At 72.0% G+C, this 57,671-nt stretch carries 35 protein-coding genes and 3 pseudogenes (1 of these 38 running past the window's edge); 23 read left to right on the top strand and 15 right to left on the bottom strand.

Annotated elements, in window-relative coordinates:
* Positions 1–155: 155 nt before the first annotated feature.
* Positions 156–818, top strand: a pseudogene (locus ACWC9T_RS10980) (PEP/pyruvate-binding domain-containing protein); the annotation flags it as partial.
* 413 nt (positions 819–1,231) lie between these two features.
* Here ACWC9T_RS10980 and ACWC9T_RS10985 read toward each other — a convergent pair.
* The 8 genes and pseudogenes from ACWC9T_RS10985 to ACWC9T_RS11020 form a co-directional block, all read right to left on the bottom strand.
* Positions 1,232–2,977 carry a proline--tRNA ligase gene (locus ACWC9T_RS10985; RefSeq protein WP_449820744.1) on the bottom strand — a complete coding sequence of 582 codons (1,746 nt, stop codon included), beginning with the start codon at positions 2,975–2,977 and terminating at the stop codon, positions 1,232–1,234.
* Between the two features lie 108 nt (positions 2,978–3,085).
* Positions 3,086–3,982, bottom strand: a complete 897-nt coding sequence (locus ACWC9T_RS10990; protein ID WP_449820745.1) for a cation transporting ATPase C-terminal domain-containing protein — start codon at positions 3,980–3,982, stop codon at positions 3,086–3,088.
* Complete coding sequence (locus ACWC9T_RS10995) at positions 3,982–4,311, bottom strand: P-type ATPase (RefSeq protein WP_449820746.1); 330 nt, start codon at positions 4,309–4,311, stop codon at positions 3,982–3,984. Before ACWC9T_RS10995 ends, ACWC9T_RS10990 begins: the two co-directional genes overlap by 1 nt.
* Before the next feature lie 91 nt (positions 4,312–4,402).
* Positions 4,403–5,873, bottom strand: a pseudogene (locus ACWC9T_RS11000) (PP2C family protein-serine/threonine phosphatase); the annotation flags it as partial.
* A gap of 164 nt (positions 5,874–6,037) precedes the next feature.
* Complete coding sequence (locus tag ACWC9T_RS11005; RefSeq protein WP_449820747.1) at positions 6,038–6,403, bottom strand: DUF6343 family protein; 366 nt, start codon at positions 6,401–6,403, stop codon at positions 6,038–6,040.
* 83 nt (positions 6,404–6,486) lie between these two features.
* A complete protein-coding gene (locus ACWC9T_RS11010; protein WP_449820748.1) occupies positions 6,487–6,930 on the bottom strand; it encodes a hypothetical protein in 444 nt (147 codons plus the stop codon).
* On the bottom strand, positions 6,873–7,157 hold the full coding sequence (locus tag ACWC9T_RS11015) for an SPFH domain-containing protein (protein ID WP_449820749.1): 285 nt from the start codon (positions 7,155–7,157) through the stop codon (positions 6,873–6,875). Before ACWC9T_RS11015 ends, ACWC9T_RS11010 begins: the two co-directional genes overlap by 58 nt.
* 10 nt (positions 7,158–7,167) lie before the next feature.
* On the bottom strand, positions 7,168–7,578 hold the full coding sequence (locus tag ACWC9T_RS11020) for a hypothetical protein (protein ID WP_449820750.1): 411 nt from the start codon (positions 7,576–7,578) through the stop codon (positions 7,168–7,170).
* A 342-nt stretch (positions 7,579–7,920) separates the two neighbouring features.
* Between ACWC9T_RS11020 and ACWC9T_RS11025 the strand changes: the two genes are divergently transcribed.
* Together ACWC9T_RS11025 and ACWC9T_RS11030 are read left to right on the top strand one after the other, a co-directional pair.
* Entirely contained in the window at positions 7,921–8,124 is a 204-nt protein-coding gene (locus tag ACWC9T_RS11025) for a cold-shock protein (RefSeq protein ID WP_449820751.1), read from the top strand.
* 1,148 nt (positions 8,125–9,272) lie between these two features.
* Positions 9,273–9,464, top strand: a complete 192-nt coding sequence (locus ACWC9T_RS11030; protein WP_449820752.1) for a helix-turn-helix transcriptional regulator — start codon at positions 9,273–9,275, stop codon at positions 9,462–9,464.
* 50 nt (positions 9,465–9,514) lie between these two features.
* On the opposite strand, the gene ACWC9T_RS11035 is transcribed toward ACWC9T_RS11030, so the two are convergent.
* Positions 9,515–9,760 (bottom strand): tyrosine-type recombinase/integrase, encoded by a 246-nt coding sequence (locus ACWC9T_RS11035; RefSeq protein WP_449820753.1) that lies wholly within the window; start codon positions 9,758–9,760, stop codon positions 9,515–9,517.
* 92 nt (positions 9,761–9,852) lie between these two features.
* Positions 9,853–10,671, bottom strand: a complete 819-nt coding sequence (locus ACWC9T_RS11040; RefSeq protein WP_449820754.1) for a hypothetical protein — start codon at positions 10,669–10,671, stop codon at positions 9,853–9,855.
* Positions 10,672–11,200: 529 nt separating this feature from the next.
* Here ACWC9T_RS11040 and ACWC9T_RS11045 point away from each other — a divergent pair.
* The 16 genes from ACWC9T_RS11045 (at position 11,201) to ACWC9T_RS11120 (ending at position 32,094) form a co-directional block, all read left to right on the top strand.
* Positions 11,201–11,743 carry a hypothetical protein gene (locus ACWC9T_RS11045; RefSeq protein WP_449820755.1) on the top strand — a complete coding sequence of 181 codons (543 nt, stop codon included), beginning with the start codon at positions 11,201–11,203 and terminating at the stop codon, positions 11,741–11,743.
* A gap of 99 nt (positions 11,744–11,842) precedes the next feature.
* Complete coding sequence (locus tag ACWC9T_RS11050) at positions 11,843–15,184, top strand: CHAT domain-containing protein (protein WP_449820756.1); 3,342 nt, start codon at positions 11,843–11,845, stop codon at positions 15,182–15,184.
* Positions 15,181–15,900 carry a hypothetical protein gene (locus ACWC9T_RS11055; protein WP_449820757.1) on the top strand — a complete coding sequence of 240 codons (720 nt, stop codon included), beginning with the start codon at positions 15,181–15,183 and terminating at the stop codon, positions 15,898–15,900. Before ACWC9T_RS11050 ends, ACWC9T_RS11055 begins: the two co-directional genes overlap by 4 nt.
* Entirely contained in the window at positions 15,900–16,586 is a 687-nt protein-coding gene (locus ACWC9T_RS11060) for an RES family NAD+ phosphorylase (RefSeq protein WP_449820758.1), read from the top strand. Before ACWC9T_RS11055 ends, ACWC9T_RS11060 begins: the two co-directional genes overlap by 1 nt.
* A 71-nt stretch (positions 16,587–16,657) precedes the next feature.
* Positions 16,658–17,752, top strand: coding sequence for a hypothetical protein (locus ACWC9T_RS11065; protein ID WP_449820759.1), 1,095 nt, complete (start codon positions 16,658–16,660; stop codon positions 17,750–17,752).
* Between the two features lie 212 nt (positions 17,753–17,964).
* The gene (locus ACWC9T_RS11070) at positions 17,965–18,135 is read left to right on the top strand and encodes a hypothetical protein (RefSeq protein ID WP_449820760.1); all 171 of its coding nucleotides are present in this window, start codon (positions 17,965–17,967) and stop codon (positions 18,133–18,135) included.
* A complete protein-coding gene (locus tag ACWC9T_RS11075) occupies positions 18,132–18,905 on the top strand; it encodes a vWA domain-containing protein (RefSeq protein ID WP_449820761.1) in 774 nt (257 codons plus the stop codon). The genes ACWC9T_RS11070 and ACWC9T_RS11075 overlap by 4 nt, the downstream gene beginning before the upstream one ends.
* The gene (locus ACWC9T_RS11080) at positions 18,902–19,696 is read left to right on the top strand and encodes a protein phosphatase 2C domain-containing protein (protein WP_449820762.1); all 795 of its coding nucleotides are present in this window, start codon (positions 18,902–18,904) and stop codon (positions 19,694–19,696) included. Before ACWC9T_RS11075 ends, ACWC9T_RS11080 begins: the two co-directional genes overlap by 4 nt.
* A gap of 2 nt (positions 19,697–19,698) precedes the next feature.
* On the top strand, positions 19,699–20,769 hold the full coding sequence (locus ACWC9T_RS11085) for a protein kinase domain-containing protein (protein WP_449820815.1): 1,071 nt from the start codon (positions 19,699–19,701) through the stop codon (positions 20,767–20,769).
* Positions 20,757–21,407, top strand: coding sequence for a 4Fe-4S single cluster domain-containing protein (locus ACWC9T_RS11090; protein ID WP_449820763.1), 651 nt, complete (start codon positions 20,757–20,759; stop codon positions 21,405–21,407). Before ACWC9T_RS11085 ends, ACWC9T_RS11090 begins: the two co-directional genes overlap by 13 nt.
* Positions 21,404–22,921: a hypothetical protein gene (locus ACWC9T_RS11095; protein ID WP_449820764.1), complete on the top strand. Its 1,518-nt coding sequence runs from the start codon at positions 21,404–21,406 to the stop codon at positions 22,919–22,921. Before ACWC9T_RS11090 ends, ACWC9T_RS11095 begins: the two co-directional genes overlap by 4 nt.
* Positions 22,918–24,936, top strand: coding sequence for an AAA family ATPase (locus ACWC9T_RS11100; protein ID WP_449820765.1), 2,019 nt, complete (start codon positions 22,918–22,920; stop codon positions 24,934–24,936). Before ACWC9T_RS11095 ends, ACWC9T_RS11100 begins: the two co-directional genes overlap by 4 nt.
* Positions 24,927–26,837, top strand: coding sequence for an Hsp70 family protein (locus ACWC9T_RS11105; RefSeq protein WP_449820766.1), 1,911 nt, complete (start codon positions 24,927–24,929; stop codon positions 26,835–26,837). Before ACWC9T_RS11100 ends, ACWC9T_RS11105 begins: the two co-directional genes overlap by 10 nt.
* A complete protein-coding gene (locus tag ACWC9T_RS11110) occupies positions 26,837–28,018 on the top strand; it encodes a TRAFAC clade GTPase domain-containing protein (protein ID WP_449820767.1) in 1,182 nt (393 codons plus the stop codon). The genes ACWC9T_RS11105 and ACWC9T_RS11110 overlap by 1 nt, the downstream gene beginning before the upstream one ends.
* On the top strand, positions 28,015–30,537 hold the full coding sequence (locus ACWC9T_RS11115) for a GTPase-associated protein 1-related protein (protein ID WP_449820768.1): 2,523 nt from the start codon (positions 28,015–28,017) through the stop codon (positions 30,535–30,537). Before ACWC9T_RS11110 ends, ACWC9T_RS11115 begins: the two co-directional genes overlap by 4 nt.
* A 6-nt stretch (positions 30,538–30,543) precedes the next feature.
* Positions 30,544–32,094: a TRAFAC clade GTPase domain-containing protein gene (locus ACWC9T_RS11120; RefSeq protein ID WP_449820769.1), complete on the top strand. Its 1,551-nt coding sequence runs from the start codon at positions 30,544–30,546 to the stop codon at positions 32,092–32,094.
* A 25-nt stretch (positions 32,095–32,119) separates the two neighbouring features.
* Here the strand turns inward: ACWC9T_RS11120 and ACWC9T_RS11125 are convergent, their stop codons facing one another.
* From ACWC9T_RS11125 to ACWC9T_RS11145, 5 genes and pseudogenes are all read right to left on the bottom strand, one after another.
* Positions 32,120–32,284, bottom strand: coding sequence for a hypothetical protein (locus ACWC9T_RS11125; protein WP_449820770.1), 165 nt, complete (start codon positions 32,282–32,284; stop codon positions 32,120–32,122).
* Between the two features lie 83 nt (positions 32,285–32,367).
* Positions 32,368–33,465 (bottom strand): sensor histidine kinase, encoded by a 1,098-nt coding sequence (locus ACWC9T_RS11130; RefSeq protein WP_449820816.1) that lies wholly within the window; start codon positions 33,463–33,465, stop codon positions 32,368–32,370.
* Positions 33,458–34,153, bottom strand: coding sequence for a response regulator transcription factor (locus ACWC9T_RS11135; RefSeq protein ID WP_449820771.1), 696 nt, complete (start codon positions 34,151–34,153; stop codon positions 33,458–33,460). The genes ACWC9T_RS11130 and ACWC9T_RS11135 overlap by 8 nt, the downstream gene beginning before the upstream one ends.
* Before the next feature lie 513 nt (positions 34,154–34,666).
* On the bottom strand, positions 34,667–35,032 hold the full coding sequence (locus ACWC9T_RS11140; RefSeq protein ID WP_449820772.1) for a hypothetical protein: 366 nt from the start codon (positions 35,030–35,032) through the stop codon (positions 34,667–34,669).
* A 166-nt stretch (positions 35,033–35,198) separates the two neighbouring features.
* A pseudogene (locus tag ACWC9T_RS11145) lies at positions 35,199–35,402 on the bottom strand (helix-turn-helix domain-containing protein); the annotation flags it as partial.
* Between the two features lie 487 nt (positions 35,403–35,889).
* Between ACWC9T_RS11145 and ACWC9T_RS11150 the strand changes: the two are divergent.
* The 4 genes in view from ACWC9T_RS11150 to ACWC9T_RS11165 are tightly spaced (at most 29 nt apart) and all read left to right on the top strand, a layout consistent with a single transcriptional unit that may run on beyond the window.
* Entirely contained in the window at positions 35,890–37,776 is a 1,887-nt protein-coding gene (locus tag ACWC9T_RS11150; RefSeq protein ID WP_449820773.1) for an ABC transporter ATP-binding protein, read from the top strand.
* Positions 37,773–43,994, top strand: a complete 6,222-nt coding sequence (locus ACWC9T_RS11155) for an amino acid adenylation domain-containing protein (protein WP_449820774.1) — start codon at positions 37,773–37,775, stop codon at positions 43,992–43,994. The genes ACWC9T_RS11150 and ACWC9T_RS11155 overlap by 4 nt, the downstream gene beginning before the upstream one ends.
* Positions 43,991–48,451 carry an amino acid adenylation domain-containing protein gene (locus tag ACWC9T_RS11160; protein WP_449820775.1) on the top strand — a complete coding sequence of 1,487 codons (4,461 nt, stop codon included), beginning with the start codon at positions 43,991–43,993 and terminating at the stop codon, positions 48,449–48,451. The genes ACWC9T_RS11155 and ACWC9T_RS11160 overlap by 4 nt, the downstream gene beginning before the upstream one ends.
* Before the next feature lie 29 nt (positions 48,452–48,480).
* Positions 48,481–57,671 carry the 5' portion of an amino acid adenylation domain-containing protein gene (locus ACWC9T_RS11165; RefSeq protein WP_449820776.1) on the top strand. It continues 3,016 nt past the right edge of the window, so the window shows 9,191 of its 12,207 coding nt (coding positions 1–9,191); its start codon is at positions 48,481–48,483; its stop codon lies beyond the right edge, outside the window.

Raw genomic sequence — 57,671 nt, forward strand, 5'->3', positions numbered from 1 at the left:
GAACAGCCCATCCTCGCCATGCACACCGGGATCATCCCGCACGAATGATCACGAGACGCAGGTGGGTTGCCTGTTACTGAGACACGCTCCTAGCCGTGGCGCTCTCGGTCGGCGTGCAGCTGATGGTCCGCTCCGACCTGGCCGGGGCCGGGGTGATGTTCACCCTCGACACCGAGAGCGGTTTCCCGGGCGCTGTCGTGGTCAGCGCGGCCTGGGGGCTGGGCGAGACGGTGGTCAGCCGGCAGGTCGACCCCGACGAGTACCTGGTCTTCAAACCGCTGCTCGAGAACCCCGGACTCGACCCGGTCATCCACACCGAGATCGGCGCCAAGCGCCGCAAGGCCGTCTACGCCGACCGGGGCCTCACCCGCACGGAGGACACCAGCGCCGAGGAGCGCGTCCGCCGCGTCTTGGACGCCGCAGAGCGCCTTCTCGCGCGCTGGGGCGTGGTCATCGAGCGGCACTACGGCTGCCCGATGGACATCGAGTGGGCCAAGGACGGCCGGACCGGCGAGATCTTCGTCGTCCAGGCCCGTCCCGAGACCGTGGTCTCCCGGCGGCGCGCGACGATGCTGCACCGCTTCCGGCTGACCAGCTCGGGGGAATCGATCGTCGACGGGATCGCGGTCGGCGAGGCGATCGGCACGGGCGCGGTCTGCGCGCTGACCACACCCGTCGAGCTCGAGCGCTTCCCGGCCGGGGCCGTGCTGGTCACCGGGATCACCGACCCGGACTGGGAACCCATCATGAAGCGGGCCACCGCGATCGTCACCGACCACGGCGGGCGCACCTCGCACGCCGCCATCGTCAGCCGCGAACTGGGCGTGCCGGCCATCGTGGGAACCGGTCACGCGACGGAGCTGCTGCACAACGGCCAAGAGGGTCACCGTCTGCTGCGCCGAAGGCGAGGACGGTCACGTCTATGCCGGACGGCTCGACTACGAGCAGTCCGAGATCGACCTCGCCGGGCCACGGCCACGAAGCTGTCCGGCGCCACCGAAATCGAGTCGATCCCGGACCTCACCAGGAACTGGGTGAACGCCGGGTCGTCACTGGGCCTTTGGCCGCACAGGCCCACCGGCCGGCCGGCCGCGTGCGCCGCGTCGCGTGTCTTCGGCACGTGGCCGCGGCCGAACGGGTCTGACCGCGCGTGCCCGGCTGTGGGTGGCACGGGTGGGATTCGCCCACCGGAGGCCGCCAGGGCAGGCGCTGGACGGCCGGGGGCCGGTGATCAGGGGCGGGGAGCAGTCTGCTGCCTCCGATCGCGGCTGTGCCCGGCCTGGTCGACGGCTTTGCACACCTCAACGGCGATCTCCTCCAGGGGGACCCGCCGCGTCTCGTCCGATGCCCGCTCGGTCAGCTCCACCACCCCGTCGGCGAGTCCGCGCCTGCCGACGGTGACGCGTAGAGGGATGCCGACGAGCTCGGCGTCCCGGAACTTGACGCCGACCCGCTCGGTGCGGTCGTCGATGATCGTTTCCACCCCGGCCGCGAGCAGCTGTCGGTAGACCTGATCGCCGACCGCGGCGGTGGCTTCGTCGTCGGGCTGGGCCACCAGGACGACCGTCTCGAAGGGGGCGATGGCCATCGGCCAGACGATGCCCTTGTCGTCGTGGTGGCACTCGACGGCGGCTGCCATCGCCCGCTCGATGCCGATGCCGTAGCAGCCCATGATGACCTTCCTGGGTCTGCCGTCGGCGTCCAGGACGGTGAGGCCGAAGGCGTCGCTGTACTTGTAGCCGAGTTTGAAGATGTGGCCGACCTCGATCGCCTTCCGGACCTGCAGCGGCCGTTCGCACCGCACGCAAGGTTCCCCGGAGGCGACCTCGCGAAGGTCCCTCCACCTGGAGACGGCGATGTCCCGCTCCACGTCGACGCCCCGCAGGTGGACACCGTCCTCGTTGGCACCGGTGAACATGTCCCTGCGGCCCCGCAGCGCCTCGTCCGCGAGGATGGTCACTGACGCCAGCCCGACGGCGCCGAGGCTTCCCGGCAGAGCACCGAGGGCTTCCCGGATCTCCTCAGGCCGGGCGGGCCGCACCGCGCCGACCCCGGCGGCGTCCGCGAGCTTCTGCTCGGCCAATGCGTGGTCGCCGCGCAGGAGGACGAGGGTGAGCTGCCCGTCCAGGACGTAGACGAGGGTCTTCACCTGGCGCTCGGCGGGCGCGTCGAAGCGCGAGGCCAGGTCGTCGATCGTCCGGACGCTAGGGGTGTCGAACGGTTCCGGCGCAGGCGGGCCCGGACCGTCGGCGATCGCGGTGAGCCGGGAGGTGGCCTTCTCGCTGTTGGCTGCGTAGCCGCAGGAGGGGCAGTGGACGACGAAGTCCTCACCGGCCTCGGCCGGGCACATGAACTCCGTCGACGTGGCCCCGCCCATGCTGCCGCTGGACGCTTCCACCGGGATGGCCGGAATCCCCAGCCGCGCGAAGATCCGCAGGTAGGCGTCACGGTGCAGGTCGAACGACCGGTCCAGGCCTTCCTGCGTCAGGTCGAAGCTGTAGGAGTCCTTCATCGTGAACTCCCGGGTCCGTAGCAGGCCGCCCTTGGCGCGGGGTTCATCGCGGAACTTGGTCTGGAACTGGTACCACGTCTGCGGCAGCTCACGGTACGACTTCAGCTCGGTGGCGAGCGACGTGAAGATCTCCTCGTGGGTCATGCCCAGGGTCAGTTCGGCGCCCTTGCGGTCCTTCAGGCGGAACATCTCTTCCCCCATGGCGTCCCACCGGCCACTGCGCCGCCACACCTCCGCGGGGTGCATCGCCGGCAGGGAGAACTCCTGTGCCCCGATGCCGGTCATTTCCTCCCGGATGATGGTGACGATCTTCGACCGTACCCGGACGGCGAGCGGCAGCAGCGAGTAGTGGCCCGCCATGAGCTGGCGGATGAATCCGGCGCGAAGCAGGAGCCGATGGCTCGGCGCGTCGGCCTCCGCCGGGTTCTCGCGAAGGGTCGGGATGTGCGTCTGGGACCAGCGCATGGCCAGCAGCTTTCGTCCGATGGCCGACGGGTCTGCCGCGGCCGTTTCCAGGGGCTTGTCGGCAGGAGACGGATGTGATGCGTTCCGAGGATCGTCGGCGGTTGTCTGTCATTCCAGTGGACCCGCACCGCAGGCCGGGTGCGGCCCGCCCCCTTCGATGGTGCTCCCCGTCCGAGACATCCGGCGACGCGGGCGGCCGAGACCAACCCGGAGCATCCGGCCCGCTCTGGTGTCCGCCGAGATCGTGGTCCTGCCCGGCGCCCTCGTCGGCACTGAGCCCTTGCGTGCTCGACCGGTCAGGCCCTCGCAGGTGCGACGATCCGATGAAGTACGTGCGATTCCGGGGCGCGCGGTGTCGAGGCCATTGCCGTTGGGGGGACGGGAGTTGTGCCGTCGGATGAGGTAGCGGCGCAGTTCATCGGCGCCCCAGACGATGAAGGGGGAGGGCAGCAGGAACAGCAGGTCGCTCGCCGGGAGGGCGGCGGTGCCCAGCAGCTTCTGGAACGGCGGGGTGTAGACGAAGACGGCTGCGAGGAGGAGTTCGCCGGCGATGGCGGCGAGGAGGTAGCGGTTGGACAGGACTCCTACGGAGCGGAGCGAGGAGCGGCTGGTGCGGACGGCGAAGGCGGTGCCGATCTGTCCGGCGATCATGCCGAGGAAGGTCATGGTCGTGGCCTGCTGGTACGCGTGGTGCAGTGGTTGTCCTGGTCCGGTCGGGTCGCCGAGGGTCCAGTCGGCCCGGGTGAGGACGTAGAAGAAGCCCGTCATCTGGAGTGCCGCGACGATGGCGCCGAGGAAGAGCCAGGCGCGCAGCAGCATCGGGCCCCGGATGACGCCTTCGGATCGCGGGCGGGGCGGGCGGTCCATGAGCCCGGGCTCGGCGGGTTCGCGGCTGAGGGCGAGGGCGGGGAGCGTCTCGCTGCCGACGTCGAAGGCGAGGAGTTGCAGGATCGTCAGGGGGAGCGGGATGCGGCCGCCGCCGAGCGCGAAGAAGAGGAACGGCATCACCTCGGGTGTCGCGTGGGTGAAGATGTAGATGATGAACTTGCGGACGTTGTCGTAGATCCGGCGGCCGTCGCGTACCGCGGTGGCGATCGAGGCGAAGTTGTCGTCTCGATGGCCCCTTGGAGGAGGCGGGTGTCGGCGGCGATCCGGTCACCCGCCTCGATGACGACGATGTCGCCCGGGACCAGCTCGGTGGCGTCGATCTCCTGCGGGACGCCGTCCCGCAGGGCCTTCGCCCGTTGCGGAATGTAGGCGGCCAGCGCCTCGACCGCGTGCTCGGCGTGCACCTCCTGGAAGGAGGCTCGAATCAGGTACTGAAGGGCCACCACCGAGACCGAGCTGTGGGCCTACCAGGGGGCGGGGTACGTCCTGTTCCCGGGCCCGGGAGTGTGTCGCCGGTGTCCCGGGGGTCGGCGCGGTGGGTGGGGTGCGCAGGGCGAGGACGGCGAGGTCGTCGCGTCCATCGGCGAGGTGGGCGTCGGCCAGGGTCCGGCACAGGTCTTCGAGGGGCAGCTCGGCGTGGGCGGCGGCGACCTGGGCAAGGGCGGTGAGGCTGGCGTCCAGGGGGCGGTGGGGGTGCTCGACCAGGCCGTCCGTGAAGAGCACGAGGGTGGCGTTGCCGGGCAGGGGGCGCTTGTGGTCAGGGCGGGGCACGTTGGGGTCGACGCCGAGGGGCAGGCCGGGGTCGGCGTGCAGGTAGCGTGCGGTGCCGTCGGGGCCGATCAGGAGCGGCGGCGGGTGTCCGGCGTTGCTCCAGTGAAGTGTCCAGCCGTCCTCGGCGGGTTCGATGCGGGCGAGACAGGTGGTGGTGATCGGGTTGTCGGTGATCGCCTGGAGGGTGCGGTCGAGCTGCGTCAGGACGCCGCTGGGCGGGGTGCGGCGGTCGTAGAGGAGGGCACGCAGCATGTTGCGGGTCTGGGCCATGGTAGCGGCGGACTTCAGGTCGTGTCCGGCGACGTCGCCGATGACCAGGGCGCAGGCGCCGTCGGGGAGCATCAGGGCGTCGTACCAGTCGCCGCCGACGTGGTCCGGGGCTGCGGCGGGCCGGTAGATCGCCGCGACGGAGAAGGGCGCCACATCGGGCAGGCTGGGAAGCAGGAGACGCTGGAAGTACTCGGCGTTGGCACGGACCTGCCGGTAGAGGCGGGCGTTCTCGATGGCGAGGCCGGCCGCGCCGGCGAGCGCCACGAGGATGTCCTGATCGTGGCCGTCGAAGGGCTGTCCGTCGCGCCGCTCGCAAAGGTAGAGATTGCCGTAGACCCGTTCACGGCCGGTGAGCGCCACCCCGAGCAGTGTCCGCATCGGCGGGTGGCCCGGCGGGAAGCCCACCGCGTCCGGGTGGGCACCGATATCCGCGACACGCAGCGGTTCGGGATGGTCGATGAGGTGCCCAAGGAGTCCGCGCCCGCGCGGAAGGGCGACCCCGGCCAGCGCTGCGACCTGCCGCTCGCTCAGCCCGACAGGGATGAACTCCTCCAGGTGTTCGCCGTCCTCGCTCAGCACGCCGAGTGCGCCGTAGCGGGCGTCGACCAGGCCCATCGCGGTGGTGATCACCCGGCGGAGCACGACCGGCAGGTCCAGTTCCCGGCCCACCGCCATCACCGCGTCCAGCAGGTCCTGGAAACGGCGCTGGGTGTGGGCCAGGTCCCGCAGACGTCCGACGATCTCGTCCATCTCGTCATCGATTCGGTGGCTGCGGTCGGGAACATCCGCCCACCCGGATCCATCCTCCGGATCCACCGGCCCACCTTCGATTCCTCTGCTGGACGACCGTACCTTCGACGCGTTGCGCAACCGGAAGCCGGGCGCATCGGCGTGTGCTGCTTCCAACCGTAGGCAGGCACGTCGCCGACCGCGACCAGCGCGGTCGCATCCTCAGCTGCTGCGGCATCGCTCGGACGGTCTCCCACCGTGGTGTTGCCGCCGTTCCGGACTTGGGCGGCCCCGGTGGGGGATCGGGAGGAGGGCCGCAGGCCGCGCGACTCCGGCAATCCCTCAGTGGCGCTCCCGCGCCCGCCCGAAAACGTGCGACCGTGCCCCTGTTCGGCCGCGTCGTCAGCGGTGCCACCGTCGTTGCTCTGCCATCCGGCGTCGGATGACGACCAGGTCGATCACCGCGACGACGGTGCATACGGCGCACAGTACGGCGAGGCCCGTGTAGAACGCACGGTCGGCGCGCGGTGCGGGGAGTCCGTTCGCCGCAAGCAACGTGAAGACGATGGTTCCCAGCAGGAAGAACGGGACGAAGATCCGTCCGAGTAGCCGCCGGGCCGGCAGATCGCTGCGCGCCCAGCGCGGCTCGGTGCCGACGTGCCGCCACCGCCGGGCGGCGGCCCGCGCGCGGTGGTCGGCCGCTGCGGCTTTCCAGTGCTCGACGAGGCGGTGCGGCCCGTGGTGCGGTGTGTGGGATGGTTGCGTCATCTTCTCGATGGCCTTCCGTACGATGCGCTTCACCCGTCGCCGACGGACGCCGTGTGCCCTCGTCCGGAAGGGGACGGTGATGTCTACGGGGCCCCGGTCATCCCGTTGGGCGCCGGTACGTGAACGGGGTCGGGCACAGGGAGCTGAACGGGCTTGGCCGGGAGCCGGGTGTCCGGGGTGCCCAGGGGCGGCTGCGGTGCGGGAGCGACGGCGGCGGCCTCGCGGGAGAGGAAGGAGCCGAGTTCGCCGATGGTGCTCATCAGGGGTGAGGGGAAGACGACGGTGCTGTTCTTGTCGACGGCGATCTCGACGAGGCTCTGCAGGTTGCGCAGTTGGAGGGCGAGTGGGTGGGCCATCATTGTGTCGGAGGCTTCGCCGAGTGCGGAGGCGGCCAGGGCCTCTCCCTGTGCGCTGATGATCTTGGCGCGCTTCTCCCGCTCGGCTTCGGCCTGCTTGGCCATTGCGCGTTTCATGGTGTCGGGCAGTTGGATGTCCTTGAGTTCGACCAGGGTGACGTCACGCCCCATTCGGTCGTGGTGACGTCCAGGATCCGGCGGATGTCCAGGTTGATGCGGTCGGTCTCGGAAAGGGTTTCGTCCAGGGTGTGCTGGCCGACGACCTTGCGCAGGGTTGTCTGGGCGATCTGGTTGATCGCGGAGTTCACGTTCTCGATGCGAATGCCGCTCGGTGCGACCAGGTGACCGGGCTCGGTCGGCCCCTGGAGCGGCAGAGCCTGACACTTCGCCAGGCGCATGCCACGTCGGTCATGGCTGGCCTGTGGCGTCCGGCGGACTCTCCGGCCACACTGCGAACGCCTGGGAAAACCCCGCCGGCGGTCCAGCGCGGAAACGGTTGCGGATCAGTATCGCGACCTTGGCCACGGCATCGGCTCGGCCGCCGAGTTCCACTTTCACCGGGCCGGCACCGGCACCTGCGCGGGCAACCGGCCGTGCGGCGGCTTCTGCGATCGGCGCTGACGTGTCGACCTGCCAGCGGGTGTGGGCCACCTGATCGGCGGGTGAGACGTAGTCCCTTGCTGTGCCAGGACCAGGGACAGTGATCACCCTGAATGACTGCGCCACCGTGTCGGCGATCACGTTCGCCGCACGTGGCGCACCGGAGATCGACATGTGCACCATGGCGCTCGGTTCCCGTGAGGCACTGGTACCGGTCATCGCTCTCCTCCGAGGTTGGCCCCTCTCCCAGGGTCTGCCGGCGCCAGGCCTCCCGCACCTGTTCGGCGCGGGCGTCTCGCCCCCGTTCGTGCCCGCCGGCGGCTCGGCGCCGACCGAGGCGCGTACGGGTGCCGCAGTCATGCCGCTTCGTGTCCGGCTCGCCTCCCTGGCTGCGGAACCCCCTGAGGTGTAACGTTTTGATCAAGCAGTCGTGGTTCCGAAGTTCTCGCCCGCGGTGACATGCCGTGGGCGTTCTTGCTGTTCAACGCCTCTCCGGACCAGGGCGATCACCTCCGGGCCCGCACCCGTGGGGCCCGATCAGTTCCCACGAAGGAGAAGCGCATGGCTACCGGCACCGTGAAGTGGTTCAACGCCGAGAAGGGCTTCGGCTTCATCGAGCAGGACGGCGGCGGCCCCGACGTGTTCGCCCACTACTCGAACATCGATGCCCAGGGCTTCCGTGAACTCCAGGAGGGCCAGAGGGTGACCTTCGACGCCGTGCAGGGCCAGAAGGGCCCGCAGGCGGAGCACATCCGCCCCGCCTGACCTCCAGCACATGAGCGGGCACCCCGCACGTACCCGTGTGCGGGGCGCCTCTTTGTCTCCGCCGCGCGAGTCGTACCTTCCCTTGGTGGCCGTACCCGGAGATTCGTAGGGTGAGCTGGCATCGGCGTGGGGCCAGGTGGCCCGTCCGGGCTGGAGCGCTGGGGCCAATGGGCGGCGCAGAGGGCAACGGCGGCCTGACCCACGTCCCCTGGCACCAGGACCGGCACGAGCTGCGCGCTCGGCGGCTTCGGTGCGGTCGAGCCTGGCATGCTCACGCCTGCCCAGTGCGCCCGCGCGCCAACGACCGGATGTACACGGTGCCCGGGCGGGTCACGGTGGTGGATATGGATCTCATCGCACTGCTGGAGCTGGACAGGCCGGCGAACATACGGCTCCTCACAGCCGACAAGCAGCCCGCCACGCCGAAGGCACCCGTCGTCCGGGTCCACGCCGCCGCCCGTGCGCCCACCCCGGCGCAGTTCACCCTCTGCGGACTGTCGACCCGCGGCATGCAACCCGACTCACAACACCCCGACGCATCGGGGGACTCCTGGTGGCCGCCGCGCTGGCACCGACACGCCTGCCCGGTCTGCGACACCACCGTCACCAGCCTCGCCGGGAGCAGTCCTCCCGTCGACATCCCCGGCCCGGGCGCTGCGTGGATTCGCCACCTGCGGTTCGCGGCCACCTGTAGATTGGCATGCTCTCGATCGGAGCTTCCAGTCGTTCCTGTCTGCCGTCAGCGATGCAGGATCGTTTGTCTGGAGTCTGACGCGCGCTGTTGTGGCGTAGCGAGGAGGCGCATCCATCGCTCTGAAAGCGGGCGGGATTAGAGCTACAACGGAGTGCGATGCAAATCACTCCCGATCGTCGACTTGCTTGTTACCTCTCACGCGCCTCTCACGGACTGGGTGTCATGAGGTGGCATCAGGCATCATGCAGGGCAGATGAAATAGGCCCTGACCTGGGCGATGCGGACTGGTAGACATCGGTCAGGCGGCCGTTCGACCGCTGGGGGTCAAGTGGGCCACGCAGGCGACGACAAGGTTCGCCATGCCCCATATCACACTGTGACGGTCCGACCGAGCCGTTGAGATCCGGTGAGATTTGGGCTCCGTTTAGATCTGGCCGCCACACAGGAGGAGCCCGTGCCCGAGCAGTTCATGAGCGTCAAGCAGACGGCGTCGTATCTGAATATGTCCGTTGCGTGGGTGTACCGCGAAGCGCCTCGGGTCGGGCTTGTGCCGTACAGGTTCGGGAGTGGGCGGAACGCGAAGCTTCAGTTCATGGCGTCCGAGGTTCAGGCGTGGGTGAAGCAGCAGCGCCTGCCTGCTACGTGAGGCCGCTATCACGAGAGGGGTCTGCCCAGGCGGGCAGACCCCTCTCGTGCTCAGGCGGCGAGTCCGAGGTCGAGGACCTGGGCGGCGCGGCCGATGGATCCGGGCATGAGGTGGCGGTAGATCTTGAAGGTGACGTCGATGCTCTTGTGGCCCATCCACTCGGCGACGTCAGTGATGGGGAGGTTGTGGCTGAGGCAGTTCGAGGCGAAGAAATGGCGGAGGCCGTAGACCACCATGCCTTCAGGGATGTCGACGTCGTCGGACTGCTTGATGACGCGCTGCCACTGGTTGTGCAACAGGTGGTACGGGTAGGACTTGCTGAGGTCCCGGGGGTGGCGGAGGAGGTAGCCGTCGACGGTGCCGTACGTGTCCGCGTACGAGGGGATGCTCAGCCGGGTGCGGGTGGGTAGCGGGACGTCGCGGTACTCGCCTTCCTTGCGTGTTTGAGCGGCGTGTAGTCCTTGGTGGTCTGGCTGACCTGTTCGGTGACGCGGTAGACGTCGTCCGCGACGAGGTTCTTGAGGTTGACGGCTGCCGCTTCGCCGTTGCGCAGGCCGCAGCCGCTCATGAGGTCGGCGATGAGGCGGAAGGTGTCGTTGCCGGCCATCCGTATTCCCTGGAGCTGGGTGGGGGAGGGAATGATGGCGCGCTTGGGGTCGTATTGGGGCGGTGCGACACCGTCGAGCGGACTCGCGTCGTAGAGGCCAAGGCGGTGGGCGTCGAGGAGGATCGACTTCAGCTTGTCGAAGGCGTTGGACTGGGTGGCGAGTCCGACGCCGTTTCGCTCCATGGTTTGGATGAAGGCGTCGACGACCTTGTGGTCGAAGGTGCCCATGCGGCGGCTCCGGAACGCCGGGTAGAGATGGTGGTCGAGGAGTGAGTCGAGGTGCCTCAGCGATTGCGGGCTGAGGTGGCGCTGGCCGGCCTTCCACTCCGCGACGTACTCGTGGAACTGCATCGAGCCGTACTTCTGGATCCGTTCCGCCTTGCGCTGGCTCTGCGGGGAGTTCTTCCGCGCCTGGTAGACCTCGGCGAGACGGGCCTTCGCCTTGTCCTGGGTGGCGAACCCGGACTCCTCGGTCTGCTTCCCGGCCGCGTTGCGGTAGCGGATCTTGTACTCGTGCGGGCACCTCAGCCACCGGCTTTCGGGGTGCTCGCACTCCTTGTAGAAGCTGCCCATGCCGCGGACGAGGTTGATGGTGGCCATGGTTGTCGACTCCCGGGCGTCTTGCTGACCTTTTGCTGACCCCAGCTGGTCGATCACGCCCCTGAGCTGGGACGAAACGGTGAAGCCGTGATATGTGGTGGAACTCCATCGGCCGCACCCACGAGGACATCGTCCGGGCCGAGTGGCAGGCCGCCGCCAACCGCTTCGGCGCCGTCCAGGGCTACCCCGGCAACCGCCTCCCCGCCCCCGAACTCCCCGGCACCCCCTCAAGCCCCGCGGACGCACCCGCTGACCTGCGGGAAATGCGAGGCGCGGATCTCCCAGGCCATTCGGAGGGCTCCGCGCCCGTCAGCATCGAGCGCCTGAAATGCGAAGATGCCGCTCCCCGAGGGTGGGGGAGCGAGCCACGGCCGGGCCCGGACACCGGGGCCCGACCGTGCCGTCTTGGGTGACCCGCAGGCGGTCGGCGCCAGGTCGAATCACGGGCGACCTCCGGGCTAGCCGTTGCTCCTGTCCGGAGCCGCTGCTTCGCTGGCCCTACAGCGAAGTCGGCTGACGGAGGTCCGAGTTGGACATCGGGGGCGCGAGTGCGCTCGGCGTCGCGGTCGTTGGCGTCGTCGGGACACTGCTGTCCGCGCTGCTGACACAGCGCGCGGCGGACGGCGGGAGGCGGCGCGAGCAGGAGCGCGCCGAGGAGTTGGCGGAGCGGCGTCGACGGGAGCACGAACTGCGCTCGTGCTACGTCGCGTTGAACGCGGCGGCCCGGCAGTACCTAGCCGCCCTCACCGACCAGGTGCACGCGCTTGGCCGGGACGCGGACCTCCCGGTGGCCCGGCAGCGGCTCGCCGAGGCGCGCGATCAGTACCGCGAGGTGTACGCCGAGGCGCAGTTGCGGGTGCCCGAGCAAGTCCTGGACCTCGCGGGCCCGTTCAGCCGAGACCTGGGTGAGCTCTACGGCATGGTCCGCCGCCTCGACGCCGGCGCGCCCCGGGCCGGCGACTCGCCGGCGGCCGTGCAGCAGGGCATCGACGCCCGGTGGGCCGGGTTGCGCCGGGTGCGGGACGAGATGCGGGCCCAACTGGGCGTGTCCCGGGCGGATTACGGGCGTTGAACAGTCCGGTCGTGGGATTCGGCTACCGCCGGGCCGAGCGCCCGGCATAGTGGCGGGTAGCCACGGGGGAACTCGAGGATCCGGAGAGGCGGGGAGCCGGTGGGCGACGTGGAGGACGGCGGCGTACAGGGGCTGCGCGCCTGGGTCACGGACGCGGGGGAGCGGGCCAAGCGGTTGGTTCCCGCTCTCCGCGGCGGTGAGGCGCCATCGCAGCGGGAGTGCGACGCGTCCATCGGCGAACTCGAACAGCTGGCCACGCTGTTGGACCACGATCCCGCGCTGCGCAGCGCGGCGAGCATGTGGTTGGGCGCCGCGCTGACCCTGCGATGGAACGCCGGCGGGTTGCGGGCAGACCGGGAGCGCGCGGAGTCCCTGCTGCGGGAGGTGCGGGACCCTGCCACGGTGCTGGGTGCGGCTGTGAGCGTCGAGCACCGCACGTGGGCGGCGTTCTTCCTCGCCGACCTGATCTCGCCCCTGCAGTCGCAGCCCGGGCTGGGGTCGGTACCCGACCTCTCGGCCTACGTGGAGTGGATGCAGCGGGTGGGCCCGGCCGGGATGATGAGTGTCGCCCAGGAGTTCCACGAGCTGATCAAGGAGATCGTGGACCTCCCGCTGCCGCCGGAACACCGCGAACTGCTGGGCCGGATGCAGCAGGGGATCGCGGCTCCGAGCGCGGCCGGGCTCCACTACCTCCTCGCGAGCATGATTCCGGACGGAGATCCCTTCTCGGACCAGCTGCGTCAGTTGCTGGACAGGATGTTCGGAACGGCGGCTGCCCCCGACCCGACCAGGGATCCGGTCCCGGACCCGAGTCCCGGACCTGTTCCGGACCCGGCGACCGTCCTCGATCCCGACGCCCTTCGCCGCATCGTCGCCGGTCTGGATGCCGTCCGCGCCACCAGCTACGGCCTCGACGAAGCGTTGAACAGTACCGACCCCCACCGGGCGCTCAACCACCTGCTCGGCCGGTTGAGTGAGGTCCAGGACCGTCAGCCTCCCGGCCTCGACCAGTCCCACCACCTGGAAGGGCTCCGGGCGCTGCTGCTCAACGTCGGTGCCGGCGTCGGTGGCACGCTCCAGGACCGGGAGGAGGGCCGCCGGCACATGGCGGCGATCCAGGACAGCCTGGGGAAGATGGCGGGCTCCCTGCCGCCCGGCATCGGAGACCCAGCCGTCCTGGGCCGGGTGATGGACCTGTACCACCAGATCATGGACGTCGGGGAGACCGGGGACGCCGAGCACGACGCGGGGGTGGCGCGCGGCCTGGTGACCGAGGCCGAGCAACTGGCGGAGGAGGTCCCGGACGGCCTCTTCCGGGGAGTGGTCGAGCTGACGCTCGGTGCCGCGCGGGCCAAACTCGGCATGGTCGCCCGGGATCGGGAATTGCTCCTGGACAGCCTGGCCGTCATGGAAGGCGGGATGTCCACGGTGAAGGAGACCGGGGCGCCGTTCGGTACGGAGATCCCGATCCCCACCGCCCCGGACTTCGACCTCCTGCGGGACGCCCTCACCGACACCCCACCGACGCCGGTGCAGGAGTACGAGGCTCCGCCGCCGAACGCCCCGACGGACGAGGTCTACAACGCCGCGCTCGCACTGGCCCTTCGATACGGCCTGACCCGCGACCGGAGCGTTCTCGACCGCCTGATCGAGGAACTGGAGCGGGTCCGGGAGGGCATCCGCGAGGGCCGGGCCCCGCGGATCGCCGCCGAGGCACTGTGGCAGTTGGCCGGGGCGTACCGGGTGCGCGCGGTCGAGAACGAGGACGTGTCGGACACCAGGGCGCTGGACGCCGCGAAGGAGGCGCTGACCGCGCTCGCCGCGGACGTCCTCCTGCAGAGCGGTGCCGAGCACGGGCTGGTGGCCGCCCGGGCCGGGGCCAGCCGGGGCGTCCAGGCCGCGCTGTGGGCCGGCTCCCAAGGGAGGCTTCACGAGGCGGTGGCCGCACTGGAGTTGGGGCGCGCGCTGGTGCTGCACGCGGCGTCCACCTCCTCGGCCGTCCCGGAACTCCTGGAGCAGCGCGGGCACCACGAGATCGCCGACGCCTGGCGAGCGGCAACCGCGACGGTGGACGGCATGAGCCGCGCCGGTGGAGTCCCCGGCGAACTGCCCAGCGCCCTGCGCCGCCGGGCGCTCCAGGCGCTCGGCTACCGGGAGGAGGACGGCCTGCTCGCCGCTCCCACGCTGAGCGAACTCTCGGACGGGCTCGCGGACAGCGGTGCGGACGCGCTGCTGTACCTGGTGCCCGGCGGCGAGATCGGTCCCGGGATCGTCATCGCGGTGGGCCCGCAACTCGGGGCCGGGATGGGCGTCCTGGAGCAGCTCTCCCGGGCCGAGAGCGGCTCGCTGGAGAGCTACCTGGACGCCGCCGCAGCGCACGAAGCTTTTGTACGCGAGACCCGGGAGGAGCACCCCGACCTGCGGCAGGCCTGGGAGGACGCGCTCGCCGCGCTCTGCGACTGGGCCTGCGCGGTGCTCGGCCCGGTCCTGGCCGGCCTGGACAAGCGGCTGGAGGCCGAGGGCCGGCCGCTGCGGATCGTCCTCGTGCCGTGCGGGCGCCTCGGCATCGTGCCCTGGCACGCGGGCCGCTTCCCCGGCGAGCCTCCCCACGAGTACCTCTGCCAGGCCGCGGTGATCAGCTACGCCGCTTCGGGCAGCCAGTTCCTGCGCTCGGCGCGCCTCGCGCCCCGGCCGCCGGCGGCCGCGCCCGTCCTGCTCGCCGACCCGGGCCAGACCTTGATGGACGCCGAGGTCGAGGTGTTGGCCCTGCGGGACTCCTTCTACCCGCAGGCCCGGGTGTGTGGGGAGGTCTCGGACCTGGCCGAGGACGAACTGGCCCCGGGCACGCCCGAGGCCGTCCTCGGGTACCTCGCCGACGGGGTCTCGGTGCTCCACCTGGCCGCGCACGGCTCGGCAGGAACGAACCCCATGGCCTCGGCCCTTCACCTGGCGGGCTCCGATGCCCCGGATCCCCGCCCGGGCCGGCTCACGGTCACCCGGCTGCTCGACCGCCCCGATGCCCAACACGGCAACGAAGACGGCCCGTTGGTCGTGCTGAGCGCCTGCCAGACCGACCTGTCGACCCGCGACCACGACGAGGCGCTCACCCTCACCACGGGCTTCTGCACGGCCGGTGCGCGGGACGTCGTCGGCTCCCGGTGGGCCGCCTCCGACGGTGCATCCGCGCTGCTCATGGCGGTGTTCCACCACTACCTGAACGTCGACCGGCTCAGCCCCGTCGACGCACTGCGGGCCGCCCAGCTGTGGATGCTCGACCCGGACCGGCAGCCCCCGAGCTCGCTGCACGAGGAGCTGATCTGCGAGCTGCGGCGCCCGGGCCTGGACCGGATCGCGTACTGGGCCGCCTTCATCCACCAAGGCCACCCCGGTCCGTCCGGGCACGGGGATACGAACGACCCGAAGGAGGCGAGGAACGCGTGAATGAGGACGGTACCGGCGAGGGCCGCGAGCGGGCGACGGAGCGACTGCTCGGTCTGATCCGCGAACACCGGGACAGCATCCGCGCACAACTCGGCGAGGAGGGGTACGCGGTCCTGCTGAGTCGACTGGAGGCGCTCGCCGCCGTGACCGCGGACGACGACCGGGGACGGCGCAGCGCGCTCCAGGGCGTCCGGAGGGCCCTGCGGCCGCTGTCGTTCGACCACCCGGTGCGGGCCGCGTTGGAATCCTCGCGGCTGGTCGCCGCGCCGCCCGTACCGGCGGACGTGGACGTGGCCCGGGAGCTGCTGGCCTGGCTGTCAGCGCCGACGCCTGCTTCAGAGCCGGAGCCGGAGTTCGACGAGGCGCCCCTCGGTGAGACCCGGCCGGGCCACCTGCTGCTCGACGTGCTGGCTCTCTCGGCGCAGGAGGCCCGGGACCGCTGCGGCGGCCCGCCACCGCCCGAGCTGATCCGGGTGCCGGGCTCCCCGGAAGGCGCGCGCTACCCGCGCTTCCAGTTCCCCGTGGGCAGCGGCGCCCCGTACGGGGTCGTCCTGGAGGTCAACCGGCTGCTGCTCGCGGAGATCGACCCCTGGGGCGCCGGGAGTTGGTGGCTCAGCGACAACAGCTGGCTGGGCGGCGCACCCGCCTCGCTGCTCGGCCGCCTGCCCGACCACCAGTTGGTCGGGGCGGCTGCGCAACTGGTGGAGGGGGAATGATGAGCGAGCGTCCCTTCGACCCGACCGGATTCTTCCCCAGGACCACGACGGCGCTGCGGCCCAACCTCACCACGATCCCGGCTGGCACCGAGCTGTGGCGGGTGCACAAGTCCGTCTATGCGCCAGACCAGTTCAACGACAAGCTCTCGGACATCCACTTCGGTGGGGGCCGTTTCGAGGGCACTGTGCTCGATCCGTATCACTACCTCTACCTGGCGGCGACACCGCTCACGGCCCTCGCCGAGAGCATGCTGCGTTCCGTGCCCTATGGCGGGAACGGCACGAGGGGGGTCCTCTACGCCGTGGCCGAGGGGCGCTCGCTGAGCTGCCTGCGCTCCCGGTGCGACCTCACGCTGGTGCGCCTGCAAACCGGCGCCGACCTGGCCGCCGTCTGCCAGGAGACGCTCCTCGACGACGAGCGCAACTACGCCGTGTCACGGCGCTGGTCGAGCGAGATCCGGGCGCAGGCACCGGAGGCGCAGGGCCTGCTCTGGGACTCCCGGCGCAACCGGCGCGAGGATGTCCTGATGCTCTACCGCGACCGCGTCGAGCACTGCGAGGGCGGCCCGTTGGAGGTGGTGCCGGACCGGAGCATCCCCGACCTCGGCTCCCCGGAAGGCCTCAAGCAGGTCAACGAACTGCTCAAGCCCCTTCGAGCCGAGGTCTCGACGCCCGTGGGGTGGTGAACAGGGCCGCTCGCGCGGAGGTGATCGCCCACAACTTGTGCGTCGTCGACGGGTGATGCCATCGTGGGCGCATGGCATCACCCGTCCCTGACTCCGGGTCATTTGTGCTGGAACTCAAGGAAGTCCGGCGGGCCGGGCTGGTCCGCCTGCGCGGGCGCGCGCTGCCCGCCCTGGAGTCCGCCGCCGAGGCCACTGCCGCCGCTGCCGCCCGAACCCCCGGCGCAGCCGTCGAGGCGCTGCTGCGGTTGGCCGTCGCGCGGCTGGACGCCGGGACGCTGCGAACCGCCGCCGAGTACACCCTGGGCCTGGCGCAGGGCACCCGGGACTGGCCGGCCTCCGACCGCCGGGCGCGGGCGGCCGGGGTGTACGGGGTGAGCGTGGAGCGGTTCCGCAAGGACCACGAGGTGATGGTCCTGGAGCAGGTCGCGGAGCACATCCTGCGCCTCGCCGCGGAGCCGGGCCCGGCCCCCGCGAGGGCGAGCGCTGGCACCCACCGGACGGTCCAGGTCATCGCCGGCGACCGGCCGGTGGCGCTCGCCCTGCACGTCCACCCGGTGGACCTGCTGCGCGAGGTGGACGTGGTCGTCTCTCCCTCGAACGTGTACTTCGCGCTGCCCGAGCCGTACAAGTCCTCGGTGGCCGCCTCGCTGCGCCGGGCGGCCGCTCGGCGCGGGGTGACCGGTGACGTGCTGGCGGACCCGCTGCACGAGGAGCTGCGCGCCTGGGCGGCCGGACGCGGGGTGGCGGGGCGTGCCGTGCTGCCCGGGACGGTGGCGGCCACTGGCGCAGGGGCCTTGGCGGAGCGGGGAGTTCGCCGGATCTATCACGCGGCGGTGGCGGTCCCCCGAGCCGGGACCAACGACTATGACGTGTTGCCCTCCGATGTCACCCGGGCCGTCTCCCGGGCGTTCGCGCTGCTCGCCGAGGAGCGCGAACGGTTCGACCCGCCGCTGCGCTCGGTGTGCTTCCCGCTCCTGGGCTCGGGGCGCGGCGGCCTGTCGTACGAGGCCGGCCTGGCCGCCGTGTGGGCAGCCGTGGAGGCCGAGTTGGCGGGCGGGGAGCCGTGGGACGTGCACTTCGTGGTGCGCACGCCGGAGGCCGCGGCACTCGTGGAGCGCATTCCGGCCGGGATCCGCCCCGCACGCGACCGGCGGGCGACCGGCTGATCCGGTGCAATGGAAGGGCGTGCAAGCGAGGAAAAAAGAGCACACCACCGCGATCCACGGGGGTGATCGCGGTTGCGCGCGCGGGTGGTCCGATGGAAAGGTGATCACCTCCCGGACACCGCTTCCGGGATCGTGAGTTGACGGACGGTCACACGGGGGTGTGGATGGCTGACGCGATGGACGAGTGGGCCCGTGGGGCAGAGGGGCGGACCGTGACCTGGCCCGCCCCGGACACCTACGTCCTGGTCGAGGGCGTCCTGCTGCGGATGCTCCCGGAGGCCCCCGCGACCCCGCGCGGAACGGAGGTCGTCGTCGGCCTCGACGAGACAAACGGTCGGCTGGTCGCCCGCCCCGCCGACCGGGACGGGGCAGCGCGCGGATGAGCAACACGTACGACTTCGGCCCCGCCGAGGGCTACCACGAGCGGCAGCCCGTCGTACTGCTCCTCGACACCTCGGCCTCGATGGGCCGCCCGGCCGAGCAGCCGCGGATCGACGCGCTCAACGACGCGCTGGCCCGCTGGTTCGACGGGGAGCGCACGACCCCGCGGCTGCGCGCCCGGGTGGAGGTCTGCCTGGTCGCCTTCGACTCGCGGGTGCGGGTCTTCGACGCCGGCCGGGGTGAGCTGGTGCCGGTCGAACAGGCGGAGCCGGAGCGGCTGTTCGTGCCGGTGGACCGGATGCGCCCGCCCCGGCTGGCGGCCTCCGGACTGACCCGGCTGACCGACGCCGTCGGGATGGCCCTGGAGCTGGCCGGCGCCCGCTACCGGACGCTTCAGCAGCAGCACGTCCCGGTGCGGCGGCCCTTCCTCTGGGTGCTCACCGACGGCGCCCCGAGCGACGCCCAGGGCAACCGGATGGAGCCGGCCGCCCTCGCGGACACCGCCCGCCGGGTGCGCCTGGGCGAGGAGCGCGGCGAGTTCGTGCTGCAGGCGATCGGGGTGCGCGGCGCCGACCTGGAGCTGCTGCAGGTGCTCGCCCCCAAGGCGGCGCTGATGCTGGAGGAGCTGAGCTTCGGGCAGATCCTGGACCTGCTGTTCCAGAGTTCGGACCGGATCACGCCTGACCGGACCGCCGAGGACATCCACCGCGAGGTGCGGCAGTACAACGACAAGCTCGAACGGATGCGGCGGCTAGAGGAGCAGCACCGGTGATCGTTGCAGGCGCCGTCGTCCAGGGGAGCGGGCACCTGGCGGCCGGGCGAGGATGCCAGGACGCCTTCAAGGCCGCCGACCTGGGCGGGGCGGTGGTGCTGGCCGTGGCCGACGGCGCGGGCAGCCGGGAGCGCAGCGCGCTCGGCGCCCACCTCGCCGTCGACGCGGCCTGCCGGGTGCTGGCCGAGGGCGTGCCCGCCACCGGGGACGCCCCGGAAGCCTGGACCGGCTGGGCAGCGGCCGGCGGGGCCCGGCTGGTCGCCGAGTACCTGGGCGCCGCGCAGGCCGTGCTCGGCGCGACCACCGGGGAGGCGGCCGACGTCGGCGCGCTGGCCGCCACCGTTGCCGCCGCCGTGGTGCGCCCGCCCTGGGTCGCCTTCGTCTCGGTCGGCGACTGCTTCGGCACCGTCCTCACCCGGGAGGCCAGGGCCGCCGAGCGCTGCCACCTGGTGCTGCCGCCGCCCGCCCCCGGCGGCCCCGGGCCGGTGTTCCTCTCCTCGCCCGGCGCCGCGCTGCGGGTGCGCACCTTCGTGGTGTGGGAGCCGGAGCTGAGCGGCGTCGTCCTCGCCACCGACGGCTGCGCCGCCCTGAGCCTGGACCACCCCGAAGTCCACGGGCTGCCCCCGGAGGCCGGCCCGGTGCCCGCGACGCGGTTCTTCTGCGGGCTCGCCGCCACCCTGCGCGCCAACGGCGGCGACGCCGAGCCGCTGCGCGCGCTGCTCTCCGGCCCCGCGGCGGCCCGTACCGGCGACGATCTGACGGTGCTGTGCGCCGTGCTGGACGGGCGGTGAGCATGGCCCTCACCGTGGTGTCCGACACCGGGCGCGTCTGGCGGCTCACCGAGCGGATCGGCAACGGCTCGGAAGGCGTGGTGTACGCCGTCGACGACGCGCGCCCGCTGGTCGCCAAGCTCGTCCCCGACCCGCCGACCCCAGCCGCCTACCGCCGCCGGATCGCCCGACTGGTCCGGCAGCGGCGCGAGCCGCGCACCGTCCGGCTGCTCGCCGACACCCCCGTACGGATCGCCTGGCCGCTGGCGGCCGTCCGCACCGACGGCCCGCCGGACGGGGCGGCCGTCGACGGCTACCTGATGGCCGACCTGCGCCGGGACCACCACCCCTTCGCCCACCTGCTCGCCCCGGCGGCCCGGCGCACCGCGCTGCCGCAGGCGACCTGGGCGACCACCCTCGCCGCCGCCCGCTCCCTCGCCAGGCTGGTCGCCGACCTGCACGCCGAGGGCTACGTGGTGGGCGATCTCAAACCCGACAACCTGTGGGTCGACGGGCAGGGCCGGGTCGCCATCGCGGACGTCGACTCCTGGCAGTTCACCGATGCCGGCGAGCTGTTTCCCGGCCGGATGGGTACCCCCGGCTACACCGCCCCCGAGCGGATCGGCGCGCAGCCCGGCACCCCGCCGGACCGCGCGGCCGACGACTTCGTCCTCGCCGTCCTCGTCCACCAGCTGCTCACCGACGGCCTGCACCCCTTCGCCGGGCACCCCGGGGACGGCGGAGCCTACCTCTCGTACGACGACAATGTGCTGCACGGGCGCTGCCGGCTGCTGGACCGCGCCTCGGTGGTGCTGCCCCGCTCCGCCCCGCCCGTCGACCTGCTGCCGCGACGGCTCCGGGAGCTGTTCCTGGCCGCCTTCGGCGGGGTGCGGCCCTCGGCCTGCGCGTGGGCCGAGGCGCTGGCCGCCGAGGCCGCGCCGAACCGGCTGCGCGGTTGCGCGGCGGACGCCCGGCACGTGCACACGGTGGAGCGGCCGTGGTGCCCGTGGTGCGACGTGGCAGAGGTGAGCGGGGGCGAGCATACGACGGCCGCTCCCGGGGCAGGGGGGAGGGCTGAGGCATGGCCGAAGTGACCCGACTCTCCGTGGCCCGGCGGCTGGACCGCTGCACCGTGCTCGGCCCCGGCGTGCGCGCCGTGATCTGGGTGCAGGGCTGCCCGCTGCGCTGCCGGGGCTGCGTCGCCGCCGAGACGCTGCCCTTCGACGGCGGAATGCCCCTGGCCGTGCCCGAACTCGCCGACTGGCTCTGCCGGTTGCCCGACATCGAGGGCGTCACCCTGTCCGGCGGCGAACCCTTCGCGCAGGCGGGCGCGCTGGCCGAACTGCTGGACGCGGTACGGGCGCGGCGACCGGAGTTCAGCGCGATGGCGTACTCGGGCTACCGCCACGAGGCACTGCGCGCGGGCGGCCCGGACCGGCGCGCCCTGCTGGAGCGCCTCGACCTGCTGGTCGACGGCCCGTACGTGGCGGCGCGGCACGCCGCCCTGCGCTGGCGCGGCTCGGCCAACCAGCAGCTGATCGCGCTCGGCGAGCGCTACGCGCAGGTTCCGGCCGAGCCCGACACCAGCGCGGGCGTCGAGGTGTCGGTGGAGCCCGACGGATCGCTCTCCTGGGCCGGTGTGCCGCCGACTCCGGGCTTCCGGGAGGGACTTGAGGAGCAGCTCGCCGCGCGGGGATTCGTCCTGCGCACCGAGGCCGGGAGGGACGCATGAGCGGATCACCGAAGTACAGCACGGTCCAGGTGGCCTCCGTGTACGCGCGGCGGGAGCAGGAGCTCCGCCGCCGGCGCGAGGCCGAACGCCGTCGGCAGCAGGAACAGCGGGCCCGGGAACGGGCGGAGCTCGCCGCCCGGCGTGCCCGGGAACGCGCGGAGCTCGCTGCCCGGCGCGCGCAGGAGGCGGCCGCCCGTCGCGAGCGGGCCCGGGCGGAGGTGGAGCGCGCCCGGCAGGAGGCGGCGCGGCGGCGGGCCGCCGAGCGGGAGGCGCACACCCGGCGGATGGACCAGGAGCAGGCCGGGGCGGATGCGCGCGGGCTAGCGGAGGTGCGGCGGCTGCTGGAGCGGGCGCGGCAGAGCCGCCCGGGGAGTGAACTGGACTCCCTGGAGGCCGAGTTGGCGCGACTGCAACAGCGGGGCGGTGGCGGTGGCGGTGGCGGTGGCGGGCGGCTCGGCGCGGCGATCGAGGAGTTGCGCGGCCGGATCGTGAGCCTGCCGGGGAGTTCCACGGCAGGTGGGGACCGGGCGGCCCTGCTGGCCGGGTTCGAGGAGCGGCTGGCCGCGCTCGGACCGGACGCGGCGGCCCGCGACGCGGAGGGCCGGCAGCGCTGCACGGAACTGCTCGACCGGCTGCGCGCCGAGTCCGGCCCGGGCGCGCAGACCCGGTTCGCGGCGCTGCTGGGCACGGTGGAGCACGCGCTCACTCGGCACGCCGCGACCGTGGCCGAGCAGCGGCGGGCGGAGTCGGAGGCGGCGGAGGCCCGGAGGCGGGCGCAGGAGCAGGTGGAGGAAGCCCGGCTGCAGGCGGCGGAGGAGGCCCGGCGCCAGGCCGCGGAACAGGCCGCCGCCCGCGTCGCGGCCGAGGAGGCCGAACGCGAGCGCCTCGCGGCGCTGCTCGGCGAGGCGAGCGACCGGCTCGGCGTCGTCCGGCCCGCCGTCACCGACGCGGCCGCCGAGGCCCGTGACCTCGCCGACCCGGAGCTCGCCGGCCGGCTCGACCGGGCCCTGCACTCCGCCGAGGCCGTGCTCGCGGCCCCGGCCCCGGAAGTGGCCCTCGACGCCGTCGCGGCCCTGGAGGCCGCGCTCGCCGAGGCCGAGACCCGCCTGGACGAACTGCACCTCGCCCACACCCGGCGCACCGACCTCGCGCAGGCGCTCCAGGACGCCATGCTCGGCGAGGGCTTCGCCTTCCTCGGTGGCGGCGACCACGGCGACGCCCTGGTGATGCGCTTCGAACGCGCTACCGGAGCGCTGTACGAGACCACCGTCGCCACCGGCGAGGACGGCAGCCCCGTCCTCGTCTACCAGGTGGAGGGCGAACCCGATGTGGCGCTACACCCCGACCCGCAGGGCGCGGTCTGCGACGCCACCGAGGACCTGCTGGAGCGGGTGCACGAAGTGATCGGCGAGCAGGAGGAGTTCGTCCCCGGCGAGCTGACCTGGGACGGCAAGCCGCCCCGGAAGCAGAGCCGGCCGCTGCCGAACACGGTGGAGTGGCGGTGGCAGCAATGAGCACGGTCGACTGGACGAAGCCGGCCACCGACGGCGGCACCGCGCCTCCGGCTCCCCGTCAGGACCGTCACGACGGCGCGGCCCAGGCCGGTCGGCGGGCCGTGGCGGACGGCATGATGCCGCTCTGGGCGATCTCCCTGGACTGGGAGCTGCGGCGCGGGCGGCAGGTCGTCCTGGACGGGCAGATCCGCGACCGCTGGTGGTTCGAGGACCGGCCCGCGGCCTTCCGGGAGGTGGTCGCCGGGCTGCTCGAACTGCGCGGCGCCGAGGTGGTCGGCTGGTGGGACCCGGTCGGCGGCCTGACCTTCCCCTTCCCGGGCCACGCGGAGCGCTACGACCAGCTGGTGGCCGCCTTGCCCGCCCAGCAGACCGCCACTGCGCCGCCCAGCTCCGAGGACGGCCCCGCCGACCCCGGAGCGGCCGCGGCCGCCCACACCACCCGCGGCGCCGAGCGGCAGCGCGGCCGGGAGCGGCTGTTCGCCGCCCGCTCGGCCGCCCGTCCGCGCAACTTCGAGGACATCCTCGCCACCGTCCGACGTCTGGTCGTCTCGCCCGACGCGGCCGTCGCCTTCGTCTTCGAGGACGTGGAGCACCAGCTCCCGCCCGGCCAGCCCGAATCGCACCGCGGCTACCTGTGGCTGCGGGCCGCGATGACGGAGGCGGTCACCCCGCACACGGCGGCCGGCCCTGGCCCGCACGCCCGGAACGCCGTACTCTGCGCGGTCGGTGACGTCGGACGGCTGCCCGGCTGGTTCCACCTGGAGGACCCCCGGATCGCCACCCTGCACCTCAGCCGGCCCGACCCGAGCGAGCGCCGGCTGTGGCTGGACTGGCTGCGGCAGCGGTTCAACGGCTCGGCGGACGCCACGCCCGCCGACCTGGAAGCCCTGGTCGGCGCCACCGACGGCATGACCGGCTGGGACATCGACTCCCTCGCCCGGACCTCCTGGCTGCGCGACGCGCCGCTGCAGAAGCCGGACAAGCTCCTGGAGTTGCACCGGCTCAACGTCAGCGTCGACCCGTGGACCCAGCTCGACCGGGACACCATCGCTCGGGCCGCCGAGCTGCTCGCCCGCCGGGTCGTCGGCCAGACCCCGGCCGTCGACGCCGTCACCTCGGCTCTCCAATCCGCCTTCGTCGGCATCGACTTCGGCCACTCCGGTACCGCCCGGCCCCGAGGAGCGTTCTTCTTCGTCGGCCCGACCGGCGTCGGCAAGACCGAACTCGCCAAGGCAGTGGCCGAGTTGATGTTCGGTGACCAGAGCGCGTACGCCCGCTTCGACATGAGTGAGTACCAGCAGGAGCACTCCGCCGAACGGCTGGCCGGTGCCCCGCCCGGGTTCGTCGGCTACGAACAGGGCGGCGAACTGACCCGTCGGGTGCAGGAACGGCCGTTCAGCGTGCTGCTGTTCGACGAGATCGAGAAGGCCCACCCCAAGGTGCTGGACAAGTTCCTGCAGGTCCTGGAGGACGGCCGGCTCACCGACGGCCGCGGGCAGACCGCCCACTTCTCCGAGTGCCTGATCATCTTCACCTCCAACACCGGCGCGGAGGAGCTGCGCGGCCTGCTGGACGCCGGCGGCGAACCCTCGTACGCCGAACTGGAGGCGCACTTCACCCGCGCCGTGGAGGACAAGTTCCGGCAGATCGGCCGGCCGGAGATCTACGGCCGGCTCAAGCCCGGCGTGGTGGTCTTCGACATGCTGCGCCGGGAGCACGTAGTGCGCATCGCCGACCGGCTGCTCGCCCAACTCCGCGAGTCCGTACGGGAACGCCACCGGATCGAGCTGCTGCCCGACACCGCCACGCTGCACCCGTGGATCGTCGAGCGGATGTCGGACCCGGAGCACCAGGCGTACGGGGGCCGGCAGATCCGCAACGAGCTGGAGCGGGTGCGGGCGGCGGTCGTCGGCTACCTCCTGGAACACCGCCCGCAGCCCGGGAGCCGGCTGCGGGTCGGGGCCGGAGCGGACGGCACCGTTTGGGTTCGCGCGCAGGAGGAAGGATGGACGTGATCGCGATCGACCTGGGGCACCGGTACGGGCGCCTCGCCCGGAACAGCCCGGGCGGCCAACCGGACGTCGTGGAAGTCGAGCTCGACGGAGTGGACGGTGTCCTCGACCCGGCTCGTGCCCTGTCGGCCCTGCTCGCCGCGGCGGGCGAGGGCGCGGGGGCCGATCCGGACCGGTCGGTGGTGCTCGGGCTGCCCGCCGCCGGCGAGGGCGAGGACGAGCTGCGCCGGGCCGCCGAGGCCGCCGGGCTGCGGGTGGAGCGGGTAGTGCCGGATCCCGTGGCCGTGGCGCTGCACTACGGTGCGGTCGCCGAGGGCGTGGACCGTAGCGTCCTGGTCTGCGACCACGGGGCGACCAGCCTCGACCTGACCGTGGTCGCCATCACCCCCGACCTCACCGTCCGCGTCGTGCGCACCCGCAGCGACCGCCTCGGTGGCGAGGACTGGGACGCGGCCCTCGCCGCCCACCTCGCCGGGCGGCTCCCGGTGAGCGCCGACCCGCGCCGGGCGGCGCAGCAGCTGCGGCACGGGCTCAGCGCGGCGGAGCAGGTGCTGGAACCGGCCTGGGACGGCCTGCCGGTGGAACTGAGCCGGGCCGAGCTCGACCGGGCCGTCGCGCCGCTGTACCAGCGGATGTTCGCGGCCGTCACCGAGGAGCTCACCGCCGAGCCAGCCGTCGACACCGTGCTGCTGGCCGGCGGCCTGTCCGTCACCCCCGGGCACCGGGCCGGGATCGAGGCGCTCCCGGCCGCCCGCGGCCTGACCGTGCGCTGCCACCGGCCCGAACTCGCCGTCGTCCAGGGCCTGTTGCTGCGACGGGAGTTCGGCGTCCTGCGAGTGGTCAGCGGTCCCGCGCCGAGGGCCGCCAGGCCCCGGGACGAGTACCTGCTGCTGGACCCCGAGCCGGCCGTACGCACCCCGGGCCCGGTGGTGGAGGACCCGGAACCGCGCACCCGGCCGGCCGAGGCGGTGACTCCGACGGCGACGGTGACCGACCCGGACCCCGGGACCACCGCCCTCGGGCCGGAGGAGCCGCAAGAGCTGCCGGAGCTGCCGGAGCCGCAGGAGCCGCCCGTCGTCCCGGTCGAGCCGCCCCACGAGACCGTCATCCCCCAGCGCCGCCACGAGCAGCCCCACCGCGGCGTGCAACCCCATCGGAGCGAAGCGCCTGCGGAGACCGCAGCACCCCCGGAGACCACGGCGCCCCCGGAGACCACGGCACCCCCCATCCCGCCCACCGAAGCCCCGCCCGCCGGCACCTTCGCCGTCCCAGTCGCCGACCTGCAGGCCGTCCGGCGCGGCGATCACCTGCTCGTCCTGTGGGCCTGGCCCGACGGCGCGCTGAGCGCGCGGGTCCGCTGGCAGCGGGAGCGGGGCGAGCGTACGGGCAGCGGCGCCGCCGACCGCCGCTCGGACGGGGACCTGGTCTGCCGCCGCCGGACGTACGAGCACGACGGCGGGCTCGACCTGGCCGTCGGCCGCGAGGCGGTGACCCTCACCGTGGAGGCGCTGGTCACCGGCTCCGGCGTGGACTGCGAGGGCTCCTCCGCGCTGATCGTGCCCGCGCAGCCGCGGGTGGTGGAGTACGAGCCGGCCGTACGCCGCAGGCTCAAGGGCCGGGTGGCAACCGTCACCTTCACCGCCGAGAACGGCTGCGACCTGCCCGACCTGCGGATCGTCCACGGCCTCGGCCGGTTCCGGCCGACCAGCACCGCCGAGGGCACCGTGGTGCACGAGGTGCGGGCGCAGCGGTTGCCCGCCCGCACCCCGCTGACCGTCGAGTTCCCGCTGCCCGCCACCAAGGGCCCCTCCTGGCTGGTCTGCTTCCCGGCGCACGGTGACGCCGCCACTGACGCCGGCATCGACATTCGCCCGACCGCACTGCACAGACTGCGAGTGACCTGATGGCCCGACGGCACACCTGCCCCTACTGCTACGAGAGCTTCGCCCCGCGCGAGATCCGCTTCCGCTGCAACAGCCGGCTCAGCCGCACCGGCAAGCAGTGCGCGCGCCGCCGCGACCAGGTGCTGGACGAGCGCATGGGGCCGCGCCGCAGCCACGACCTCGGACCGGACTTCGCCGCCGACGGGCGCAAGCCGACGGCGGCCTGCCCGGACTGCGACGGCGAGACCACCTACCGGATCTGCCCGGTGTGCCATTCCGAACTCCCCGTCCAGTTCGGGAGGGTGGACAACCGGCTGATCGCGATGGTCGGCGCCAAGGCCTCCGGCAAGACGGTGTACATGACAGTCCTGCTGCACGAGGTCCGAAACCGGATCGGCGAGGCCTTCGGCGCGGCGCTGCTGGGCCTGGACGACGCCACCATGCGCCGCTACAGCACCGACTACGAGGACCGCCTCTACCGCGACAACCAGCTGTTCCCCGGCACCCAGACCGCCTCCACCAACCTCAACCGGGTGGACCCGCTGGTCTTCCGCTTCAGCCTGCGCCGCCGCACCCTGCTCGGCGAACGTCCGCAGCACACCGTGCTGTCGTTCTTCGACACCGCCGGTGAGGACTTCAGCTCCAAGGAGAGCGTGGAGCTCAACACCCGCTACCTGACCAACGCCGACGGCATCATCCTGCTGCTCGACCCGCTGCAGATGCCCGGCGCCCGGGACGGCGCCCTGCCCGGTACCCCGCTGCCGGGCACCACCGGGCTCGACGCGCCCGTGAACGTCCTGTCCCGGGTGACGAACATGCTGCTCGCGGGCGGCTCCACACAGAAGATCGACGTCCCGGTCGCGGTGGTGTTCTCCAAGATGGACGCCTTCTGGCACCTGCTGGACGGCGCCAGCCCACTGCGCGACTACGCCCCGGCCCGCGACCGCTTCGACGTGGGCGACAGCCTCAGCGTGCACGAGGAGGTGCGCCGGCTGCTCAAGGACTGGGACGGCGTGCCGATCGACCAGCTGCTGGAGAACCACTACACCCGCTACCGCTACTTCGGCGTCTCCGCGCTCGGCCGCAACCCCACCCCCGACGCCCGGATCGCCGCCACCGGCATCCAGCCCTACCGGGTGGCCGACCCGTTGCTGTGGCTGCTCAGCGAGTTCGGCTCGGTCCCGAAGGTGGGGCGCGGATGAACGACCGCACGTCCGCCGATGCTGCCGGCGCCGCAGCGGCTTCCGGTGCGCACTTCCAGCAGCTCTACTACACCTCCTGCGAGCACGGGCTGAGCGGCTTCTCGGGCTTCCAGTTCAACGCCGTCAGCGAGGGCGTCACCGCCGGCACCCGGCAGGCCGTGGAGGCGCTCGCCGGGTACGAACCGCCCCGCTCCCTGGTCGAGTCGGACACCCCGGAGCAACTCGACCGCTGCCCGGTCAACCTCTGCTACCGCCCGTACGACCAGCGCGGCCGCACCGCGACCGCCCTGTGCGTGCGCTACGTCGGCCGGGACTCGGCCCGCCGGTTCGGCAACTACTTCGCCCACGCCCTGCACAGCGAGGACTTCCCGGCGGCCGGGCGCGGACTGCTCGGCATCGAGCTGTGGAACTCCCCGGTGTGGCGCGGGCAGGTCTCGCCGAGCACCGAGATCCCGGTCCTGGCGGCGCCCCCGCGCGGCCCGCTGACCGCCCGCAGCGTCCAGGAGTTCCTGGCCGCGCACCCGCACGCCGCGCAACTGCCGCAGCTGCTGGCCGCCGTGTTCGCCGCGCTCACCGAACACGGCTCAGTCGTGGTCACCGACCACACCACCGAGCAGATCGCCCACTGGTTCGCCGCCGTCTGCTACCTGCTGCCGCCCCCGCTCGCCCGCAGGCTCTCCTTCGCCACCTACGTGCTGCGCCCGGCCCGCAGCCGGCTGCACCTGATCGGCACGGTGCCCGAGGCGCAGCTCGACTTCGGGGCGGACGAGGAGGAGGCCTACACCGTCTTCGACTTCGCCCGCGGCCGCTTCCCGCAGCCCGCCGCCCCGGAGGCGGTCCGCGCACTGGTGGACCTGTTGGCCCGGATCGGGGTCGGCTCGGTGCGCCCGGTGTGGACCTGGGCGGCCGAGTTCACCCACGGCGCGGAGGAGCGCCCGGAGGACTGGTACGCACCCGTCGCCGCCGCGGCCGCCTCGGGCGGCATCGCGCTCACCGGCGCCGAGGCGCGGGCGCTCACCCGCTGGCTGCCCGGCGCGGACCACCTCGGCACCCGCCGCGCCCAGGTGGTCGGCGAACTATACCGGGGCCACCGGCAGTTGGACGACGCCCACCTGGCCGTGCTCAGCGGCGTCGCCCGCGCCGCCGGGGACACCGCGCTGCACCAGGAGATCGAGGGCCGGCTGTACGAATCCCGGATGCGTGCCCACATGAGCGCCGCCGAGGACGCCGTGGCCCCCACCCCGATCACCGACCGGGACGCCCGTCGGCAGGCCACCGCGCTCTGGGAGCGCCTGCTGGCCACCAGCACCACCGACACCCGGCAGCGCGCCCGGCTGCTGCTCTGGGCGCTCGGCGCCGACCTGGCCCCGGCACCCGAGGTGCTGGACCGCGAGACCCTCGCCCTGGCCCGCGCTCTGCTCGCCACCCCCGCCCCCGGCGCCGAACTGCGCCGCGAGGTGGAATGGCTGGCCGCCGAACTCTCACCGGTGCGCGCCGCATTGGCGACCGCCGTGGAGGAGGCGCTGGAGAGCCGGGCCGGCCAGGAACAGCTCTTCACCCAGTTCCCCGCCGCCCTGCTCACCGAGCGCGACCTCACCGGCCGCCCGCTGCTCCTGGAGCACTACTGGCGGGCCCGCGCCGAGCGCCAGCCCGAGCGCACCGCCGAGATGCTGTTGCGGATCCTGCACCTGCGCGGCCAGGCCGTACCCGACGCCGAGCTGCTGCGCGGGCTGTGGCGCCACCCCTCCCGCACCTGGACCCACCTCGAAGCGATCGAGATCGTCCGCGCGCTGCCCGTCGAGGTGCTCCGGGACGAGGAGGTCGGTCAGTGGCTCGACCGCGCCGCGAACCAGCCGATCGACGGCGAGGAGCAACTCGACCTGTGCCTGCGGCTGTACGGGCTGCTCTCCAGCCCGGACCGCCTGGCTGGCCTGCGCCTCGACACCCAGCGTCGGGTGTCCACCACCCTGGCGCTGGAGCGCGGACTGAGCGAGGCCCGCGAGGCCACCGAACTCGCCCGGGTCTTCACCGTTCAGGACGCCGGCCTGTGGGCCGGGCCGCAGGCACTCAAGCGGTACCGCCTGATCCCGGTCCTGCTGCAGCTGCCCGCCGACGTCGGCCGACTGCGCGATGCCATCCCAAACTTCGGACACGCCCTGCTGGAACGGTACTTGGCGCGGGTGCGGCAGCTGGTCGAGACGGGTGAGCGGATCGACGAGGTCCGGCTCAGCCACATCGCCGCCGTCGCCGCCGTACGCTCCGGGGCCGGAATGGCGCAGGCGCACTACGAGGTGGTCAACGCCGTCCGGCAGCACACCGCCTACCACTGGCCGCTTGCGGAGCTGGAGCGCCTGGAGCGGGCGGTGCGGCCCTGCCACGCCGAACTCGCCGACCGTTACCGGGAGATCGCCGAGAACCGGCGCGGCCCGCGGCGGGCGGCGCGCCTGCTGCCGGCGCTGTGGCCGGTCCGGCGCCGGCGCGAGGAGAAGCCGAAGCCCACCTCGTCCGGGGAGGAGTGACCGACCGTGGCCGCCATCCTGATCTTCGTCCTCGTCCCGCTGTTCTACCTCGCCGGGCTCGCCGCCTACCTGGTCGTCGCCCCCGTCATCCTGGCCCTGCGCGCCCTCGCGCTGGTGATGGAACTCCTCTGGGGCTACCTGCAGTTGATGATCGGCGTGCTGTTCCGACGGACCGCCGAGTTCCGCACCATGCCGCCGTACCGCCCGCAGGACGAGCAAGTCCCTGCCCACCGCAACTACTTCTACGGCCCTGGCAGCCGCGACCTGCGCCAACTCGCCACGCTGGCACGGCGGTCGTACGCCCGCACGGTCGGCGACTCGTTCCGCGCCGTCACCACCGGACAGTTCACCGCCCCGCCCCGTAGCCGCGCCTTCACCGTGCCCTACGGGCTCACCCTCTATCCCGCCCTCGCCCTCGGGGCCGTCCTCGCGGTGCCCCTGCTACTGCTCCTGCCCGCCCTGCACGCCCTCGTGCTCGGCCTGCTCTGCGCCGGGGCCAGGCTCATCGCCACCACCCTGCGGGCCGCCGACCGCGCGCTGCTCTGGCTCAAGCGGCTGCGCACCGGCATGATCTGCCCGCACTGCTACGAGAAGGTCCGCTACCCTGCCTACGACTGCCCGCGCACGACCTGCCGGCGCCGGCACACCGACATTCGCCCCGGCCGGTACGGCATCTGGCGCCGCCGCTGTGCCTGCGGGCAGCGGATGCCCACCCTGCTGATGCTGATGGGCCGCCAGTCCCGGCTCCAGGCCCACTGCACCCACGTCCACTGCGGAAAGCCGATGAACACCGACGCAGGGCATATGCCGGAGGTGGTCATCCCGCTGATCGGCGGCCGGGCCGCCGGCAAGACCCAACTGATGGCCGCGATGCTGCTCGCCCTGGAGAACGCCGCCGCGAACGGCGGCCCGGCGCTGCGCCTGGCCGACGACGACTCCGCTGGCGGCTACCAGGTGCTCCGCGAGGTGCTGCGGATGCGCGGGCACACCCTCGGCACCCAGAAGGCACTGCCCCGCGCGCACTCCGTCACTCTCGGTGCCGGCCGCACCGAACGCCTCGTCCACTTGTTCGACACTGCCGGTGAGCGCTTCGTCGACCGGGACGAGACCGACGCTCTGCGCTACGCCCGAGCCGCGCGCACCTTCGTCTTCGTCCTCGACCCGATGGCGGTGGAGGACTTCTGGACCCGGCTGGAACCCGCGCCGGACAGCCTGCTGGACCGCACCCTCGCCTCCACCGTCCACCCAGAGGAGGTCTTCGGCCGGTCCGTCCAGGCGGTGGCCGCGATGGGCGCTCCGGTGCGGCAGTCACGGCTCGCCGTCGCGATCAGCAAGACCGACCTGCTCGCCGAACACGGCCTGTGCCCGGACCCATCGGGCGACAGCGGCGCCGCCCGCGCCTGGATCCTCGACAAGCTCGGCCTGTACAGCCTGGTCCAGGCCATGGAACTTGACTTCCAGGAGGTCCGCTACTTCTGTACCGCGGCCGTCGCGGACGAGAGCGCCCAGGTGGACCCGAGCATCAGCCGGTTCGTGGAGTGGTGCTTGCGGCGGTGATCCTGCATTTCGGCTGCTGGGAATATCATCGGGCCGCGTTGCGGTGACGGATCTTGCACTCGGGCGGGCACCTCGGCCACCGGCTCTCGGGGTGCCCGCACTCCTTGAAGGAGCTGTCCAGCTTGAACGCCACCGCCGCGTCGCGAGCCTGCGCGGCGTCGTGGTCGCGGTCGGCGTGCAGGACGGCCATCGCCAGGTGGGAAGCTGCATACGCGCCCTGTGACATCACTCTCATCCGCGCCCAGGACCCACCATCAGCTGCGGAAGCCAGGATCACCCGTTGAAGGTTTGCGGCGCAGGCGCGGCCGGCAGCCGCACCGTGACGTGGAGGCCGCCTCCGGGGCGCGGGACGATGGTGAGGGTTCCGTCGTGCGCTTCGGTGATGCTCTTGACGATGGCCAGGCCCAGGCCGACGCCCGCGTGGTCTTGGCGGATGCGTTCGGTGCCGCGCCGGAAGGGCTCGGTGAGGGTCGAGACCAGCTGTGCCGGGAGGATCTCGCCGGTGTTCTCGACGCTGAGCGTCACGCTTCCGGGATGGATGCCGGTTGTCACCCGCACGGTGCCCCGACCGGGCAGGTTGTGGACGATCGCGTTATGGATGAGATTGACCGTCAGCTGCAGCAGAAGCGCTTGGGAGCCGATGGTCGGGGTGATGTCGACCGTGGCTTCGATGGCGACGCCATGCTTCTCCGCCAAGGGAAACAGTGTCTCCACGGCCTCCTCGACGTACAGGGACAGGTCGACGGGCTCCCGGGTGAAGGATCGTTGGTCGGCACGGCTGAGCAGGAGCAATGCCTCGGTGAGGTCGATCGCCCTGGCATTGACGTTGTGGAGGCGTCCGACAAGCTCGCCCAGGTCTCGCGTCGGGTCGTTGAGCGTCACTTCGAGCAGGGCTTTCGTGATCGCCAGCGGGGTGCGCAGCTCGTGGGAGGCGGTGGCCGCGAACCTCCGCTGCTCGGCGACGTGCGCTTCGAGGCGCGCGAGCATGGTGTCGAAGGCGTCGGCCAGCTCGCGGAACTCGTCCTTGCGGCCTTCCAGCTCGATCCGGTGGGAGAGCGACCCGTTCGCGGCCGTGCGGGTGGCGTCGGTGATGCGGGTCAGTGGGGCGAGCATTCGGCCGGCGAGCAGCCACCCTCCCAGCAGGCCGAACACCAGCAGAAGCGTCAGCACGACGGCCGTCGCCGGAGCGTAGGCGTGCAGCACGATGGTGCGGACGGGCACGAGCCCCTTGGGGCTGCTCGCTGCATCGGGCAGGCCGCGCAGCAGATACACCCACACAGTGGCCAGCATCAGCGTGCCCGCGAGCATGACGAAGCCCGCATAGCTGAGGGTGAATTTGAGGCGGACGCTCATGCCCGGTGTTCTATGCACCCGCATCGCCCTCACGCCTGATGTCCGCCTGGGCGGCGATTCGGTATCCGACGCCGGGCACGGTGGCGATGATCTGAGGTTCACCGAGGCGTTTGCGCAGAGCCGAGACCGTGATGCGCACAGCATTGGTGAACGAGTCGGCGTTCTCGTCCCAGGCCCGCTCCAGCAGTTCCTCGGCGCTGACGACGCCGCCTTCTGCGGCGACGAGCACCTCGAGCACGGCGAATTGTTTGCGAGTGAGTGCGACGTAGCGGTCGTCGCGGAAGACCTCACGGCGGAAGGGGTCCAGCCGCAGGCCCGCGATCTCCCGCACGGGCGGTCTGATGTGCGCGCGCCTGCGGTCGAGCGCCCTGATCCTGAGGACGAGTTCACGCAGCTCGAACGGCTTGGTGAGGTAGTCGTCGGCGCCGAGCTCGAACCCGGAGGCCTTGTCGTCGAGCCGGTCGGCGGCGGTGAGCATGAGGATGGGCATACCTGATCCCGCTGCGACGATCCATGCGGCGATCTCGTCACCGGAGGGGCCGGGGATGTCGCGGTCGAGAACGGCCATGTCGTAGGCGTTGACGCTCAGCAACTCCAAGGCGGTGTCGCCGTCACCGGCGATGTCCGCTGCGATGGCCTCCAGGCGCAGCCCGTCGCGGATGGCCTCTGCCATGTACAGCTCGTCCTCGACGACCAAGACACGCATATGCCGATGCTACGACCTGGGACCTATCATGAGCATATTGAAACCGCATACGTCCCGGTGGGTTGCTGTCGTGGCCTCCACGGCCACCGCTTCTTGAGTGGGGTCGGGGACTGGCGCGGTGGCTGATGCTCCGTTTCCAGTCCCCGACCCTACTGACATGTCGTCACAACATTCATGATCACGGGGCGTGGCTGTACGAGCTGTTCCACTCAGGTTGAACACGCGCTGCTGGGTGTAATCGTGACAGATCGTGATCGTCGCAAGCTCCTGGGCCGGCCCGGCGAACACCGCCCGCATCCGCACCGTCTCCCGGCGCAGCCGTCCAGTGGCGGTCAGCCCGCCCCCATCCGCATATCTCACACACCATCGGATACGGGCCTTGCGAAGGTGGCCCCGAACGCCTGATGCCGCAACGGTAGAAGCAGCCGGGAGCGGGCAGCGCATCAGGTCGCGCTGCCTGGCGCTGCCCGTGGCAGCGCCAGGCTCGTCCTCAGGCCATCGCCAGGGCCTGCTTTAGCCGTTGAGGATCGTCACGTTGTACACGGTGACAGAGGAGCTGAAGTCGATCTCGTTATACCGCGTACCGGTCGGTCCGATGTCGTAGGAGCCGACGCTGGTGTCGAAGGCCCCGTGGTTCCAGTCGGCCGTGATCCTGTAGGCGCCACTCAGGTTGATGTTCCACGCCGTGCCGGGGGTGCCCGCGTAGCAGAAGTTGCCGTACCAGGTCCAGACTTCCAGGCCGTGGCTCATGGGGTAGCTACTGTTCTGGGTGGGGCACGTGGTGCTGCCGATGGCGCTGGCCGGCGTGGCGATCGCCACACCGCTGGCCAGGATGCCGCCGGCGAGGGCTATGGCCGAGAGTTTCCTGCGAACTGTCAAGATCATCTCCTGTGCCTCGCGGTGGCCCCGATCCCATACCGGTGATCGCGGTGGTCCGAGTCGTGCCGTCCTGCCCTGGCCCGCCCTTCAGCCCCGGTTCCTGGGTAAGTCCGGTGCCAGTTCGAGGTGTTCTCCGATGCCGAGCATGTCGAGGTTAGCCATCAGCCCCAGGTCTCGCCAGGCTTTTCGCGACCCCATCTTCGCGCCACAACTGGTGCCACTGGTAAGCCGACTTCAGACTCACCCGCAGGCGCCGGGCCACTTCCGCCGGCTTGACGTCCTGCTCGAACAGCTCGGCCGCCCGCATCCGCACCGTCTCCCGGCGCAGCCGTCCAGTGGCGGTCATTCCGCCCCCATCCGCATATCTCACACACCATCGGATACAGCCGCCGCGACGAACCCGTCAGGCAGATCGGGACGGTTCACCCTGACGAGCCGAAGTCAGTAACCTTCCGGCTGCACACCTGGCGCCTGCGCTTTCCTGATCGCACTGCACCAGCCGGGGCCGCTGCGGCGGGGCGTTCGGCAGCCTCTTCCTGGGCCCGGGGCGGTGGCACTGATCGTGGGAGTCGTCGGCGTCGCCACCACCGTGATCATCCCGGTGTCGGAGCGGCGCTCGGATGACCGGTGCGCTCGCCGGCCTGACTCCGGCGGTCCGGGCGTCCCGGATGCCGCCCCCCGTAGCCCCAGGGCCACGTCCAAGTGTCGGAATTACCTGCTTGGACGACACTCGTGGACATCGAGTCCGATCGGCAGCATGGACCTCCTGACTTCGGCGTAGTGGAAGAGGGGATGTCCGCATGGTGCTGATGCCGTCCACCGGGGGGGCGCTGAGGGCCGGCGGAGGTGCTGATCCCGTGCCGTCCAGGATCAGCCCTGGCACGTCCCGCAGAGTCCTCGCCTACCTTCGCCCGTACACCGGAAAGATCACCCTCTTCGCCATCGTCGCTGTCCTGGAGTCGCTCATCGTGGTGGCGACTCCGCTGCTGCTCAAGCAGATCGTCGACGACGGGATCCTCAAGCACGACTCCGGATCCATCACGCTGCTGGCCTGCTGCACCGCCGGCCTCGCCGTCCTCGACGCGTTACTGCAGCTGGCGCTCGCCTACATCGCCGGGTGGATCGGGCAGGGGGTCACCTACGAACTCCGGGCCCAGGCGCTCGGTCACGTCCAGCGGCTGCCGGTCGCGTTCTTCACCCGCACCCAGACCGGGGTGCTGGTCGGACGGCTCCACATGGATCTGATCATGATGCAGCAGGCTTTCAGCCAGCTGCTGATGACGGTCACCAGCGCGGTCGCGGTCGTCATGGTGGTAGCCGAGCTGTTCTACCTGTCGTGGCTCCTCGCCATCATCACGCTGGTGCTGATCCCGTTGTTCCTCCTTCCCTGGATGTACGTGGGCCGGGTGATGGAGCGGTACACCAGGCAGTCGATGGAGGCGAACGCCGGCCTGGCCGGCATCCTCCAGGAGCGGTTCAACGTGCAGGGGGCGATGCTCTCCAAGCTCTTCGGCCGTCCGAAGCAGGAGATGACCGAGTACGAGGACCGGTTGGAGAAGCTCCGCAGGGTCGGCGTGAGCGTCGTCGTCTACAGCCGGATGGCCTTCATCATCATGGCGCTGATGGCCTCGCTCACCACGGCGCTCGCCTACGGGGTCGGCGGCGGCCTCGTGCTGTCCGGGACCTTTCAGCTCGGCACGCTGATCGCTCTCGCCACCCTGCTCGGGCGGCTGTTCGGGCCGATCACCCAGCTGTCCGGGATGCAGGCGAACGCGCTGATCGTCCTGGTGAGCTGCGAGCGGGTCTTCGAGATCCTCGACCTGAAGCCGCTGATCGAGGAACGCCCCGACGCCGTGAGGCTCACGGTGAGCACGGCCCCGGAGATCGAGTTCGAGGACGTGTCGTTCCGCTACCCCGGCGCGGACGAGGTCTCGCTGGCGTCGCTGGAGCAGAACGTGCGCGGCGGACGGGAGCGGGGGGAGACGGCGTCGGAGGTCCTGCGCCACCTCAGCCTGCAAGCGCCGGCCGGAACCCTCACCGCACTCGTCGGCCCGTCCGGCGCGGGGAAGACCACTCTCACCCACCTGGTCTCCCGGCTGTACGACCCGACCTCCGGCACCGTCCGTATCGGCGGACACGATCTCCGGGACCTCTCCTTCGATTCGCTCCGCGAGACGGTGGGCGTGGTCAGCCAGGACACCTACCTCTTTCACGACACTATCCGGGAGAACCTCGCCTACGCCCGTCCGGCCGCCACCGAGGACGAGCTGATCGAGGCGTGCAAGGGGGCCCAGATCTGGGACCTGATCGAATCCCTCCCGAGGGGGCTCGACACCGTCGTTGGAGACCGCGGCTTCCGGCTGTCGGGCGGGGAGAAGCAGCGACTGGCCATCGCCAGGCTGCTGCTGAAGGCGCCCTCGGTCGTCGTGCTCGACGAGGCCACCGCCCACCTGGACTCCGAGTCGGAGGCCGCCGTCCAGCGAGCGCTCAGGACCGCGCTGCGCGACCGCACCTCGCTGGTGATCGCCCACCGGTTGTCCACGATCCGCGAGGCCGACCAGATCGTCGTGATCGACGACGGGGGCGTCTGTGAGCGCGGGACGCACGAGGAGCTGCTGGCCGAGGGCGGACTCTACGCGGAGCTCTACCACACGCAGTTCGCCAAGTCGGGCGGCGGCGCTGCCGAGCCCGAACGCAACGGGGCCGGACCGGTCCCCCAGATGACTTCCGAATGGGGACGATGAATTCCGCAGCGCGGGCCACGCCGACGGTGCCGGAGCTGTTCGCCCGCCAGGCGGAGCGGACGCCCGACGCGGTGGCCGTGGTCGATGGAGACCGGGTTCTGACCTACCGGCGGCTGGACGAACTCGCGGGCTGGCTGGCCGGGCGGCTGATCGGTCGGGGTGTCCGCCGCGGCGACCGAGTGGCGGTCCTGATGGAACGCTCGGCGGACCTGGTGGTGACGCTGCTCGCCGTGTGGAAGGCGGGAGCGGCGTATGTGCCCGCGGACCCCGGCCATCCCGCGCGGCGGGTGGCGTTCATGGCCGCGGACTCAGGGGCGTCCTTGATGGCATGTTCGGCCGCGACGGTCGACGGCGTGCCGGAGGGGGTCGAGTCGATCGTCGTCACGGAGGAGGGGCAGGGCGAAGCGCCGGCGGTCCCGGTGCGTCCGGGGGACCTGGCGTATGTGATGTACACCTCCGGGTCGACCGGGATCCCGAAGGGAGTGGCCGTCCCGCACCGGAGCGTCGCTGAGCTGGCGGGGAACCCCGGCTGGACGGTGCAACCCGGTGACGCGATCCTCATGCATGCGCCTCACGCCTTCGACGCGTCCCTCTTCGAGATATGGGTCCCGCTCCTCACGGGTGCCCGTGTGGTGATCGCAGAGCCGGGCGCGGTGGACGCCCGACGTCTGCGGGAGGCGATCGCCGGCGGCGTGACGAAGGTGCATCTGACCGCGGGCAGCTTCCGCGCGCTGGCGGAGGAGTCGCCGGAATCCTTCGCCGGCCTCCAGGAGGTGCTGACGGGCGGCGACGTGGTGCCCGCACACGCGGTGGAGAAAGTGCGAAGGGCGGTCCCCCGAGCACGGATCCGGCACCTGTACGGTCCGACGGAGACGACGCTGTGCGCGACGTGGCACCTGCTCCAGCCGGGCGACGTGCTGGGTCCCGTGCTGCCGATCGGCCGTCCGCTTCCGGGCCGCCGGGCCCAGGTGCTCGACGCGTCGCTGCAGCCCCTGCCGCCGGGCACGGTCGGCGAACTCTACCTTTCGGGCGCCGGCCTTGCGGACGGCTACCTGGACCGGGCGGCGCTGACGGCGGAGCGGTTCGTGGCGGATCCGTCCGTACCCGGCGGACGGATGTACCGGACCGGGGATCTCGCCCAGTGGACCGCCGACGGTGAGCTGCTGTTCACGGGCAGAGCCGACGACCAGGTGAAGATCCGCGGGTTCCGGATCGAGCCGGGCGAGATCGAGGCCGCGCTGACCGCCCAGCCGGATGTCCACGAGGCCGTCGTGGTGGCGATCGATGAACGCCTGATCGGTTACGCGGTGACGGACGTGGATCCCGACGTCCTCCGTGAGCGTCTCGGGGCGATCCTGCCGGAGTACATGGTCCCGGCTGTCGTGATCACGCTGGACGGGCTTCCGCTGACCCGCAACGGCAAGGTGGACCGGGCAGCGCTGCCCGCGCCCGTCTTCGGGGCGAACGCCGCGGGTCGCGAACCCGCCACCGGGGCGGAGCGCGTCCTGAGCGGACTCTTCGCCGACCTGCTCGGCCTGGACCGGGTCGGTGTCGACGAGAGCTTCTTCACCCTGGGCGGCGACTCGATCGCCGCGATGCGGCTGGCTGCGCGCGCGTCCAGGGCCGGTCTGCTGGTGACGCCCTCGCAGATCTTCAGCGAGAGGACCCCCGCACGGCTGGCGGCCGCAGCGCGGCCCGTGCCCGCCGATGACCCCGACGCCCCCGTCGGCCGCCCTCTGATCGCCCTCACCGCGGAGGAGGAGGCCGAGCTGGCGATGGCCGTACCCGGTGCCGTGGAGGTCTGGCCGCTCGCCCCGCTCCAGGAAGGGCTGCTCTTCCAGTCGACCCTTGAACGAGAGGGCCTCGACATCTACCAGGCGCAGTGGATCCTGGAGCTGGCCGGGCCGCTGGACGCGGCCCGGCTCCGGGCCGCCTGGGAAGCGGTCTTCGCGCGGCGCGCCGAACTCCGGGTGAGCTTCGTCCGGCTCGCGTCGGGGAGGACGCTCCAGGCCGTCGCCGGACACGTCGTGCTGCCCTGGCGGGAGGTCGATCTCACCGGCGTGGGCGACGCCGAGGCGGCCGTCGAGGCCCTCGCCCGGCAGGAACAGGAGCAGCGGTTCGACCTGGCCGCGGGCCCGCTGTTCCGGCTACTGCTGGCCCGGATCAGCGAGGACCGGTACCGCCTGCTGGTCGTCCACCACCACATTCTGACCGACGGCTGGTCGGTGGCGGCCATCCTCAACGAGGTGGCCGAGGCGTACGAGGCCGACGGCCGGCACCCGGAGCGGATCGGCGCGGCATCCTACCGGGACTACCTGGCCTGGCTGGACCGGCAGGACAAGGGCGCGGCACGCGCTGCCTGGCAGGCGGAGCTGTCCGGCCTCGACGGGTACGCGTCGATCGCCAGAACGGCCGCCGGGACGGGATACGAGTACCGCATCGCCCACCTCACGCCGGAGCTCTCCACCAGGCTGCAGGAGGTGGCTCGTGACCACGGGCTGACGCTGAACACGGTGGTGCAGGGTGCGTGGGCGATGGTGCTCGCCCGGCTCGCGCGGCGCACCGAAGTGGTGTTCGGCACCACGGTCGCCTGCCGTCCCGCAGAGCTCCCCGGGGTGGAGTCGATGACCGGGCTCATGATGAACACCGTGCCGGTCCGGGTGTCGCTCGATGGCGGGCAGTCGGTCGCCGACCTGCTCACCGGTCTGCAGCGGCGGCAGGCGGCCCTGATCCCGCATCAGCACCTGGGACTGCCGGAGATCCAGAAGGCCGCCGGGCCGGGCGCGAAGTTCGACACGCTGCTGGTGTTCGAGAACTATCCGCGGGACTTCGCCGACCGGTTCACCTACCTGGGCACGGTCGAGGGGACCCACTATCCACTGACCCTCGGCATCATCCCGGGGGACCGTCTCAGGATCCAGCTCGCCTACCGGCACGGGCAGATCGAGGAAACCGTCGCGGAGTCCGTGCTGGGGTGGTTCGTCGGCGCCCTCGGCGCGGTGGGCGCCGACCCTTACGGGTTGGTGGGCCGGGCCGGTGTGGGCGGGGGCCGGGTGAGCGGCCCGGATGCGGGGCCGGCGGTGGGGGAGTCCTTGCCGGTGCTGGTGGCGCGGGTCGTGGAGGAGCGGCCCCATGAGACGGCGGTGGTGGACGGTGACGGCGAGCTGACCTTCGAGGAGCTCTGGGAACAGGCGTCGGCGCTCGCCGCTGTGCTGAGGGCCCGCGGGGTCGGACCGGAGTCCCGGGTGGGCCTCGTCGTGGGGCGATCGGCGTGGTGGGTGGTCGGGATGCTGGGGGTGTCGCTGGCCGGAGGCGCGTTCGTTCCGGTGGATCCCGCGTATCCAGCCGAGCGCGTGGGACTGCTGCTGGGAGACGCGGATCCCGTGCTGGCCGTGTGCGACGCGAAGGCGCGGAACGCGGTGCCTGAGGAGTTCGCCGACCGGGCGGTGGTGATCGACGAAGTGGACCTCTCGGCGGGCCCGGACGCGGTGCCGCCGCCGGTGGGGCCCGGCGACGCGGCGTATGTGATCTACACGTCGGGGTCGACGGGGATTCCGAAGGGGGTCGTCGTCACCCACGCGGGCCTGGGGAATCTGGCGGCGGCGCAGATCGACCGGTTCGCTGTGTCGCCGTCGTCGAGGGTTCTGAAGTTCGCGGCGCTGGGCTTCGACGCCACGGTCTCCGAGGTGCTGATGGCGCTGCTTTCGGGGGCGACGCTGGTGATGGCGCCGGAGCAGGACCTGCCGCCGCGGGTGTCACTGGCCGAGGCACTGGAGCGGTGGGACGCCACCCATGTGACGGTTCCGCCGTCGGTGCTCGCCACGGCCGACGTGCTGCCGGCGGGGCTGGAGACGGTGGTGGTGGCGGGGGAGGCATGCCCGCCGGGCCTCGCGGACCGCTGGTCGGAGGGACGGCGGCTGATCAACGCCTACGGGCCGACCGAGGCCACGGTGTGTGCTGCGATGAGCATGCCGTTGACGGCGGGCCAGGACGTGGTCCCGATCGGGAAGCCGATCGTGGGAAGCCGCTGCCACATACTGGACGCCTTCCTTCGGCCATTGCCGCCGGGGATCACCGGTGAGCTGTATGTGACGGGGATCGGGCTGGCCCGTGGCTACCTGGGCCGTGCGGCGCTGACGGCGGAGCGGTTCGTCGCCGATCCCTTCGCCGCCGGTGAGCGGATGTACAGGACAGGAGACCTGGCCTGTCTCACGAGCGGCGGTGAGCTGGTGTTCGCCGGGCGGGCCGATGACCAGGTGAAGCTCCGCGGGTTCCGGATCGAGCCCGGCGAGATCGAGTCCGTCCTGTCCGGCCACCCGGGGGTCGCCCAGGCGGCTGTGGCCGTCCGGGACGACCGCCTCCTGGCCTATGTGTCGCCGGCTGGGGTCGATCCGCAGGCGATACGGGAGTACCTGGCCTCCCGGCTGCCCCAGCACATGGTGCCCGCTGTGGTGGTGCTGGAGGCGCTGCCCACCACCCCGAACGGAAAGATCGACCGCAGCGCGCTGCCCAGCCCTGGTCCCATTGCCGGGACCGTCGGTCGAGAGCCGGTGACGGAGCCCGAACAGGTGCTGTGCCGGCTGTTCGCCGAGGTGCTCGGCCTTGAGCGGGTCAGCGTGGACGACGGCTTCTTCGAGCTGGGCGGAGACTCGATCACCTCGATGCAGCTGGTGGCGCGGGCGCGGCGGGAAGGACTGGCCCTCGCCGCGCAGGACGTCTTCGAGCTGAGGACGCCGGAGGGACTCGCACGGCTGGCGGCGGAATCGCCTCTGCCGGAACGCCTCCAGCCCGGGACGGCCGACGGTGCGGGCGAGGTGCCGTGGACGCCGGTGATGAGAATGCTGGGCGACGGGATCACCGGTGCGGGATTCGCACAGTGGGTGGTTGTGGGCGCACCTGCGGATCTGGGCGAGGGGATCCTGGCCGCCGCACTGGCAGCCGTGGTGGATACGCACGACATGCTGCGAGCCCGCGTGGAGCAGGGACGCCTGATCGTCGGTGAACGCGGCTCCGTGGACACGGCCGGTCAGGCCCAGCGGGTGGGGCTTGCCGGAGGCTCGTTGGACCAGGCCGTGGAAGGCGCGGTGCGGGACGCGGTGGGCCGGCTGGACCCGGAGACGGGCGTGATGGTGCAGGCGGTGTGGGTGGACGCCGGGCCGGGACGGGTGGGCCGACTGGTGGTGGCGGTGCACCATCTGGCCGTCGACGGCGTTTCCTGGCGGATCCTGGTACCGGATCTGCGGGCAGCGTGCGAGGCGACTGCGGCGGGGCGGACGCCTTCGCTGGAGCCGGTGGCGGTGTCGTTCCGGCGGTGGGCGAGCCTGTTGGAGGAATGGGCGGCCTCCGCGGAACGGGTCGGTGAACTGCCGGCCTGGCAGGCGGTCCTGGGCCAGGCGGAGCGGCCGGTCGGCGGGCGGGAGGTGAGCACGGGGAGGGTGTGCTCACGGTCGTGGGCGATGTCGGGAGCCGAGGCGTCGGCGCTGCTGGGAAGGATTCCCGGGCTGTTCTTCTGCGGGGTCCACGAGGTGCTGCTCGCGGGGCTGGCGGGGGCGGTGGTGCGCTGGTGCGGCGATCATGCGGTGCTGGTGGACGTGGAGAGTCACGGCCGTCATGCGGTCGGCGGGCTGGATTTGTCCCGGACGGTCGGCTGGTTCACCAGCGTGCATCCGGTGCGACTGGACGTCTCGGGGATCCACTTGGCGTCCGGGGACCTGCTCAAGGCGGTGAAGGAGCAGTCGCGGGCCGTGCCCGGCGACGGGCTCGGTTACGGGCTGCTGCGTCATCTGAACGCCGGGACCGGACCGGTACTGGAGGCCGTGCCGTCACCCTGGATCGGGTTCAACTACATGGGCCGGTTCGCCGTGGGTGAGCAGAACGACGTGGCGGCATGGCAGCAGGCCGGTGACATCGGCGGTTCTCTGGATCCGGCCATGGCGGCGCCGCACGCGCTGCAGGTCGACGCGGTCGTCCGGGACCTGCCGGGTGGCCCGGAACTGACGCTGACGGTGAGCTGGACGGCCGGCCGCTTCGAAGAGGCCGAGATCGAACGGTTCGGTCGGATGTGGCGGGACGCACTGTGCGGCCTGGCCCGCCTGGCGGATGATTCCTCGGCCGGGGGACACACCGCGTCCGACTTCGACCTCCTCGACCTCGATCAGGACGAGATCGAGGGTTTTGAAGCAGTAGCGAAGCACTTCGGCGGAGGCGGGAAATCGTGACCCCTGGATCGGCGCTCGCCGAGATCTGGCCGCTGTCACCCATGCAGGAGGGAATGCTCTACCACTCCTCCTTCGACGACGCGGCCCCCGACATCTACGTCATCCAGCAGACCCAGATCATCGACGGGCCGCTGGACGCGGAGCGGCTCCGGACCTCCTGGCAGGCCCTCCTCGACCGGCACGCGGCGCTCAGGACGTCCTTCCACCGGCGGAAGTCCGGCGAGACGGTCCAGCTCATCGCCCGGGAGGTGGAACTCCCCTGGACCGAATGCGACGTGTCCGGCCTGGACGAGGACGACGCGATGGCCGAGGTGACCGTGATAGCGCAGAAGGAGCGCGCCAGGGGGTTCGACCTGACGCGGCCTCCGCTGCTGCGGCTGACGCTGGTCCGACTCGGTCCGGAGCGGCACTGTCTCGTGACGACCAGCCATCACCTGCTCATGGACGGGTGGTCGCGGGCGATCCTCGAATCGGAACTCCTCGACATCTACGCGGCCGGCGGCGTCGCGTCGGGTCTGCGGTCAGCGGCCTCCTACCGGAACCATCTGGCATGGCTGGGGCGGCAGGACAAGGAGGCCGCCCAGGCGGCATGGCGCGCGGAGCTGGCCGGCACCGACGGATCATCGGCGCTCGGCATCCCCGAAAGGCCCGGCCGGGCTCCGGAACTGCCGGTCCGGGAGGTGATCCGCCATTCCCCGGCCTTCAGCTCCGCCCTGATGGAGTTCGCCCGCAGCCATGGGCTGACACTGAACACGGTGGTGCAGGGCGCGTGGGCGCTGGTGCTGGCCCGACTGGGGCGCCGCCGGGACGTGGTGTTCGGCGCGACGGTCTCCGGGCGTCCGGCTGACCTGCCGGGCGTGGAGGGCATGGTGGGGCTGTTCATCAACACCGTGCCGGTGCGCGTGCGGCTGGACGGCGGGAGAACGGTCCTGGAGACGCTGACGGAGCTGCAGGAGCGGCAGTCCGCGCTGATCGCGCACCAGCACCTCGGGCTCCCGGAGATCCAGAGGCTCGCAGGGGCGGGCTTGGACACGCTCGTGGTCTTCGAGAACTACGTCGATCCCTCGGCGGGCCCGACGTCCCCGCGCGCTCTCGGACTAACCCTGCGGGAGTTCCACCAGGCGTCCCCCTACGCGATCACTCTGGGCGTCATGCCGGGCGAGAGCATCGAGACCGAAGTGCAGTACCAGCCGGGGATGGTCGACGCCGAAGTCGCCGGGACCGCTCTCCACGGGTTGGTCCGCGTCCTGGAACGGATGGTCGCGGATCCGGCTGCGCCGCTGGGCCGCCTGGACCTGGTAAGTGACGCCGAACGTGAGCGGGTGGTCGAGCGGTGGAACGAGACGGGCGACCCGATCGTCGCGCCCTCGGCGGTGGAGCTCTTCCTCCGGCAGGTGGAGAAGGCTCCGGACGCGACGGCGATGACGGCCGGGGGACGGGCCTGGTCGTTCGCGGAGCTCGACGCATGGTCAGGCCGGCTGGCGCGGGTACTGGTGGACCGGGGCGTGCGACGTGGCGACCGCGTCGGTGTCCTGCTGGAGCGTTCGCCGGACGTGCCGGCGGCATGGCTCGGGGTGTGGAAGGCGGGAGCGGCGTTCGTTCCCGTCGATCCGGACTACCCGGCGGACCGGGTCACGTACATGCTGTCCGACGCCGCCGTGGCCGCGGTGGTGTGCTGTGCGGGGACTGCGGGCGCCGTGCCCCCGGGCCACGAGCTCATCATGATGGACGACATCGTCGACGGTGGGACCTCGCTGGTCCCGATCGGGGCGGACGACCTGGCGTATGTGATGTACACATCGGGATCGACCGGGACACCGAAGGGCGTTGCCGTCCCGCACGGCGGCGTCGCGGCCCTGGCGGGAGACCCGGGGTGGGGCGTCGGAGCGGGCGACGCGGTGCTGATGCACGCGCCGCACACCTTCGACGCGTCCCTGTACGACCTCTGGGTGCCGCTCGTGTCGGGTGCGCGGGTGATGCTCACCGAGCCGGGCGTGGTCGACGCGGCGCGCCTCGCTGTCCACGTCGCACAGGGCCTCACCTCGGTGAACTTCACGGCGGGCCAGTTCCGGGCGCTGGCGCAGGAGGCGCCGGAGTCGTTCTCGGGGTTGCGCGAAGTGCTGGCGGGCGGCGACGTGGTGCCGCTCAGTGAGGTGGAGCGGGTCCGGCGGGCCTGCCCCGAGCTGGTCGTCTGGCACACGTACGGTCCGACGGAGACCACCCTGTGTGCGACCTGGAAGGCGATCGGGCCCGGCGAGCGGCTGGGGCCGGTCCTGCCGATCGGCCGCCCGATGCCGGGTCGGCGGCTGTATGTGCTGGATGTCTTCCTGCGTCCGTTGCCGCCGGGCGTCGCGGGCGATCTCTACATCGCGGGCGCGGGGGTGGCGCACGGCTATCTGGACCGTCCGGGGCTGACGGCGGAGCGGTTCGTCGCAGACCCGTTCACCTCCGGTCAGCGCATGTACCGGACGGGCGACGTCGCGTACTGGACCGATGAGGGCGATCTGGTCTTCGCCGGGCGCGCCGACGAGCAGGTGAAGATCCGCGGCTACCGTGTGGAGCCGGGCGAGGTCGAGGCGGTGCTGGCTGAGCGGCCGGGCGTTGACCAGGCTGTGGTGGTGGCACGTGAAGGACGCCTGATCGGCTATGTCGTGTCCGGCGGCGACATCGATCCGGAACGGCTGCGCGAGGACGTCGCCAGGGCGTTGCCGGACTACATGGTGCCAGCGGCGGTGCTGGTCCTGGACGTACTGCCGGTGACGGCCAACGGCAAGGTGGACCGGGCAGCGCTGCCCGACCCCGACTTCGGCGGACGCGTCATCGGCCGGGAACCGGCCACCGACGCCGAGCGGGCGCTGTGCGCGCTGTTCGGCGAGGTTCTCGGCCTGGAACAGGTCGGCGCGGATGACAGCTTCTTTGAGCTGGGCGGGGACTCGATCACCTCGATGCGGCTGGCGGCGCGGGCCCGCCGCGCCGGAATGGCCTTCGGCGCGCGCGAGGTGTTCGAGCACAGGACCCCGGCGGGAATCGCCGGGATCCTCGACCTGGACGGCGGGCCGGCCGATCCGGCCGAGGGCACAGGAGACGTCGCCCGGACGCCGATGACGACGGCATGGGGGCCGGGATCCGCGCAGTGGGTGACCGTCGGCGCGCCCGGCGGCCTGTCGGTGGACGCGCTGGCGGCTGGGCTGAGCGTACTGATCGACGCCCACGACATGCTGCGGAGCCGGATCGTCGAGGCCGGGAAGCCCCGGCTGGTCGTGTCCGGCCGGGGCGCGGTGGACGCCGCGGTACTGATCGAGCGGGTCGAGGCGGACACCGGTGACCTCGATGACGTCGCGGAGCGGTGCGCTCGGGAGGCGGCCGTTCGGCTGGATCCTGCCGCGGGTGTGATGGTCCGTGCGGTGTGGGTGGACGCCGGACCTGGTCGGGTCGGGCGGCTCGTGCTGGTGGCGCATCCTCTGGTGGTCGACGCGATGTCGTGGGAGATCCTGCTGACGGACCTGAAGGCTGCTCATGAGGCCGTCGTCGCAGGCAGGGAGCCGTCCCTCGACCCGGTGGACGTCTCGTTCCGGCGATGGGCGGCCGCCATGGCGGAACAGGCGACCTCCGAAGAACGCGTCGCGGAGCTGACCGCGTGGACGGCGCTCCTCGACGGAGAGGAGCCACGGCTGGGCGTGCCCGGCACCGGCTCGGCCGCGGGACGCCGATCATGGACCTTGCCGAAGGACCGCGCGCAAGCGCTCGCCGAGCAGGTCACCTCGGCCTTCCACTGCGGTGTCCACGAGGTGCTGCTGACGGGCCTGGCAGGCGCGGTGGCGCGGTGGCGCGGAGGCCACGTGGTGCTGGTGGACGTGGAGAACCACGGCCGTCACCCGGTCGGCGGGATGGATCCGACCCGGACGGTGGGCCGGTTTACGAGCGTGCATCCGGTGCGGCTGGACGTGGGCGGGATCGATCCGGCGTCCGGGTCGTTGCTGAAGGCGGTGAAGGAGCAGTCGAGGGCGGTGCCCGGCGACACGCTCGGCTACGGCTTGCTGCGCTGTCTGAACGCCGAGACGGGACCTGTCCTGGAAGCCTTGCCGTCCCCTCAGATCGGGTTCGCCTACCGGGGCCGGTCCGCCACGGGCGACGTTCGGGAGTGGCAGCGCTCCGGAGCGATCGGCGGTTCACCGGACCCGGACATCAGGCCGTCGCACGTGCTGGAAGCCGAGGCGGCCATCCGGGAACTGCCGGACGGCCTGGAACTGACGCTCACGGTGAGCTGGCCGGCCGGTCTCTTCCCGGAGGCCGAGATCGAACGGTTCGGCCGACTGTGGTCGGACGAGTTGTCCGCCCTGGCCCGCCTGGTGGGTGATTCCTCCGCCGGGGGGCACACCGCGTCCGATTTTGACCTCCTCGACCTGAACCAGGACGAGATCGAGGAACTCGAAGCCGAGTTCAACGACGACCTTTAAGCCTTTTCGCTGGATCGAGGGAGATACCGATGGCTCAGTCGCGGATCGAGGACATCTGGCCGATGTCGCCGATGCAGGAAGGGCTGCTGTTCCACACGGTCTACGACGACGAAGGGCCCGACATCTACGTCGGCCACTGGATACTGGAGCTGCAGGGTCCGGTGGACCCGGCCAGGTTACGCGCGGCATGGGAGGCGCTGCTCACCCGGCACGCCGCGCTCAGGGCCTGCTTCCGGCAGCGTGCGTCGGGTGAGACGGTGCAGGTCATCGCGGACCGGGTGGACCTGCCGTGGCGTGTGGTCGACCTTTCCCACCTCGACGATCCCGATGAGGCGGTGCGGGAGCTGGCCGAGGAGGACCGGCTCCGGAGATTCGACCCCGCCAAGCCCCCACTGCTGCGCCTCACCTTGATCCGTCTCGACGACGCCAGTCACCGGCTGGTGGTGACCTGCCATCACGCGGTCATGGACGGCTGGTCGTTGCCCATCGTGTTCGATGAACTGCTGGCCCTGTACGCGGCCGGTACCGGTCGGCCGGATCTGCCGGAAGCGGCGTCCTATCGGGACTACCTCGCCTGGCTGAACCGGCAGGACCAGGAGCGGGCGCTGGCGGCGTGGACGGCGGAGCTGCGCGGCGCGCAGGACCCGACCCTGGTGGCGCCAGCCGACCCGGGCCGAGCGCCCGGCATGCCGGAGAGCGTCACGGCCGAGCTGCCCGAGCAGCTCACCCGCTCGCTGGAAGACCTGGCCCGCGGCCATGGGCTGACGCTGAACACGGTGGTGCAGGGCGCGTGGGCGCTGGTGCTGGCGCAGCTGTCGGGCCGGACGGACGTGGTGTTCGGGGCGGTGGTGTCGGCACGCCCGGCGGACCTGCCCGGCGTGGAGGGAATGGTGGGGCTCTTCCTCAACACCGTGCCCGTGCGCGTACAGCTGAACGGTGCTACGCCGATCATCGGACTGCTGACGGAGCTGCAGAGGCGGCAGTCGGCGCTCATCCCAGACCAGTACGTGGGGTTGGTGGACATCCAGAAGGCGGCCGGCCCCGGCGCGGTCTTCGACACCCTGCTCGTCTTCGAGAACTTTCCCCGCGACCTCGGCGAACCGGACTCCGCCGAGACCTTCTCTATCCGGGTGAACCAGGGTAGGGAGGCCGCCCACTATCCGCTGACGCTGGTCGCCGTCCCCGGCGACACGATGCTCCTCAAGCTCGACCATCTGACCGACCTCTTCGACACGGGCGCAGCTCTCTCTATCATCGAGCGGTTCCAGGGGGTTCTGCGCCGGCTGACGGCCGACCCCGGGATCACCGTGGCCGACGTCGCTGTGACGACCGCCGCCGAGCGCAACCTGGTGGTGAACGCCTGGGGCATGGCACCCGACGCCGAGCCAGGCTGCCTGCCGCTGGTCCTGTTCGATCGCCAGGCGGAGCGTCGCGGAGACGAGACGGCGATCATCGACGGAGATCGGACGATGTCGTTCCGAGACCTGGCCGGGCATGCGGACAGGCTCGCGGGTTACCTGACCAGCCGCGGCATCCGGCGCGGGGATCGGGTCGCCGTGGTGATGGAACGGTCATCCGATCTGATCGCGACGCTGCTCGCGGTGTGGAAGGCGGGGGCGGCGTTCGTGCCGGTGGACCCCGCCTACCCGGTGGAACGCGTGAAGGTCATGCTGGCGGACGCGGATCCGGCCGCGGTGGTGTGCCGGGCCGCGAGCCGGGTAGTCGTGTTGGACAGCGGGCTCGGTCCGATCGTCCTGGATGATCCGGAGACGCGGCGGGCCGTGGCGGAGTGTGCCCGCCCCTCGGTGGAGGTCGGAGCCGACGACCTCGCCTACGTGATGTACACCTCGGGGTCGACGGGCACGCCCAAGGGCGTCGCGGTGTCGCATGGCAATGTGGCGGCGCTGGTCGGGGAGCCGCGGTGGGAGATCGGGCCCGGCGACGCCGTGCTGACGCACGCCTCGCACGCCTTCGACATCTCCCTGTTCGAGATATGGGTGCCGCTCCTGTCGGGTGCCCGAATAGTGATCGCCGAACCGGGCGCGGTGGACGGGGAGGCTCTGGCCCGATACGTGGCGGGCGGCGTCACGGCCGCCCACCTGACCGCCGGGGCCTTCCGGGTGCTGGCCGAGGAGTCACCGGAGTCGATCGCCGGGCTTCGCGAGGTGTTGACCGGCGGGGACGAGGTGCCGCCGACGGCGGTGGAGCGCGCACGGCGGGCGTGCCCGGACGTCCGGGTGCGGCATCTCTACGGCCCGACGGAGGCGACGCTGTGCGCGACCTGGTGGCTGCTCGAACCCGGCGATGAGACCGGACCGGTGTTGCCGATCGGACGCCCCCTCGCGGGCCGGCACGTCTACGTCCTCGACGCGTTCCTGCGCCCCGTTCCTCCGGGCGTGAAGGGCGAACTGTACGTCGCCGGGGCCGGTGTAGCGTGCGGCTACCTGGGGCGTTCGGCATTGACGGCCGAGCGGTTCATCGCCGATCCCTTCGTCCCCGGCGCGCGGATGTACCGGACCGGTGACCTGGCCCACTGGACGGACCAGGGCACGCTCGTGTTCGGCGGACGGGCCGACGATCAGGTGAAGATTCGCGGCTATCGCGTGGAGCCGGGAGAGACCGAGGCGGTCCTCGCCGGGCTTCCGGGCGTCGGCCAGGCCGTGGTCTGTGCCCGGGACGGGCATTTGATCGGCTATGTGGTCGCCGAAGCGGGGCGGGACCTCGACCTGGTACGGCTGCGGGAGCGGCTCGCCGAGACGATGCCCGAGTTCATGGTCCCGGCGGCGTTGATCGCGCTGGACGAGCTGCCGTTGACGGTCAACGGGAAGGTGGATCGGCAGGCCCTGCCCGAACCGGACTTCGCGTCGAAGTCGGTGGGCCGGGACCCGGACACCGAGGCCGAGCGGATCCTGTGCCGGGTGTTCGCCGAGGTCCTCGGCCTGGAACGGGTCGGGGTCGGGGACGGCTTCTTCGAGCTGGGCGGGGACTCGATCTCGTCGATGCAGGTGGCCGCCCGCGCCCGTCGCGAGGGAATCGTCCTCACCCCCCGGCAGGTGTTCGAGCAGCGGACGCCCGAACGGCTGGCTGCGCTGGCGCAGCCGGCCGGAACGACGCGGTCGGGCCGCTCCGAGGCGGACACGGGCATCGGGGAGATTCCCTGGACGCCGGTGATGCGCGCCCTCGGAGCCGACGCGTTACGCCCCGGCTTCGCCCAGGCGCGAGTCATTGTCGCCCCGCCCGGCCTCGACCGGGACGCGCTGGTGGCCGCCCTGGGAGCGGTACTGGACGTCCATGACCAGTTACGCGGCCGGGTGGAGTCTGACGGACGGCTGATCGTGCCCGATCGGGGCACGGTGGACGCGGCCGGACTGGTGACACGGGTGGAGGCCAGGACCGGGAACCTCGATGAGATCGCCGGACGCGAGGCCGGGACGGCCGCAGGCGGCCTGGACCCGTCGACGGGAACCATGGTGCGGGCCGTGTGGATTGATGCCGGAGACACCGAGCCGGGCCGGTTGGCGCTGGTGGCGCATCACCTGGTGGTCGACGCGGTCTCGTGGGGCATCCTGCTGCCGGATCTGCGAACAGCCTATGACGAGGTGATCTCCGGAGGGACCCCGTCTCTCGAACCTGCGACGACGTCGTACCGGCAGTGGTCGCGGCGGCTGACCGAGCAGGCGTTCACCGAGAGCACCGTCGCCGAGATCGATCACTGGGTCGAGGTCCTGGACGGCGTGGACCCGTTCCCCGGGCAGCACGCGGGGCGGCCGCACTCATGGTCCTGGACACTGTCCGGGCCCACGGCGCGGAGCCTGGTGGGCCAAGCCCCGGGAACCTTCCACTGCGGGATCCACGAGGTCCTGCTGGCGGCCCTGGCGGGCGCGGTGGCGCGCTGGCGCGGCGGTGACGCCGGGGGGGTGCTGGTGGACCTGGAGGGCCACGGTCGCCACGCGGCCGACGGCGAGGACCTGCTGCGCACCGTGGGCTGGTTCACCAGCGTCCACCCGGTCCGCCTCGACGTCTCCGGCCTCGACCTGGCGGCCGCGGCGGCCGGGAACGCGGCGGCGGGGGACCTGCTGAAGGCCGTGAAGGAGCAAGTCCGCGCAGTGCCGGGCGACGGGTTCGGCTACGGGCTGCTGCGCCATCTCAACCCCGACACGGGGGCCAGGCTGGCCGAACTGCCGTCCCCGAAGATCGGATTCAACTATCTCGGCCGGTCAGCCGTCACCTCCCCGGACACTCCGTGGCAGGTCAGCGAAGGGCCGCTCGGGGTGGGAGCCGCTGGCCCTGACCTGGTCCTCGCCCATGCCCTGGAGGTCGGCGCGGACGTTCAGGACACCCCCGCCGGCCCCCTGCTGAGGCTCACCATGGACGGCCGGGATCTCGACCCCGCCACGGTGGAGCGGCTGGGGGAGGCCTGGCTGGAGATGCTCACCGGCCTCGCCGCCCACGCTGCCGCCCCCGGCGCCGGAGGCCACACGCCGTCCGATTTCGACCTCGTCGACATGTCGCAGCGGGACGTGGCGGAGCTGGAGGCCGCCGCGCCCGGGCTGACCGACGTCTGGCCCCTGTCGCCCCTGCAGGAGGGCATGCTCTTCGAACGGGCCCTCGACGAGGAGGGAGTGGACGTTTACCAGAGCCAGCGGATCCTGGACCTCGACGGGCCGCTCGACCCGGAACGGCTGCGCGCGGCGTGGCAGCCGCTGGTCGCCCGGCACGAGTCGCTCCGGACGAGCTTCCACCAGCTCGGCTCAGGTCAGACGGTGCAGGTCGTCGTGGCCGAGGCCGACATCCCTTGGCGTGAGGCGGACGTGTCGCATCTCGGCGAGGACGACGCGGCCGCCGAGGTCGAACGTCTTCTCGCGGAGGACCAGGCGGAGCGGTTCGACGTGACCCGCCCGCCGCTGCTCCGGCTGCTGCTGATCCGTCTCGGCGAGAACAGGCACCGGCTCGTCCTGACGTCGCACCATGTCCTCCTGGACGGCTGGTCGACGCCGATCATCCTGGGCGAGATGTCGTCCGGCTACGCGGGCGGACCGAGCCCGTCGACGTCACCCTCCTACCGTGACTACCTGGCGTGGCTGAGCCGTCAGGACCAGGACGCGACGCGGTCGGCGTGGCGGTCGGAGCTGGCCGGGACGGACGAGCCGACCGTGGTGGACGCCGACGCGGGCAAGGCGATGGTGATGCCGGACGAGCATTGCGCATGGCTGTCCGCTGAGACGACCCGGACACTCACCGACTTCGCCCGCGGCCACGGGCTGACGTTGAGCACGATCGTGCAGGGCGCGTGGGCCCTGGTGCTGGCCCGGCTGGCGGGCCGGACGGACGTGGTGTTCGGGACGGTGGTGTCGGGCCGCCCGGCGGACGTACCGGATGTGGAACGGATGGTGGGGATGTTCATCAACACCGTTCCAGTCCGGGTGCGCCTCGACGGCGGCCTGCCGATGCTGGAGCTGCTCCAGGACCTGCAACGACGCCAGTCGGCCTTGACGGAACACCAGTACATGGGTCTGTCGGAGATCCAGAAGGCGGTGGGGCCGGGCGCGGTCTTCGACACCATCATGATGGTCGAGAACTACCCGCGTGACGCAGCCGGCCTCGGCGACGACGGCGGTGTCACGATCAGCTCGGCCCTCACCCGGACCGGTACCGGCTACCCGCTGACCATGAGCGCCAGTCCCGGAGAGTGCTTGCAGATCCGCGTGTCCTTCCGGCCCGACCGGATCGACGAGAAGACCGCCGCCGAGGTCGCCGGGCAGGTCGTGCGTGTCATCGAACGGATGATGGCCGCGCCCTCGCTTCCCGTGGGCCGCCTGGGCGTGACGAGTGACGCGACACGCACGTCCGTGGTGGAGCGCTGGAACGCGACCGGCGAGGTCGCCGACGGTTCGTCGGTGGTGGAACTGTTCCGGCGGTGCTCGGCAAGCGCGCCGGACGCGGTGGCCGTCATCGATGGCGACCGCACCCTGTCCTACGGCGACCTCGACCGGGAATCGGACCGGCTGGCAGGGCATCTGGCGGGGATGGGCGTGCGGCGCGGCGACCACGTCGGCGTGGTGATGGAGCGCGGCGCGGACCTGTTCGTCGCATTCCTCGCGGTCTGGAAGGCCGGGGCCGCGTACGTCCCGGTGAATGCGGCCTACCCGCCGGTACGGATCGAGCGGATGCTGGCCGACGCCGGCGTGGCGGTGGCGGTCTGCGCCGAGGCGACCCGGAACGCGGTGCCGGACGGGGTCGAGCCCGTGCCCGTGGACGCGCCGTGGACCGGGGGAACGAGGCACGAGACGCCGACGGTCACGGTGCGCGACATCGCCTACGTGATGTACACGTCGGGGTCGACCGGGGAGCCCAAGGGCGTCGCGGTGCCGCACGGAAGCGTCGCAGCTCTGGCCAGCGACCCCGGCTGGTCACTCGATGCCGATGACTGCGTACTGATGCACGCCTCGCACGCGTTCGACGCGTCGCTGTTCGAGATCTGGGCGCCGCTGGTCCGCGGTGCCCGCGTCATGGTCGCCGAACCGGGCGCAGTCGACACGCAGCGCCTGCGGGAGGCGATCGCACGCGGCGTGACAACCGTCCATCTGACGGCCGGGAGCTTCCGGGTGCTGGCCGAGGAGTCGCCAGGCTCCTTCAACGGGTTGCGCGAGATCCTCACCGGCGGGGACACGGTGCCCCTCGCCTCCGTCGCGCAGCTGCGCCGGGCCTGCCCGGACGTCCGAGTCCGGCACCTGTACGGCCCGACAGAGACCACACTGTGCGCCACGTGGCATCTCCTTGAGCCGGGGGACGAGACAGGCGACGTCCTGCCGATCGGCCGCCCTCTGGCCGGGCGGCGGGCGTATGTGCTCGACGCCTTCCTCCAGCCGGTCGCTCCGAACGTGACCGGCGAGCTCTACCTCGCGGGCGCCGGTCTGGCGCTCGGCTATCTCAAGGCCCGCGGCGCGACCTCGGAGCGGTTCGTCGCCGCCCCGTTCGCCCCCGGCGAGCGGATGTACCGCACCGGCGACCTGGCACGCTGGACCGATCGGGGCGAGCTGCTGTTCGCCGGACGGGCCGACTCCCAGGTGAAGATCCGGGGCTACCGGGTCGAGCCGGCGGAGATCGAGACGGCGCTCGCCGAGGCTCCCCAGGTCGCGCAGGCGGTCGTCGTCGCGAGGGAAGACCGTCCAGGTGAGAATCGGCTGATCGCCTATGCGATCGTGGAACCGGACCAGGTCCCGGACCCCGATGCGCTCCGCGAACACCTCGCGGCGCGGCTGCCGGAGTTCATGGTCCCGGCCGCGGTGGTGGTCCTGGACGACTTCCCGCTGACGATCAACGGGAAGATCGATCGTGAGGCCCTGCCTGCTCCCGAGTTCTCCGGGAAGGTCGCCGGCCGCGAGCCGCGCACCGAGGCCGAGCGGGTGCTGTGCGCGCTGTTCGCCGAGATCCTCGGGCTGGACCGGGTCGGAGTCGATGACAGCTTCTTCGAGCTGGGCGGCGACTCGATCCTCTCCATGCAACTGGCTGCCCGAGCCCGCCGCGCCGACGTCGTCTTCGGCGCGAAGGACGTCTTCGAGCAGGAGACACCGGCGGGGATCGCGGCGGTCGCCGAGCGCGGCGGCGCGACGCGGGCAGACCTCGCCGACGGTGTCGGCGAGATCGCGTGGACGCCGGTGATGCGGGCGCTCATCGAACGCGACCCCAGCGCGTTGACCGGAGGGGCCCTGACCCAGTGGGTGACCGTGGGCGCCCCGGGCGACCTGTCGGTGGACGCGCTGGCGGCCGGGCTGGGCGCGGTGATCGACACCCACGATCTGCTGCGGAGCCGGATCGTCACGGCCGGGGGCGAAGAGCCGAGCCTGGTCGTGTCCGGTCGGGGTGCGGTGGACGCGGCGGGTCTGGTCGAGCGGGTCGAGGCGGACACCGGTGACCTCGATGAGGTCGCGGACCGGTGTGCCAGGGAGGCGGCGGCGCGGTTGGATCCCGCCGCCGGTGTGATGATCCGGGCGGTGTGGGTGGACGCCGGACCCGGTCGTGTGGGACGGCTCGTGCTGGTGGCCCATCATCTGGTGGCCGACGCGGTGTCGTGGCGGATCCTGCTGCTGGACCTGCGTGCGGCATGTGAGGCCGTGATCACGGGCGGGGAGCCCGCTCTCGACCCGGTGGAGGTCCCGTTCCGGCGATGGGCGCGGACACTGGCCGATCAAGCCGCGATCCGGGCCGCGGAACTCGAGACCTGGACGGAGATCCTCGACCACGCGGAACCGCGGCTGGCCCCCCTCGACCCCACGCGCGACACCGTCGTGACCGCGGGACGCAGGTCATGGACCCTGCCGCGAGACCGCGCGGGCGTGCTCGTGGAGAAGGCCGCCTCGGCCTTCCACTGCGGTGTCCACGAGGTGCTCCTGGCCACGCTGGCGGGCGCGGTCGCTCGATGGCGCGGCGGCGACTCCGTTGTGGTGGACGTCGAAGGCCATGGCCGCTGGCCCATCGGAGAGCTGGATCTCTCGCGGACGGTCGGCTGGTTCACCGACGTCCACCCGCTCAGGCTGGATGTGACCGGGATCGACACCGACGAGGCGATCGCCGGTGGTGAGGCGGCCGGCCGCCTGCTGAAGAAGGTTAAGGAGAACGTGCGAACCGTGCCCGACGGCGGCCTCGGCTACGGGATGCTGCGCCACCTGAACGCCGAGACGGCACCGGCCCTGGCGGCGTTGCCGGAGGCGGAGATCGGGTTCAACTACCTGGGCCGCTTCTCCTCCCGCCCTGACGGCGATCCGGAGCCTTGGCAGATGACGGGGACCATCGGCGGCTCGGCGGAGCAGCACACGCCGTTGCGCCACGCCGTGGAGATCGACGCCGTCGTCCTAGACTCCCCGGACGGACCCGAGCTCCATCTGACCGTGACCTGGGCCGGACGGATCCTCGGCGAAGCCGAGGCGGAGTCGCTCGGCCAGGCCTGGCTGGACCTGCTATCCGGCCTCGCCGCGCACGCCGCCCTCGGAGTCGCCGGGCACACCCCCTGCGACTTCCCTCTCACCGCGCTGACGCAGCGGGACGTGGAGGAGATCGAGGCCGCCGTTCCGGGCCTCGCTGACATCTGGCCGCTCTCTCCACTCCAGGAGGGCCTGCTGTTCCACGCCGTTGACCAGCGAGGCCCGGATGTTTACGCGGGCATCCGCACCCTCGCCCTCGACGGCCCGCTGGACGTCGCTCGCTTCCGCGCGTCCTGGCA

Source organism: Kitasatospora sp. NPDC001159 (assembly GCF_053598235.1).

Bases quoted from the DNA above. Each gene is read 5' to 3' on its own strand.
- ACWC9T_RS11005 (WP_449820747.1), bottom strand. From the start codon at position 6,403: ATGACGCAACCATCCCACACACCGCACCACGGGCCGCACCGCCTCGTC.
- ACWC9T_RS10985 (WP_449820744.1), bottom strand. From the start codon at position 2,977: ATGCGCTGGTCCCAGACGCACATCCCGACCCTTCGCGAGAACCCGGCG.
- ACWC9T_RS11060 (WP_449820758.1), top strand. From the start codon at position 15,900: ATGAGCGAGCGTCCCTTCGACCCGACCGGATTCTTCCCCAGGACCACG.
- ACWC9T_RS11155 (WP_449820774.1), top strand. From the start codon at position 37,773: ATGAATTCCGCAGCGCGGGCCACGCCGACGGTGCCGGAGCTGTTCGCC.
- ACWC9T_RS11110 (WP_449820767.1), top strand. From the start codon at position 26,837: ATGGCCCGACGGCACACCTGCCCCTACTGCTACGAGAGCTTCGCCCCG.
- ACWC9T_RS10990 (WP_449820745.1), bottom strand. From the start codon at position 3,982: ATGCCGTTCCTCTTCTTCGCGCTCGGCGGCGGCCGCATCCCGCTCCCC.
- ACWC9T_RS11075 (WP_449820761.1), top strand. From the start codon at position 18,132: ATGAGCAACACGTACGACTTCGGCCCCGCCGAGGGCTACCACGAGCGG.
- ACWC9T_RS11015 (WP_449820749.1), bottom strand. From the start codon at position 7,157: ATGCGCCTGGCGAAGTGTCAGGCTCTGCCGCTCCAGGGGCCGACCGAG.
- ACWC9T_RS11065 (WP_449820759.1), top strand. From the start codon at position 16,658: ATGGCATCACCCGTCCCTGACTCCGGGTCATTTGTGCTGGAACTCAAG.
- ACWC9T_RS11135 (WP_449820771.1), bottom strand. From the start codon at position 34,153: ATGCGTGTCTTGGTCGTCGAGGACGAGCTGTACATGGCAGAGGCCATC.
- ACWC9T_RS11085 (WP_449820815.1), top strand. From the start codon at position 19,699: ATGGCCCTCACCGTGGTGTCCGACACCGGGCGCGTCTGGCGGCTCACC.
- ACWC9T_RS11125 (WP_449820770.1), bottom strand. From the start codon at position 32,284: ATGGCCGTCCTGCACGCCGACCGCGACCACGACGCCGCGCAGGCTCGC.
- ACWC9T_RS11020 (WP_449820750.1), bottom strand. From the start codon at position 7,578: ATGACCGGTACCAGTGCCTCACGGGAACCGAGCGCCATGGTGCACATG.
- ACWC9T_RS11025 (WP_449820751.1), top strand. From the start codon at position 7,921: ATGGCTACCGGCACCGTGAAGTGGTTCAACGCCGAGAAGGGCTTCGGC.
- ACWC9T_RS11115 (WP_449820768.1), top strand. From the start codon at position 28,015: ATGAACGACCGCACGTCCGCCGATGCTGCCGGCGCCGCAGCGGCTTCC.
- ACWC9T_RS11095 (WP_449820764.1), top strand. From the start codon at position 21,404: ATGAGCGGATCACCGAAGTACAGCACGGTCCAGGTGGCCTCCGTGTAC.
- ACWC9T_RS11090 (WP_449820763.1), top strand. From the start codon at position 20,757: ATGGCCGAAGTGACCCGACTCTCCGTGGCCCGGCGGCTGGACCGCTGC.
- ACWC9T_RS11100 (WP_449820765.1), top strand. From the start codon at position 22,918: ATGAGCACGGTCGACTGGACGAAGCCGGCCACCGACGGCGGCACCGCG.
- ACWC9T_RS11010 (WP_449820748.1), bottom strand. From the start codon at position 6,930: ATGGGGCGTGACGTCACCCTGGTCGAACTCAAGGACATCCAACTGCCC.
- ACWC9T_RS11040 (WP_449820754.1), bottom strand. From the start codon at position 10,671: ATGGCCACCATCAACCTCGTCCGCGGCATGGGCAGCTTCTACAAGGAG.
- ACWC9T_RS11105 (WP_449820766.1), top strand. From the start codon at position 24,927: ATGGACGTGATCGCGATCGACCTGGGGCACCGGTACGGGCGCCTCGCC.